Genomic DNA, 56,380 nt, shown 5'->3' with positions numbered 1-56,380 from the left:
GCGGACTGCGGAACACACTCCGAGATGATCGAACGGTCCCCGCTCTACCGTGACCTGACGGGCCATTGGCAGGACGAGGGCGCTCCCGTCCACACCGGGGCCGGCCCGGCAGCCGCCCCCGTGCCCGCGCCCGGCCCTGCCTCCAGGTCCCGCTCACAGCCAGCCGGCGCCGCGCGCGATCCGTATCGCGTCCACCCGGTTGCGGGCCCCGGTCTTACGGATGGACGCCGCCAGGTAGTTGCGCACCGTCCCCCGGGACAGGTGCAGGGTGAGCGCGATCTCCTCGACACCGGCGCCGGCGGCGGCAATGGAGAGCACGCCCAGCTCCCTCGGCGTCAGGGGGATCTCCGTGGCACGCAGCAGACCGACGGCGAGGGTCACGTCGACGTACCGCTCCCCGCGCGCGACCGTACGGATCCCCTCGGCTAACCGCTCGGGACAACCCTCCTTGTCGACATAGCCGAGCGCGCCCGCGTCGAACGCGCGCCGCAGTACGCCGGGGCGGTGGGCCGTGGCCAGTACCAGCAGCCCGGCCCCCTTGGGTATCCGGTGGCCGACGGGCCCGCCCGCCACCGACACGGCCGGGGCCTCAGGCACGGCGGCCAGGACGGACACGGCGGGCGCGCCAGACCCCGACACGGCGGCGGCGCGCGCGGCAGGGGATCCCGACACGGCGGCGCGCGCGGCGGGCGAACCCGACACGGCGGCGGCGGCGCGCGCGGCGGAAGCGGCACGTGCGGCGGACACGGCACGTGTGACCGACACGCCGGGCGCGACCGGGGCAGCGACGGCGGACGCCGGGGCGGGAGTGGACAGCGACACGGCGGGCACGGGTGCGCATGCGGGTAACAGGTCCTCCGCGTCCGTCACCCAGACCTCCGCCCAGCCGGGGTCCCCCGTCAGGGGGTCCGCGACTCCGGAAGAGACGTCGAAGTCAGCCTCCTTGCAGAGCAGGGCCACCAGGGCCGAGCCGAAGAGACCCGCCGAATGGGCGACTTGGACACGAATCACGTTGCACTCCTTCGCCGGGGGCCCAGTGAGGGGCCCGGGGAAACCAGGTGGGGCACGGCAACACCAGTTCCCAGGCCGGCGAGGAAGGAACGCCCTGCGGGCCGACTCAGGTAGCACGGGGGGCTCATCACCCGTAACCGTGCGCCATCATGCGCCCCAGACAGGTGTACGACCCGAGGGCCGGGCCCCTCGTGCCGTATGCCCCCGAAAGGTGCCGCAAGTCCCGTCCACACGGGCCGGAAGGTCCGTCCGGCCGGTGGTCCGCCTCACTAACGTGGACGTCATGGACCAACAGCGCATTCTTGACCTCGACCGCGAGCAGCTCGCCGCACTGCGCGGCAGCGCCCTGACCCGGGCGGTGGCGGCCGCCGAGGGCCGGACGATGATCGCCGAAGTTTTCGCCGAGCGGGCCGCGCTCTCCCCGCACCCCGACGGGCGCGGGGTGCACAACGCGGAGCTGATGACCGCGTTCGGTGCGGACATCGTGCTGCTCAACCTGATCGAGCGGGCCTGGGACGGTGAGCGGCTCACGCTGCCGGGCCTCGGCACCTTCCGTTCGTTCGCCGACCTGGCCGCCACGATCGGCTGCCCGGTCGGCGTCAACCTGGAGCCGGGGGACGTGCCGGAGATCAGGCGGGCGGCGCCCGAGCACGCGAAGCGGCTCGTCGACATGGGGGCCGCGCTGCTGTGCATCACGGCGAACCCCGGGACCGGCGGGTCGTACGACGCGATGGCGCGCGTCACGGCCGAGGTACGGGACGGGGTGGGCGCGGACGCCGCCGTGTGGTCGGGCAAGATGCACCACGCGGGGCACCCGGAGCGGGTCACCACCGCCCGGCTGACCGCACTCGTCGACGCGGGCGCGGACGGTGTCGTCATGCCGCTGCCCGGCACGCTGCCCGGTGTGACCAGGGAACTGGCCGCCGAGGCGGTCGCCGCCGTGCAGGACGCCGGGGCGGTCGTCATGGGCGCCATCGGCACCAGCCAGGAGGGCGCGCACGCCAACGTGGTGCCGCAGCTCGCCCTCAACGCGAAGGAGGCGGGCTTCGACGCGCACCACTTCGGCGACTCGTACATCCCGGGGATGTGCGACCCGGAGGTCATGTACGCGTACTCGGTGGCGATCCGCGGCCGGCGCCACACCTGGAACCGGATGGCCCTCTCCGGGCGCAGGCGCATCCCGACGGCCGGCTGACGGCGCACCGGCCCGCAGAGGCCCGAAGGGCGGGACGGCGAGGGCGGGGCGAGCGGGCGACGAGTGGACCGGGGCGGACCGGGCAGGTTCGAATCGACCTTCCCGTCCGCCACATCCGCCCCGGCCCGTCGACCCCGCCCCTCCGTCACGCCATCCCCTCCCTGCCCGCCTCCACGAACGGCACTCCATGACTTCCTGGACCGCACGCGACATCCCCCGTCTCGACGGCACCACCGCCGTCGTCACCGGGGCGAACAGCGGCATCGGCGCCGCCACCGCGCTGTACCTGGCCCGTGCGGGCGCCCGCACGGTGCTGGCCTGCCGCAGCCTCGAAAAGGGCGCCTACACCCTGGAGCGCATCCGGGCCGTCGCCCCCGGCGCCGACGTACGGCTGGTCCGCCTCGACCTCGCCGACCTCGCCTCCGTACGGGAGTCGGCCGACCACATCGGCGCGGAGGTGGACGGCAGCCTCGGGCTCCTCGTCAACAACGCCGGGGTGATGGCGCTGCCCCTGCGGCACACCGCCGACGGTTTCGAGATGCAGTTCGGCACCAACCACCTCGGCCACTTCGCCCTCACCGGTCACCTGGGCCCCCTCCTTTCCACCGGCCCCGCGCGCGTGGTGACCCTCTCCTCGCTGGGACACCGGCTCGGCCGGATCGAGTTCGGCAACCTCAACGCCGAGCGCGGGTACGACAAGTGGCGTGCGTACGGTGCGTCGAAGCTCGCCAACCTCCTGTTCACCGCGGAGCTCGACCGTCGCGCCCGCCTCGCGTCCCGCCCGTTGACGGCCGTCGCCGCCCACCCGGGGCTCTCCGCGACGGAGTTGGGCCAGGCCGGGCCGACGATGGCGGGCCGCCCCTGGGCGGCGAGGCTGGAGCGTACCTCGCGTCTCTACACCCAGCCGGCCTCCGCGGGGGCGCTCCCGGTCCTGCGCGCGGCCACCGACCCGGCGGCGCGGGGCGGCGAGTACTTCGGCCCCGGCAGGCTGGCAGAGACCCGCGGCGCCCCGGTCCTGGCGAAGCGCTCCGACCGCGCCCGGGACACGGAGACCGCGCGGGCGCTGTGGGAGGCCTCGGTGGAACTCACCGGCGTCGATCCGGACCCGGCGGCCTGGGGGTAGGGCGACCTCGCAACCGAGGCCTCGCACCGGGCCTCGCACTCACGGCCGCGTGCCGAAGGCCCGGCGCCCGAGACCTCGCACCCAAGGCCCCCCGTCCGGCTCGTGCCAGGGTCCCGGCCCTTCTATAGGCTGCACCCGTGGCCAGTACAAACGAACGAGACCCCGCACCGGCGGCAGCAGCCGGCGCCGCGCCGGGCCCCGCGGCGGATCTCCAGGCCTTCGCGGTGCAGCTGCGGCGCATGAACGGCGAGATCAACCGCCTCGTGCACGGCTTCGCGGCCGGCCAGGGTCTGCATCCGACCGACATCCAGGCGCTGGCCGCGATCCTGGACTCCGAGACCCCCCTCACCCCCGGCAAGCTGCGTGAGCACCTCGGGCTGACCTCGGGCGCCGTGACCGCCTGCCTGGACCGGCTGGAGAGCGCCGGCCACATCCGCCGCTCCCGCGAGAGCACGGACCGACGGGTCGTACATCTGCACTACCTGCCCGGAGCCCGGGTCTCCGCGCGCACGCACTTCATGCCGCTGGCCGAGGCCACCGAGCGGGCCAGGGGCCGGTTCGACGACGACGAACTGGCCCTCGTGCTGCGCTTCCTGACCGAGTTGAACGCGGAGCTGGACGCGGTGCGCGTACCCCGCAGGTGACGCCTCGGACCGCGTGCACCGTCCTGCTATATTTCAATCATTGAGATTGTTTTCGCTTGAGACACATTCTCGGGCTTGAGGCACATCCCGGGTACTTGAGACACATCCCAGGTAGGAGCACGAGATGCCCACCGCCGTACGTTCGGCCCGCTGGCTCGTCCCCCTCGTCCTGCTGATCGCCTGGCTGGGCATCGGCGGCGGGCTCGGCCCCTACGCGGGGAAGCTCGGCGAGGTCGCCACCAACGACCAGGCCGCCTTCCTCCCGCAGAACGCGGAGTCGACACGGGTCATCGCGGCCCAGCAGGCGTTCAGACAGGACGAGACGCTGCCCGCGATCGTCGTCTGGACCGCCGCGGAAGAGGGCGGGGGCGCACTCGGCGAGGCGCGGCGGACCGCCGCCACCCGGGCCCTCGCCTCCCTCAAGGGCGCCGACGGCGTCGTGGGCACGCCGTCGCCCGCCCTCCCCGCCAAGGACGGGAAGGCGCTCCAGGGCGTGGTGCAGCTCCGCCCCGACCTGGGCGACGAACTCGCCCCCGCACTCGACCGGATCAGGTCGGCGGCCGGCCAGGTGGACGGCACGAAGGCGCAACTGGCGGGCCCCGCCGCCAGTCAGGCGGACCTGAAGGAGGCGTTCGGCGGAATCGACGGGCTGCTGCTCGGGGTCGCGCTGCTCGCCGTCCTGGTGATCCTGCTGCTGGTGTACCGGAGCGTGCTGCTGCCGCTGCTCATCATCGTCGGTGCGGTCTTCGCGCTCGGTCTCGCCAGTGCGGTGGTGTACGTGCTCGCGGACCACGACGTGGTGCGGGTGGACGGGCAGGTGCAGGGCATCCTGTCGATCCTGGTGATCGGCGCGGCCACCGACTACGCCCTGCTGCTGACCGCCCGCTTCCGCGAGGAACTCGGCGCCGGCCAGGACCGTTTCACCGCGGTACGGGCCGCGTGGCGGCAGTCGGTGGGGCCGGTGACCGCCAGTGCGGCGACCGTGGCACTCGGGCTGCTCGCGCTGCTGCTCAGTGATCTGACCAACAACCGTGCGCTGGGGCCCGTCGGTGCGATCGGCATCGTCTGCGCGGTGCTGAGCGCGCTCACCTTCCTGCCCGCCGCGCTGGCCCTGCTCGGCCGGGCCGCGTACTGGCCCGCCCGCCCGCAGGCCGCCGCGAGCCAGGACACCGTCGGCGGGAGCAAGGGCTCGGCGGGCCTGTGGCAGCGGGTCGCGGCCCTCGTGGACCGCGCGCCCCGCCGGGTCTGGTCCCTCGCGCTCGCCGGACTGCTGGTCTGCACGGCGTTCGCCCCGATGCTGACCTCGCGGGGCGTGCCGCTGGACGAGATCTTCGTCAACGACGCCCCTTCTGTGGCCGCCCAGCAGACCCTCGGTGAGCACTTTCCCGGCGGCTCGGGCAATCCGGCGGTGATCGTCGCCGACGCGGGACAGCTGGACGCGGTCAAGGCGGCGGCCGAGGGGACCGAGGGCGTGGCGGGCGCCGACGCCGTCACCGTGTCCGGCCGCCCCGGCGGCGGCCCGCCGCTCGTGGTGGACGGGCGGGTGCGCGTCGACGCCACCCTGGTGAGCGCGGCCGACAGTGACGCGGCGAAGGACACCGTGGCCCGGCTGCGCGACGCGGTCCGTGCCGTGCCGGGCGCCGACGCGCTCGTGGGCGGGTACACGGCGCAGCAGTACGACACCCAGCAGACCGCCGCGCACGACCGGCTGCTGATCGTGCCGGTGGTCCTGGCGATCATCCTGGTCATTCTAGCGCTGCTGCTCAGGTCGCTGCTGATGCCGGTGCTGCTGGTGGCCACCGTGGCCCTCAACTTCGTTGCCACCCTGGGCATTTCGGCGCTGGTCTTCCGGTACGTCCTCGGTATGAGCGGCACCGACTCCTCCGTGCCGCTCTACGGCTTCGTGTTCCTGGTCGCACTCGGCGTGGACTACAACATCTTCCTGATGTCCCGGGTGCGCGAGGAGTCGCTGCGCCACGGCGTGCGCGAGGGCATTCTGCGCGGCCTCGCCGCGACCGGTGGGGTCATCACGTCGGCGGGGGTCGTGCTGGCGGCGACGTTCGCGGCGCTCGGGGTGATTCCGCTGGCGTTCCTGCTCCAGATCGCGTTCATCGTCGCCTTCGGGGTGCTGCTCGACACCCTGGTCGTACGGTCACTGCTCGTGCCGGCGCTGGTGCGGGACATCGGCGCGGCGGCATGGTGGCCGGGGCGGCTGAGCAGGGAGTCCGCCGGCGGGCCCGGCCGACGGGAGCCGTAACGGTCGTACCCGGTACGGCCCGCCCGGCAGAAGCCGAGCCGAACTCCCCTGTTTGGGGAGCCGTAGGGCGGTCACACGATGACTGACAGCCAAGCCGGACAATCGACGGGAGTGACTGACGTGTCGGGTGACGAGAAGGCCCAGGCCAAGACCGAGCAGGCCAAGGGCAAGGTCAAGGAAGCGGCCGGACGCGCGGTCGGGAACGAACGTCTGACGGCGGAGGGCCGGGCCGAGCAGAAGAAGGGCGACGCCCGTCAGGCCAAGGAGAAGGCCAAGGACGCCCTCAAGGACTGATCCCCTTGCCCACCAGGTACGGCGGGTGCGATGCCCGCCCCCGTGACGCGTGTGCGGCGGGAAACGCGGACAGAGCATGTGGCCGGGCCCCGGAGAACTTCCGGGACCCGGCCACCCTCATGTCCGCCGGGGCCCCGCCGGCAGTGACGTCTGCCGGGGCCGCGTAGGTACGGGTGGGTGGGCGCACCCCGTCCGCGTGTGCACCGGCGGGCGCCCCGACCGTAAGGGGCAGGCTCGTTCAGGCGGCGCCCGAGGCTTCCTTGAGGTCCTCGCTCTCCCCGCCCTCGTCCGCGTCCGTACCCGGCGCTCCCGCTCTCCCGGTCGCCTCGTCGACGCTCGGGTACAGCGCGAAGATCTGGTCGAGGCCGACGACGTTCAGGATGCGAAGGGTGTTGGGCGGCACCGCGGCCAGGGCGATCTCGGCCCCTGCCTGGAGCGCGTGATTGCGGGCGGCGATCAGTACGGTGAGGCCGGTGGAGTCGCAGAACTCCAGCCCCGCCAGGTCGAGCACCAGGCGCCCGCCCTTGCGTACCGACACACGGTCGAGGAGCCGGCGCAGCTGGGGCGAGGTGTCGTAGTCCAGGTCGCCGGCGATCTCCACTACAGGGCCCGTCGCGGCATCTCGGTCGGTGATCTTCAGCGGGCTCATTCCGGGCTCTTCGTCGCAGGGGCGGGACAGGGGTCGGCGGTGGCGGGCGCGCCGGAAGACGTGGCCGGCGAGTCGGCGCCCGGCCGGGCGGGCGCTCCGAGGGCGAGCAGCGCGGTGTCGTCGTCGAGGCCCTCGCCGAAGCTCTCCAGCAGCCCGGAGAGTGAGCCGATGAGCGCGGACGGCGAGGTGTCGGGCACGGTGCGGGTGAACTCCCGCAGCGCCGCGTCCCCGTACAGGGCCCGGTCGGGGCCGGTGCGCGCCTCGGTCAGTCCGTCGGTGTAGAGCAGCAGGGTGTCGCCGGGGGCGAGGGTCGTGGTGGCGGCCGTGAAGCGCGGGTCGGGCACGATGCCCACCAGGAGGCCGCCCGGGGTGCGCACATGCACGGGCTCGCCGTCGGTGCGTACGACCAGGGCCGGCGGATGGCCGCCGGAGGCCAGCTGGACGTGCACCCGGCCGGTGCCGGGGTCGGGTTCGAGGGTGCCGTAGACGGCCGTGCAGTAGCGCGGGTCACCGCCCGCGGCCGTGTAGCGCTCGTACAGCACGGTGTTCAGGGTGGTGAGGGCTGCCACCGGGTCGGGGTCGTGCAGGGCGGCGGCGCGCAGGGTGTAGCGGGTGAGCGAGGTGAGCGCGGCCGCCTCGGGACCCTTGCCGCAGACGTCACCGAGGAAGAATCCCCAGCGCTTGCCGTCGATCGGGAACAGGTCGTAGAAGTCTCCGCCGAGCCGGTCCGGCGAGGCGGTGTGGTAGTACGAGGCCGCTTCGAGGCCCGGGACCTCGGGCAGGGTCGCGGGCAGCAGGCTCTGCTGGAGCACGGCCATCGCGTCCTTGAGCCTGACCCGGTCGGCCTCCGACGCGCGGCGCGCCTCCTCCGCCTCGCGGCGCGCGTTCTCCGCCTCACCGCGCGCCCTCTCCGCGAGCTTGCGGCCGCGCAGCAGCTCCTCCTCGTACGCGCGCCGGTCCCGGGCGTCGAAGAGGGTGGTACGGATCAGCAGGGGCTCGCCCGCGCTGCCGCACTTGACGACCGCCGAGACCAGCACGGGCATCCGGGTGCCGTCCGTGGCCTTGAGTTCCAGGGCGATGCCGCTGATCTCGCCCTTCATCTGGAGCAGCGGTGCGAAGTGGGTCTCGTGGTACATCCGCCCGCCGACGGTCAGCAGGTCGCTGAAGCGCATCCGGCCCACCACGTCCTCGCGGCGCAGGCCGAGCCAGTCGAGCAGGGTGGCGTTCGCCTTGGCGAGGGTGCCGTCCATCAGCGTGGAGACGTATCCGCACGGAGCGTGCTCGTAGAGGTCCTCGACGCTGTCCTCCAGCAGGGCGCTGAACGCGGCGTCCGTACCGTCCGCCCCCACGGGGTCGGGCTCGCTGCTGGCGTGCCCCATCACAGGCGCGCCCCCAGGAAGTCGACGATCGCGGCGGCCGTCGCCTCCGGGGCGCTCAGCTGGGGGCAGTGCCCGGTGGCCTCCAGCGTCACCAGCCGGGAGCCCGGCACGGCCGCGTGCACGTACGCGCCGACCTCGCGGGGGGCGATGACGTCCTGGGTGCATTCCAGTACGAGCGTGGGCACGGTCACGTCCTTGAGGTCCGCGCGGGAGTCCGAGAGGAAGGTGGTGCGGGCGAAGACGCGGGCCATCTCGGGGTCGGTGGCGCAGAAGCTGGTGGTCAGCTCCTGGCCGAGCTCCGGGCGGTCCGGGTTGCCCATGATCACCGGGGCCATGGCGGACGACCAGCCGAGGTAGTTCGACTCCAGCGACCCCAGCAGCTCCTCGATGTCCGCGGCGTCGAAGCCGCCGCGGTAGCCCTCGTCGTCGATGTAGCAGGGCGAGGGGGCGACCATGACGAGCGATCCGATGCGGTCGGGGGCCTGCCGTGCGGCCAGGACCCCGATCATGGCGCTGACCGAGTGCCCGACGAAGGCGACGTCGCGGAGGTCGAGTTCCTCGCAGATCTCCGTGACGTCCTGGGCGTACCCCTCCAGCCGGGAGTACCGGCTCTCGGACCAGGCGGCCGGGTCCGACCTGCCCGAGCCGACGAAGTCGAAGAGCACCACCCGGTAGCGGTCGGTCAGGGCGGGCACGACGAGCCGCCACATGTTCTGGTCACAGCCGAAGCCGTGCGCCAGCACCACCACCGGCCCTTCGGCGCGGCCGGTGATCACGACGTTGTTCCTGCGGCGGACATCCATACGGATCATCCTGTCATCCGGAAGGCGTGCCCGGGACCGCCGGGAAGGAGGAACCTCCACGAACACCGGTCCGGCTGTGACACGGGCGTCGCGGGCGGCCCGGCGACCACGTGCCGGCGGTGAGAGCCCCGCCGCCCCGCTCCGGCGGGCGAGTGAAGGCCCTGCTACCCCCGCCCCGGGCGCTGCGGTGTCATCCCGTCGACACCGGGTTGCGGGCCAGGTGCACCACGTCCGGCACGCCTCTGCGCACCGGTACCTCCTCGGACCGCACCGCCTCGAACCCGGCGTCGCGCAGCGCCTGTTCGAAGCGTGCCGAAGGTTGCGCGGACCACACGGCGAGGACGCCGCCGGGGGTGAGCCTGGCGCGGCAGGCCGCGAGACCGGCCGGGGTGTAGAGGCCGCGGTTCTCGTCCGTGACGGTCCAGTCGGGCCCGTTGTCGATGTCCAGGCACAGCGCGTCGTACGTCTCCTCCTCCCGTACCGGCGCGCACAGATGAGCCACCAGGTCCACGCACAGCACGGAGACCCGCGGATCGGCCAGGGCCGCACCGGACACCGCTCCCAGCGGGCCCGATCTGTGCCACTCGACGACGGCCTCCTCCCGCTCGACGACGGTGATCGTTCCCCAGTCCGGCTGCCCGGCGGCGTGCGCGAGGGAGAAGCCGACACCGAGGCCGCCGATCAGCAGCGTGGGCCGTTGCCGCCCGGGTGCGCCGAGGGCGGCACGCGCGGCGTCGACGAGCAGCCGTTCGGAACGGCCGTCCGAAGTGTCCATCAGGAAGCAGCCGTTCACGATGATCTCGTACGTGGCCTCCCCGCGCCGCCGCAGTACGACCTCGCCGTGCGCGCCCTCGCGGCGGTCGAGCTGGACGGGGCCGGCCGCGAGGGTTTCCGCGGGCGCCGGTCTGGAAGCTGACATGTCTGGGTCCTCTCCGCGACCGTACGGACCGGCCGTCCGTCGGCTCAACGAGGGACCTGGGCGCGGGGTTCCACCCGGGTTCGCCGCCGCAGCGCTCCCCTTGGCGGCCCGTCCCGGCACCGGGTGCATGATCAAAAAAGCCGAGGGTTAGCATATGAGCGCCGCCTAGCTCGAAAGAGAAACCCTGTGACTGTCAACGACGACTCGTTCACCAACTGGAAGAACCGCGAGGAGATCGCGGAGTCGATGATCCCCATCATCGGGAAGCTGCACCGGGAGCGTGATGTCACGGTCCTGATCCACAGCCGCTCCTTGGTGAACAAGTCGGTGGTCAGCATCCTGAAGACCCACCGATTCGCCCGCCAGATAGCCGGCGCGGAGCTCTCGATCACCGAGACGCTGCCCTTCCTCCAGGCGCTCACCACGCTCGACCTCGGTCCTTCCCAGATCGACATCGGCCTGCTGGCGGAGACGTACCGCAGCGACGACCGCGGCCTGTCGGTCGAGGAGTTCACCGCCGAAGCCGTCTCCGGCGCCACCGGCGAGAACAAGATCGAGCGCAACGAGCCGCGCGACGTCGTCCTCTACGGCTTCGGCCGCATCGGCCGGCTCCTCGCCCGCCTCCTCATCGAGAAGGCCGGCTCGGGCAACGGCCTGCGGCTGCGCGCCATCGTGGTGCGCAAGGGCGCGGGCCAGGACATCGTGAAGCGTGCCTCGCTGCTGCGGCGCGACTCCATCCACGGCCAGTTCCAGGGCACGATCACCGTCGACGAGGCGACCGACACGATCAGCGCCAACGGCAACACGATCAAGATGATCTACTCCGACGACCCGACCAAGGTCGACTACACGGAGTACGGCATCAAGGACGCCATCCTGATCGACAACACCGGACGCTGGCGTGACCGCGAGGGCCTCTCCAAGCACCTGCGCCCCGGCATCGCCAAGGTCGTCCTGACCGCCCCGGGCAAGGGCGACGTCCCGAACATCGTGCACGGCGTCAACCACGACACCATCAAGCCGGACGAGCAGATCCTGTCCTGCGCCTCCTGCACCACGAACGCGATCGTGCCGCCGCTGAAGGCGATGGCCGACGAGTACGGCGTGCTGCGCGGCCATGTGGAGACCGTCCACTCGTTCACCAACGATCAGAACCTGCTGGACAACTACCACGGCTCGGACCGCCGCGGCCGCAGCGCCCCGCTCAACATGGTCATCACGGAGACGGGCGCCGCCTCCGCCGTCGCCAAGGCGCTCCCTGACCTCAAGGCCCGGATCACGGGCAGCTCGATCCGCGTCCCGGTCCCGAACGTCTCGATCGCGATCCTCAATCTGCGGCTCGCTCGCGAGACCACCCGCGAGGAGGTCGTCGACCACCTGCGCGACATCTCGCTGAACTCGCCGCTCAAGCGCCAGATCGACTTCACCAGCGCACCCGACGCGGTCTCCAGCGACTTCATCGGCTCGCGCCACTCCTCGATCATCGACGCGGGCGCGCTCAAGGTCGAGGGCGACGACGCGATCCTCTACCTCTGGTACGACAACGAGTTCGGCTACTCCTGCCAGGTGATCCGCGTGGTCCAGCACGTCTCGGGCGTCGAGTACCCGACGTACCCGGCGCCGGTGGCCTGACCCCGCCGCGTCCGCACGCCTCGGCCGCCCCGCCCTCTCCCGGCACGCGCACTCCGGAGAGCGCGGGGCGGCTCCCCGTCGTCCACGAGCTCTCCCTCCGGTCTGCGCCCGGCGGACGGGATCGGGGCCCGGTCCGTTCCCTTCCCGCGCCGTGGTGAATTCCACTGTCCGGCGCCGCCCCACGCGTCCTGCACACCTCTTCGGCTGCGTTACGTTCGAGTGATGCGTCCCTCTCCATCCCCGCAGGTCCGGCGCGGGTTCGTGGCCCTGACCGCGACCGCGGTCACCGCTCTCGCCGGGGTCTGCCCCGCCGTCGCGAGCCCGCACCACCCGACGGCGCGGGCCCTCCCCCCGACCGCCTCCGCACCGGACACCACGGACGGGACGCAGGGCAAGACACCCCCCAGGACTCCCCCGGCCAGGATGTCGGCGGTCGGCGGCGAGCAGCTGAGCAGGCCGGGACCGCAGTCCGGCGCGGGGGCGCCGGCGCTTCCGCCGAAGCTCTCCGCCCTGTCCTGGATCGTGTCGGACGCGGACACCGGGAACGTACTCGCCGCCTCGAACGCCCACTGGGCGCTCCCTCCGGCCAGCACCCTGAAGATGCTCTTCGCGGACACCGTGCTGCCCGCCGTGCCGCAGCGGACCAGTCACAAGGTCACCGCCGCCGACCTGGCCGGGATGGGCGCGGGCAGCAGCGCGGTCGGTGTCGTACCCGGTCAGCAGTACCAGGTGGCGGACCTGTGGCGCGGGGTCTTCCTGCGTTCGGGCAACGACGCCGTGCACGTGCTCGCCGCGATGAACGGGGGCGTGCCGAAGACGGTCGTGGACATGCAGAAGCGGGCCGATCAGCTGGGCGCGAAGGACACGCACGTCCTGAGCCCGGACGGGTACGACGCCCCGGGGCAGGTCTCCTCCGCGTACGACCTGTCGCTGTTCCTGCGCGCGGGGCTGCGGAACAAGGACTTCACGGAGTACTGCTCCACGGCCGACGCGAAGTTCCCCGGCGGTCCGCAGACCAAGGGCAAGCCGTTCGCCATCTCCAACACCAACCGCATGCTGTCCGGCATCGACGGGGTCTCGAAGTACCCCGGCCTGATCGGCGGGAAGAACGGTTACACCACGCACGCGGGCAACACCCTCGCGGAAGCCGCCCGGCGCGACGGCCACACGCTCCTGGTCACGGTGATGAACCCGCAGGCGCAGAAGCACGACGAGGTCTACAACGAGATGCGTCAGCTGCTGGACTGGGGCTTCTCCGCGGTCGGCAAGGCCGAACCGGTCGGCAGCCTGAACCCGAGCGCCACGGCCCACGAGCCGAATCCGCCCCAGGCGGCCGGCCCGGCGGCGGCGCCCGCCGCGGGCACGTCGCTCGGCGCCCTTGGCTGGACGGGCATCGGCGCGGCGCTGGTGGTGGCGGGGAGCGCGGTCATCCTCGTCCTCAGGCGCCGCACGGGCGCAGCTCCCGGGAAGATCACCACGCACTGAGACCGACCGCCTCCTGATCCCGACCCGGCCGCACCCGCATCGGCCCGTTCCCCCGCCGCCGGCCGATCCGGTCCGACCCGCTCCCCGCGCCGCCGTCGGCTGATCCGGCCCGACCCGCTCCCCTCGCCGCCGTCAGCCGATCCGGCCCGGTCCGCTCCCCGCGCCGTCCGGCCGATCCGGTCCGATCCCGTCCTCCATCGGAGGGACGCGCGGGCGCTGCCGCTTGCCATTTTCCGGCGGCGGGAACAGTCACGGTCCAGCCCCGCATCGCACTTCCCCTCCCCCGCCCTCCCGCACGCGGTGCCGGGCTCCGACGCGCACCCAACCGCCGCCTGTCTGGAGACCCGATGCCCCGCATCCCGCTTCTGCGCCCGGTCGCCGTCGTCGCGACGCTCACCGCCACCCTCCTCGGCACGGCCGCCCCGCCCGCCGCCCCGTACGACATCGTCGGCCCCGCCTGGCAGGACCCCGACCTCACCTGGCGCATCGTCGGGTACAGCCGGCGGGATTCACTGCGGGGCAAGCGGCCCACGGTGGAACGTGTCATTGCGAGTGCGATGCGACAGTGGGAGAAGGCCGACCGGAACATCCGGTTCCGGAAGGTCGCCGGCGGCCCGGCCGACGTCGAGATCCGGTTCGTCACCCGCGACGACCACACCGAATCGCCCGTCGACGGACCGGGCGGCGTCGCCGCGTACGCCTACTTCCCGCCCAGGGGCGAACTCCACTTCGACGACGACGAGCCCTGGACCCTCTCCCCGCGCGGGCGCGCCGGCCGACACGTGCGCGGACGCGGACTCGACCTCTACCAGTCCGCCATCCACGAGCTCGGCCACACCCTCGGCCTCGGCCACAGCGACGACCCCGGCTCCGTCATGCAGCCGGACGTCACCAACCGCAGGACCTTGGGCCGGGACGACGTACGGGCCCTTCACGAGCTCTACGGAGGGCGCCGGCACGCACAGCGGCAGCACCGGCGCCACCCGCAGGAAGGCGTCGCGGACTTCACCGTTCCTCCATCTCCCACCGATAAAGATCCTCTTCCTCGGTTTCTCCCGCGAATCGCGGGTACTCGCGGTGAACACCACGCCGCACCCGCCACACCGAGCTGACTGTCCGTCATTCTCCTTTTGCAGCACGGCAGTTGAGTACGTACCGGCGGGCCGGCGTGGCTCTCAACACTCGTGGGGGGAGCTCACAGTGACGATGCATACCGTGAAGGAGACGAGGATGTCGAAGCCGACCAGGATGCCGAAGCCGACGCGCACCACCCGCCGGGGGTTCGTGGTACCGGCCATCGCCTGCGCCGCCCTGGTGGCCGGGCTCTCGGGATGCGCGGACTCCGAGGCGCCGGCCGCGAGCGACGGGAAGAAGAGCCCGGCGGCCGAGAAGAAGGCTTTCGACGGCCAGCAGCCGGACCAGATCGCCGACAAGGCCGTCGCCTCGACGAAGAAGGCCGGTTCGGTACGGATCACCGCGGAGGCGTCCGACGGCACCAGGAAGTCGACCGCCGACTTCGCCGTCGACACCAAGGGCAACTGTCAGGGCACCAACACCACTCAGGACGCGAAGGCCGAGATGCTGCGCGTCGACGGCTCGACGTTCATCAAGGGCAACGAGCAGTACTGGGCGGCGGCGGTCAAGCAGCAGGGCGGCGGCGCGAAGGAGCAGAAGGCGACTGCCGCGTACAAGGACAAGTGGGTGAAGCTGCCCCCGGCCGAGGCGAAGGCGCTCCAGGGCGGCTGCGACAAGGACGCGGTGATCGCACTGCTCGACCGGGACAAGACCGAGCGGCAGGGCATGACCCGCGGCCAGGACACCCAGGTCGACGGCAAGCAGGCGGCCGTGCTGCAGAAGAAGTCCGCCCAGGGCGGGAGCATCACGATGTACGTGGCGGCGGAGGGCGAGCCGTACATCCTGAAGGTGGAGGAGAAGGGCGGCAAGGTGCCGGCCACCACGACCTTCTCCGACTACGACAAGCCGGTGGAGGCGAAGGCCCCGCCGGCCGGTGAGATCGTGGACCCGCAGAAGGAAAAGGGCGCCGCGGCGGCCTCCTCCTGACCAGAGGTCTCGACCGATCCGCGAGCTCCGGGTGTCCCGCACCCGGAGCTCGTTCGCGCGCCCCCCACCCCTATTCGGGCGTCGTGGCGATCTGGATCAGATTGCCGCACGTGTCGTCCAGGACGGCGACGGTCACCGGCCCCGCGTCCATCGGTTCCTGCGTGAACCGCACCCCGAGATCGCGCAGCCTGCGGAACTCCGCGTGCACGTCGGCCACGGCGAACTGGGTCACCGGGATGCCGTCCTTGACCAGTGCGGAGCGGAACGGGTTCACCGCGGGGTGGGCGTCGGGTTCGAGCAGGAGCTCCGGACCTTCGGGGTCCTCGGGCGACACGACGGTCAGCCACAGGTACTCGCCCACCGGAACCTCGTGCTTCTTCACGAAGCCCAGGACCTCCGTGTAGAAGCGCAGGGCCTTGTGCTGGTCGGAGACGAAGACGCTGGTCATGTTGATCTTCATAAGAGGCTCCGGGTTCGACGGGAACGGCCGGCGGGTCGTGGCCCCGGCCTGACTGTCAGGCGCGCGGCCCGTACACCACTCGTATATCACTCTGAACCAGCCACCGGCCCGACCGCAGCACGAATGTGCGCCGTGGTCGCACCTGCCCGGGGCGGGCGGGGGTCCGGCAGGCGGGTCAGGCTCCCAGCGCGTCGAGCAGTTCGCGCTCGCGAACGGCGCTCAGCCCCGCCCTGCGCTCCCGGTCGAGGCCCTGCTCGCGCTCCCAGCGCAGTGTGTCCGCGAGCAGGTCCGCACGCGGCCTGTGCCGCAGGCCCGCCGCCCGGGCCGCGGCCCCGTCGCGGGCCGCCCAGCCCTCCCAGCCAGGCTCGACCACCCACATCGGCAGTGAGCCGGGTCCCGCGAACTCGCCGACCTTCTGGGCGAGCAGCCACGCGGAGTCGGCGGTGACCACCGGGCCGGTGTGCCCGCCGACCGTACGGGACAGCTCGACCCACTCCCCGAACGGGACGACCGGGCCCACCGCGTTGTACGTGCCGACGGTCCCCTGCTCCGCCGCGTCGAGCAGCCAGGACGCGAGGTCCCGCGCGTCGACGGTCTGGGTCGCCAGCTCCGGTTCGTCGGGAACCAGCATCGGCCCCCGGGGGTCCCGTGCGGCCCGCGCCACCCAGTAGCCGGAGCGCCCGCTGTGGTCGCCCGGGCCGCCGATCAGGCCCGCGCGTGCGACGAGGAGGCGATCACCCAGCACGGCCGCCGAAGCCTGCTCGCAGGCCACCTTCGCCTCGCCGTAGAGTTCCATGCCGACCTCGCCGTCCTCGCCGGTTTCGGCCGGCGGCAGCAGGGTGTCGGACTCGTCCGCGCCCACGGTTCCGTGCGCCGCGTACGCGCTGACGGACGAGATGTAGCTCCAGTGCCGGGCCCTGGCCCCGAGGGCGTCGAGCGCCCCGCGCACGAAGCGCGGCTGCCACGACACCTCGACGACCGCGTCCCACTCCCGGTCGCGCAGCGGTTCGTACGCCGCGGGGTCCCTGCGGTCGGCGACGACGAGTTCCGCGCCCTGCGCGACCTCGCCGCTCTCACCGCGCGCGAGACACGTCACCCGGTGTCCGCGCGCCAGCGCCTGCCGGGACACTTCCCTGCCCACCCATGCCGTTCCACCCAGAACCAAGATCTCCATGGCTCCACACAAGCACCCGGAGCACCGGCCGACCAGCCGGTTCGCTCACGGCGGACCGGGCGGGGCCCGCAACCGCGGCGGCCGCGGACCGGCCCGGGACGGCGGGGCGGTACGACGGCCTGGTCCGGCAGAGCCGAACGGTCAGGCGGCGAGCTGGAGTTGCTGGCGTACGACGATCGCGTTCAGGCGGATCCGGTACGGGGCGATGTCGGTCAGCTCCAGCGCACCCGCGCGGGCCCGGTCGAGACCGACGCTCACGTCGACGCAGAACGCGATCGCGTACATGTGGCCGCCGGTCTCCTCGCCCTGGAGCGCGAAGAACAGGTCACGGTAGTAGCTGGTGCGCTCCGGCGTCTGCTCGTAGTACGAGAGTCCCGGCGCGCCTTCCTGGGCGTCGAGGCCGGTGAACGCGCCGACGAGTTCCTGCTCGACGGTCTCCCAGAAGGACGCCTCGGCGAACTCGGCGGGCAGCGCCTGGCGCACCGCCTCCTTGAGCGAGAGCGCCATCACCGCGACGGGCGCGGTTTCCTGGAGGCCCCAGCCCCGGACCAGCTTGACGATCGAACTGTCGGGAATCGCCGCGGCGGCCTCCCGGATGTGGCCGAAGTCGAAGTTGACGGTCGCCGGGGCGATCGCCTGCTGGAACAGCCGGTCGACGGCGTGCGCCTGTTCGAGGTGTTCCGGGCCGACCTCTATGACGGTCTTGAAGGTTGCTGCCATGTGCCGTTGTGCTCCCTCAGGGATACGGGGTGCGGATTCGGTCAGGACCTATGATCGGGCGTTCCCCCGTCCCGGATCGCACCACCCCGGTCCGCCCCCGCTTGGAGCAGCAGTGAAGACAGGCGACAGAGTCGTCCAGGACCTTCCTTGGAGATGGCGTGTCCAGGGCAAGGTGTTCGTCATCGGCGGCCTCGGCTACCTCTTCGACGCGTACGACATCGCCCTCAACGGCTTCCTGATGCCCCTGGTCGGCGAGGAGTTCGCGCTGAGCACCGGTGAGCGCGGGCTCGTCGCGACCGCGAACCTCGTCGGCATGGCGGTCGGCGCCGTCGCGTGGGGCTCGGTCGCCGACCGGATCGGCCGCAAGAAGGCGTTCGGCGTGACGCTGCTGATCTTTGCCGTCTTCTCGGTGCTCGGCGCGCTCTCGCCCGCCTACTGGGTCTTCCTGCTGCTGCGCTTCCTCGCGGGTATCGGCCTCGGCGGGTGCATTCCGGTGGACTACGCGTTGGTCAGCGAGTTCTCGCCGCGCAAGTACCGGGGGCGGATCCTCACCGCGCTCGACCTGTGGTGGCCGGTCGGCGTCACCCTGTGCGGCCTGGTCTCCACGGCGATGCTGCCGCTGGAGGGCAACTGGCGGTGGATGCTGCTGACGATGACGCTGCCTGCGCTGCTGCTGTTCTGGGTGCGCAGGGGCGTCCCCGAGTCGCCGGTCTACCTCTCGGGCAAGGGGCGTGAGGCCGAGGCTCGGGCCGTCATCGACGATCTCGTCTCCCGTACCGGCGCACCGGTCGAGCCGTACGCCGTGCCGCGGCCGCCCGCCGCCCCCCGTACGAAGGGAGTGGCGGCCGCCGTCGAACAGCTGCGTCTCATCTGGTCGTTCAGCCCGCGCGTCACCTCGGCGGTCTGGCTGATGTTCGCCACCGTCATGCTGGTCTACTACGCGGCGCTGAGCTGGATGCCGTCCATCCTCAAGGCCGAGGGGCAGGGCGACACGGCCGCCTTCACGGGGACGACGCTGATGGCCGGGGTCGGGATCCTGGGCGTGCTGGTCTCCACCGCACTGGTGGACGTGGTGGGCCGCAAGTGGCTGATCGGGGTGACGGCGCCGCTGGCGAGCGTGGCGCTGGTGCTGTTCGCGCTGGTACGGGACGGGGGCACGGCCCCGCTGATCGCCATCGCCGCGTTCGGTTTCCTGATCCAGCTGGCGATCCCGGCGATGTACGCCTACGCGTCCGAGCTGTACCCGACGTCGCTGCGGGCCACCGGTTTCGGCTGGGCCTCGTCGGTGAGCAGATCGCTGACGGGTTTCGCGCCGCTGCTCTTCGGCTCCGTGCTGTGGCCGGTCCTGGGGCTGCCGTGGACGTTCACCTTGCTGGGCGCCGCGGTACTGGCCGCGATGGTGTGGATGGCGGTGGCGGCGCCGGAGACGAAGGGCCGGGAGCTGGACGCGCACGGGAGCGGAGGAAAGGTGCCGGCTGCCCGGTTGTGAGGCCGGGCAGCCGGACGGGCAGCGCCTGCCGGTCAGTTACTCCCGACGGCCGGTCAGTTGCTCCCGACGGCCGGGGCCGGGCCGAACAGCAGGTTGCCCACGCAGCCGGGCTCGCTGCTGGTGAAGTAGTCGTGGAAGGCCTCCGCCAGCTCGTCGAGGCTGGTGACCCCGTCGCCGTTGGTGTCCAACCGCCGTACCACCGTCTCCCGTTCCGCCTCGGGCACGCCCAGGCCCGCGAGGAGGCGGCCGGTCTCGGACGGGTTGAGGAAGCCGTCGTTGTCGTGGTCGGCCGCGAGGAGGATCGCCGACACGACGGGCAGCAGGTGTGTGGTGTACGCGGCGGAGCTCGACGTGATCCCCGCCAGGGCCCTGCCGAACGGCTCCCGCTCCAGGGTCTCGTGCTCCCCCGCGGCGGCCGACAGGCTCTCCCAGTACCCGGTGAACTCCCGTTGCAGGGCGTCCGCGTGGGCACTGCCCTCCGCGTGTCCGAAGAGGTCCGCGATCCGCTGCCCCGCCCGCCGGAAGTCCGTACCGGAGACGACACCGTCGCTGTCCGCGTCGTACACGTCGAAGTGGCCGCGGAGTTTGCCCTCCACGAACGGCGTCAGAGGTCTGCGCACGGACGACACCGCGGGGGCGCTGCGGCGCAGGACCGTCGGCTGCCGGCTCTCCTGGGCGTCGAGGTAGCCGGCCGCCGCGCGGTAGCCGCTGTCCACCCGCCTCCTGATGGTGGCGAGTTCTTCGCGCCGGGTGGTCCACGCGCCGTTCTCCGGCGGCTCCATCAGCTCCTCGCCGCTGGGCAGGACGTGCACCGTCACCCCGTCAGGTCTGCTGTTGAGCGCGTGGTGGAGGTGGTGGCGGCGGGAGAGCTCCAGCAGGGTGGTGCCCAGTTGCCAGGGGAACCTCGCGGGCCGCAACTGCTTCTCCTTCTGCCGCATCCGCAGCACGTACACCGTCGTCGCACCGTGGGCGATCGCCCGCGTGATGGGTACGGACTCGGCCACGCCGCCGTCGACGTAGTGCTCGTCGCCGATCCGGATCGGCGGCCACAGCCCCGGGATGGCGGCGGACGCCATGACCGAGGCGACCAGCGGGCCCGAGTCGAAGTAGCGGACGGTGGCCCGCTCGATGGAGGCGGCGGTGCACTGGTAGGGCACGGTCAGGTCCTCAATGCGGGTGGTGGGGCCCAGGTACTTGTCGAGGACCCGGCGGACCACCTCGTTGGAGTTGATCGCGGGGCGCATGGACAGGGCGTTGAGGATGCTGCGCGCGTTCAGCCGCATCGCCTTGCTGGTGACGAAGTCCCGCCAGAAGCTCTCCATCTCCTCGCACACGGAGACAGTGGGATTCTTCGCGATCATCGCGCCCTGCACGGAGCCGATCGAGGTGCCGATGACGAAGTCGGGGGTGATGCCGCGCTCGAACAGCGCCCGCACCATGCCCGCCTGGTAGCCGCCGAGCGGTCCGCCACCGCCCAGGACGAAGGCGACGCGGGGAGCTGCGGTGGCGCCGGTTCGGCCGGTCGTGGCCGGGGTGTCAGTCATGGCCGGGTTCTCCCACGGGAATCGGGTGTCGGGTGTACGGGCCGCCGGCGGTGGACCCCGGGGGCGGGGACGCGTCCGGGGACGGCGGCGGGGGCGGGGGCGGGGAGTCCGTCGGACGCCTGGACGCGTCCGGGGGTGGCGGGGCATCGGGGCGCGGGTCCGGGTCCGGTGTGCCGCGTTTGCCGGCGATCCAACGGTCCATGGCTTCCCACTGCCCGTCGAGCCACGCGGCGGCCGCGGCCGGTTCGCGGGGTACGTCCTCGGCGCGCGTGTGCCACCAGGTGAGGTGGATCCGGCGGGAGTCCACCGGTGGGTAGCCGATGTCGACGAGAGCGCCGACGAGGTCCTCCAGGCCGGTGTGCCCCACGACGAGGACATCGGCATCCCGCGCCAGGGACAGGACGCGTGCGGCGCCCGCGGAGACCGGTGGCAGCACGTACCGCAACCCGTCTGCCCAACGGGCCCTCCCGGGGTCCTTCGCCGCCAGTTCGGCGAGCGCCCTGCGGCGCCCGGCAGCGGTCATGTTCGCGCCCTCGGGGAAGTACGCGAGTGCGTCGCACGGTGCCAGGTCACGGGCGTGCCTCATCAGCAGCCGCATGGCGCGGGCCGGTCCGCCCGCGCGCCACCGGATCAGATCCACCCGCAGCCTTCGGGCGAGGAGCCCGACGGCCGGGTCGAGGCCGGGCAGGGCGCGCCCCACACCGAGCATCCCGCGGTCCAGCACGTGGCAGGCGAGCAGCGCCCCCAGCTGGAAGTTGAGCGGCCCCGAGTGCCGGAGCAGAAGGAGTACGGGCCGGTCGGACGCGGGCAGCGGCAGGCCGTCCGCGGTGTCCAGGGCGAGGCCGGCCCCGCGCAGTCCCTCGGTGAAGAACCGGTGGCTGAGCCGCGCCACCAGCCGCTCGCACTCGTGCGTGTCCGAGGCCCTGCCACGGAGGGCGGCCCGCAGCACCGGGGCCTCGAACCGGGCGACGTACACACCCAGCAGCCGAAGCGCCCGCCCGGCGGTGCGCAGCCGTGCCGGGCGCCGGGCCGGGGGTCTGCGAGGGTCCCGCGGCCGCGTGCCCGTGCCGTCCGCGGGCGGTCGGCTCACGGGGCGGTCACCACCAGCGCCGCGTTCTGGCCGCCGAATCCGACGGACGTGGTGACGACCGCGTCCACCTTGCGGCGTACGACGGTACGGGCGATGTCCAGGTCGCAACCGGGGTCCGCCGCCGCGAGGTTGGCCGTGGGCGGCACCGCCCCGCGCGCCACGGACAGCACCGAGCAGACCGCCTCGATCGCCCCGGCGGCCCCCAGGGTGTGGCCGATCACGCCCTTGACCGAGGTGACGAGCGGGCCGTGCGGCAGCAGTCTGGCGAGGACCGCGGCCTCCACCGCGTCGCCCCGGGGCGTGCCGGTGGCGTGGGCGTTGACGTGGTCCACGTCCCCCGCGGCCACTCCCGCGTCGGCCAGCGCGGCCCGTACCGCCGACGCCAGCCCGTCTCCTTGCGGGTGCGGGGCCACCGGGTGGTGGGCGTCGGCGCTGGCTCCGTAACCGGCGAGTCGCGCGTGCACCCGGGCGCCGCGCGCACGCGCGTGGGACTCGCGCTCCAGGATCAGCACCCCCGCGCCCTCGGCGGCGACGAAACCGTCGCGCGCCGTGTCGAAGGGCCGGGAGGCGGTGGCCGGGTCGCCGTCACCGGGCGAGGAGAGCGCCCCGAGGCGCGCGAACCCGGACAGCAGGGCGGGGGTCAGCGCGGCCTCGCTGCCGCCGGTGATCACGACGTCGCAGCGGCCCGCGAGCAGCATGTCGCGGGCGACGCCGACGGCACTGGCCCCGGACGCGCAGGCGGTGCTGACGACGAGACAGGGGCCGGTGGCCCGGTGGGCGATCGCGGTCTGCCCGGCCACCATGTTCGGCAGGTAGAGCGGCAGCAGCAGGGGTGAGACGGCGTGCGCGCCCTTGTCGTCGAGGGTCTGCTGGGCGACGGTGTACGCGTTCAGACCGCCGGCGGCGTTGCCCAGCACGACGCCGACCCGCGCGCCGTCCCAGGTCCCGGTGTCGAGGCCCGCGTCGGCGAGTGCCTCCGCCGCGGCGACCAGCGCGAACTGGCTGAACCGCTCCAGCCGGTGCGCCTCCCGGGCTCCCAGCAGAAAGTCCGCGTCGAAGCCGGGCACCCGGCAGGACAGCCGGCCGGGACCCGGGTCGTGGGACGCCGTGCCGCGTCCCGCGCAGATCGCCTCCCAGCTGGCCGGTACGCCGATGCCCGCCGGGGTGACCAGGCCGAGGCCGGTGACCACAGCCTCCTCGGTCACCGGGCGATGCCCTTCTCGACGAGCCCGACCAGCTCGTCGACGGTCGTGGCCCGTGCGAGCCGGTCGCCGTCCACCCGGCTGCCGTAGGTGCTCTCCAGGGCGACGCAGAGCTCGGCCATCGCGAGCGAATCCATCTGCAGGTCGGCCAGCGAGCCGTCCGGGCGGATGTCGGCTGCCGGGATCCGCAGCGTTTGCGCCATCAGCACCTTGACTTCAGCGAACACCGCTGTCACGGCTGTCTCCTTGCATTCCTCACGAACCGTCCATGAATCGCCCATGACCGGAATGCCGGATATTAACGTCTTTATTGCGTGGGACGCCGCGTATTGCCGTTCGTGTCCCGGCCTTTGTTCCGCCCTCGCCCCGCCCTCGCGTGTTCCACCCTCGCCCCGCCCGCGCGGCGGTCGCTCCCGTCCCTCAGGTCCGGTCCGCCCCGCCCGGTATCGGCCCCGGAGCCGTGAGGTGGTCCAGCGTGCCGGTGATCTGGAGCAGCCGGTCCAGGGCCGGGGTGCGGTCCTCCAGGTGGAGGTGTGCGCCGGCCGCCGTGGTCACGCGCTGGACCATGAGCAGGACCGAGAGCCCCATCGAGTCCACAGTGACCACCTCGGCGCAGTGGAGGTGCAGGTCCCGCGGGTGCCGGTCGAGCTGCTCGCGCACGGCGTCCAGCAGCCGCTCGGCGTTGTCGTAGTCGAGGTCCCCGTACACGTGCAGGCGGACGCGGTGCGCGCCGTCGGGGGCTGCGGTGCACCGCAGCGGGGTCGGGCGAACGGGCGGTGAAGGCATCGTGCTGGGGCCGTCGGCAGTGTGCGTGCTCATGTGCTGCGTCTGCCCACGGACCGCCCGTTTCACCACTCCGTACCTCTCAGGGCGGTAACTCCGTACGAAGCGGGCCCGTACTGATCAGAATTCGAGAAGCGCGGCACGCCCCCGCCGCACTAGCGTGAGCCGCATGGACGCCGGCGGGACCGTCGAGGCGGACCGCACGACAGATGGAGCCACCGTGAACAGTCACGATCTGATCCGTGTGCACGGCGCACGCGTCAACAATCTCAAAGACGTCAGCATCGACATCCCCAAGCGGCAACTGACGGTGTTCACCGGCGTATCCGGCTCGGGCAAGAGTTCGCTGGTGTTCGACACGGTCGCCGCGGAGTCGCAGCGGCTGATCAACGAGACGTACAGCGCCTTCGTACAGGGCTTCATGCCGACGCAGGCGCGACCCGAGGTCGACGTGCTCGAAGGGCTGACGACCGCCATCGTCGTCGACCAGCAGCGGCTGGGCTCCGACCCGCGCTCCACCGTCGGCACCGCGACGGACGCCAACGCGATGCTGCGCACCCTCTTCAGCCGGATCGGAAAGCCGTACATCGGCTCGCCCGGTGCCTTCGCCTTCAACGTGGCCTCGGTCCGGGCCAGCGGCGCGATCACGGTCGAGCGCGGCAACAAGAAGACGGTGAAGGCGACCTTCAACCGCACCGGCGGCATGTGCACGCGCTGCGAGGGCCGGGGAGCGGTCTCCGACATCGACCTCACCCAGCTCTACGACGACTCCAAGTCGCTCTCCGAGGGCGCGTTCACCATCCCGGGCTGGAAGTCCGACAGCTTCTGGACCGTGCGGGTCTACGCGGAGTCGGGTCTCCTCGACCCGGACAAGCCGATCGCGAAGTTCACCAAGAAGGAGCTGCAGAACTTCCTGTACCACGAGCCGGTCAAGGTGAAGGTGGACGGGGTGAACCTCACCTACGAGGGGCTCATCCCCAAGATCCAGAAGTCGTTCCTGTCCAAGGACCGGGAGTCGATGCAGCCGCACATCCGGGAGTTCGTGGACCGCGCGGTCACCTTCACCACCTGCCCCGAGTGCGACGGCACCAGGCTCAGCGAACTGGCCCGCTCCTCGAAGATCAAGAAGCTCTCGATCGCCGACGTCTGCGCGATGGAGATCAGGGACCTGGCCGAATGGGTGCGCGGCCTGGACGCGCCCGCGGTCGCCCCGCTGCTCACCGCGCTGCGGGACTCCCTCGACTCGTTCGTGGAGATCGGGCTCGGCTACCTCTCGCTCAACCGGGCGTCCGGCACGCTCTCGGGCGGCGAGGCGCAGCGCGTGAAGATGGTCCGCCACCTCGGTTCCGCGCTCACCGACGTCACGTACGTCTTCGACGAACCCACCATCGGCCTGCACCCGCACGACATCAGCCGGATGAACGACCTCCTGCTGCGGCTGCGGGACAAGGGCAACACGGTGCTCGTCGTGGAGCACAAGCCGGAGACGATCCAGATCGCCGACCACGTCGTCGACCTCGGTCCCGGCGCGGGCACGGCCGGCGGCAGCATCTGCTTCGAGGGCACCGTCAAGGGCCTGCGGTCCTCCGGCACCGTCACCGGCCGGCACTTCGACGACCGGGCCGCCCTCAAGGAGACGGTGCGCGAGCGCACCGGCGCGCTGGAGATCCGCGGTGCGCGGACCCACAACCTCCAGGACGTCGACGTCGACATCCCGCTCGGCGTGCTCTGCGTGATCACCGGCGTCGCGGGCTCCGGCAAGAGCTCCCTCGTGCACGGCTCGCTGCCCTCCGGCGAGGACGTGGTGAGCATCGACCAGAGCGCGATCAGGGGTTCGCGGCGCAGCAACCCGGCGACGTACACCGGGCTGCTCGACCCGATCCGCAAGGCGTTCGCGAAGGCCAACGGGGTGAAGCCGGCCCTGTTCAGCGCCAACTCCGAGGGCGCCTGCCCGCACTGCAACGGCGCCGGAGTCATCTACACCGACCTGGGGATGATGGCGGGCGTCAGCACTCCCTGCGAGGAGTGCGAGGGCAAGCGCTTCCAGCCGGCGGTGCTCGAATACCGCTTCGGCGGGCGGGACATCAGCGAGGTGCTCGCGATGCCGGTGGCCGAGGCGCAGGAGTTCTTCGCCGCCGGCGAGGCGCACACCCCGGCCGCGCACCGCATCCTCACCCGGCTCGTCGACGTCGGGCTCGGCTACCTCACCCTCGGCCAGCCGCTCACCACGCTGTCCGGCGGCGAGCGGCAGCGGCTCAAGCTGGCCACCCACATGTCGGAGAAAGCCGGCGTCTACCTCCTGGACGAACCGACCACCGGCCTCCATCTCGCCGACGTCGAGCAGCTCCTGGGCCTCCTCGACCGGCTCGTCGACTCGGGCAGGTCGGTCATCGTCGTCGAGCACCACCAGGCGGTCATGGCGCACGCCGACTGGATCATCGACCTCGGTCCGGGCGCGGGCCACGACGGCGGCAAGGTCGTCTTCGAGGGCACCCCGTCCGAGCTGGTCGCCGACGGCTCGACCCTGACCGGCGAGTACTTGGCGAAGTACGTGGGCGGCTGACGGGTACGGAGCGGGGGGACGGGGGGTGGAGGGGGTGCGGCGGGGGTGCGGCGGCGTGCCTGGTTTCCTCCGGGCGCGGGTGGGCAGGCGCCCGGCGACCCCGTAACCCGTAACCCGTAACCCGTAATCCGCACACCGCTGTCGTGCCGCACCCGCCCGTCCGTCGTCCCGTACACCGAACACCGGTCGTCCCCCACCCGCGTACCGGTATAGCGTCGGTACGCCGTCCGCGGCCCGCAGCTGGACCGCCCGGCCGCGGCACGCACCATGTCCACCCGCGAGAGGAACCACCGCCACCATGACCACCGAGCTGAGCCCCGACACGATCGCCGGACTCCTGGACCGGGCCCGGCAGGAGTACCAGGAGCTCGCGGGGCGTGGCCTCGCCCTCGACCTCACCCGGGGCAAGCCCGCGCCCGAGCAGCTGGACCTCTGTGAGGAGCTGCTGAGCCTGCCCGGCGGGCGGCACACCTCCGCCGACGGCGCGGACGTGCGGAACTACGGCGGGCTGCAGGGCCTCGCCGAACTCAGGGAGATCTTCGCGGACATCCTCCAGGTACCGGCCGGGCAGTTGCTCGCCGCAGGCAACTCCAGCCTGGAGCTGATGCACGACAGCCTCGTGCACGCGCTGCTCAGCGTGCTGCCGGGCGCCGAGTCCCGGTGGGCGGACCAGGAGCGGATCGCGTTCCTGTGTCCGGTGCCCGGCTACGACCGCCACTTCGCGCTCTGCGAGCGGTTCGGCATCGACATGATCCCGGTGCCGATGACCGGGGAGGGCCCCGACATGGAGCTCGTCGAGCGGCTCGTCGCCGAGGACCCCGCGGTCAAGGGCATCTGGTGCGTGCCGAAGTACAGCAACCCGGACGGCGTCTGCTACAGCGACGAGACGGTGGCACGGCTCGCGGCCATGCAGACCGCCGCACCTGATTTCCGTATCTTCTGGGACAACGCGTACGCGGTCCACCACCTCACCGACGAGCCGGCCGAGATCGCCGACCTGCTCGGCGCGTGCGAGCGGGCGGGGAACGCGGACCGGGCGTTCGTCTTCGGGTCCACGTCCAAGATCACCGTTGCGGGCGCGGGCGTCGCCTTCTTCGGGTCGTCGCCGGCCAACCTGAAGTGGCTGCTGGCCAACAACCAGAAGCGCTCGATCGGCCCGGACAAGGTCAACCAGCTCCGGCACGTGCTCTTCCTCCGGGACGCCGACGGGGTACGCGCCCACATGGAGCGCCAACGCACCGTGCTGCAGCCGAAGTTCGAGACCGTCGCCCGGCTGCTCGAAGCCGGCCTCGGCGGTACCGGCCTCGCGTCCTGGACCTCGCCCGCGGGCGGGTACTTCGTCACCCTCCAGGTGCCGGACGGCTGCGCGAAGGAGGTCGTACGGAAGGCCGCCGCGGCCGGCATCGTCCTCACCCCGGCGGGCGCCACCCACCCGTACGGCGACGACCCGCGCGACGCGGTCATCCGCGTCGCACCGAGCTACCCGAGCCTGGCGGAGCTGGAGCAGGCCATCGAGGGACTGACGGTGTGCGTGCGGCTGGCCGGCTACGAGAAGCAGGCGGCAGCGGCGGCGTGAGGGTGGCCGGGGGCGGGGGTGTGCCCCGTTCGGGGTTTGTCCCGTACCACCCCCCGGCCTCTTGCGGGTAGCCTTCGCGGGCACGCCCGAACAGAGTGGAGTGGCATGTTCCGTCCCGGTCTTCCGGGCACGCGCTGACGTCGTAGGTCGTCCTCGACCCGTCATCGCGTGCCGCCTCCGAGTCGCGGCACAGCGAGCCTTGCCCCGCGCCCCCGCCCCGCCCGCGCACCTGACGGTGCCGGCGGGCCGCGGCGGGTGGCGTCGCTCTGCGCAGCTCCGAGGAGTTCCGTGCCGCCCGTGTCCCGTTCTTCGTCCGCCTCACCGTCCTCCTCCCCGCCCGCCCCGTGGCGGAAGCCCGATTTCCGCAGGCTCTGGTTCGGGCAGACCTTCTCGCAGCTCGGCGCGCACGCGAGCCAGGTGACGCTGCCGCTCCTGGCGGTGGTCACGCTCGGCGCGGACGCCGGTCAACTGGGCCTCCTGCGTGCGGTGGAGCAAGCACCGATTCTGCTGTTCTCGCTGATCGCCGGGGCATGGGTGGACCGGGGGCGCACCCGCGAGGTGATGGTCCTGGCGGACTTCGGCCGGGCCCTCGCGCTGGCGGCGATTCCCCTCGCACACGTGATCGGCGGGCTCGGGCTGCCGCTGCTGTTCGTGGTCGCGTTCCTCGTCGGGGCGCTGTCGGTCTTCTTCGACGTGGCCTGCCAGGCCTCGCTCCCGCGTCTGGTGGCACGCGAGGAACTGGTGCGCGGGAACAGCGCGTTGGAGGGCAGCAGGTCGGCCGCGCAGACCGGCGGGCCGGCTCTCGGCGGTGCGCTGGTGTCGCTGCTCACCGCGCCGGCGGCCAACGCGGTGGCGGCTCTCCTCTTCGCCGTGTCGTTCGTGTCGATCCGGCGCGTCCGCCGGGACACGGAGAGCGGAGCGGGCCGTGCGGGAGATGGAACGGACCGTGCGGGAGACGGAACGGGCCGCGCGGGAGATGAAACGAGCCGCGCGGGAGACGGATCAGACCGTCCGGGAGGCGGGCCGCCCGGGGGGCGCGGCGCCGCCGGGAAGGGAGCCTGCGCCGTGGCGGGCGGCCGCCGGGAGCCGGCCGCGCCGGGGCTCTGGCCCCGGGTACGAGAGGGGCTTCAACTGGTCCACGGCGACCCGCTGTTGCGGTCCGTCGCAGTGGCCACGGCGCTCTTCCAGTTCTCCTTCGCCGCCCTGATGACCGTCCTGCTGCTCTTTCTGCCACGCGGGCTGCACCTGTCCGGCACGGCCGTGGGGCTGGTGCTCGCCGCCGTCGGCCCCGGCGCCCTGGCCGGCTCGCTGCTGGCCGCGAGGCTGCCCGGGAGATGGGGCTACGGCCGCGTGCTGGTGGGGGCCGCGGCAGTGGGCGACGGGGTGATGCTGTGCGTACCCGCGCTGCGCGGTTCCGCCGGGGGGACGGTCGCCGTCCTGGTGTCGGCCAACTTCCTGTTCGGCATGTGCGGCCAGTTGGTCAACGTCTCCATGATGGCCGTCCGGCAGGCCCGCACCCCGGTCCGGTTGCAGGGCAGGGTGGTGGCGACGATCAACGTCGTCGGGATGGGGCTCACCCCACTGGGTTCGCTGCTCGGCGGTCAGCTGGCGCAGTGCTGGGGGCTGCGCACCGGCCTGCTGGTGGCGGCGGCCGCGCTCACCCTCTCCCCGGTCTTCATGGCCCTGTCCCCCTTGCGGCGCGTGGGAAGGAGCCTCCCGACGGCACGGCTCTGACGCCCGGGGCGGGGGCACCGGGGGACCTGCGGGGGGCGCGGCCCCCGGCCCGGCACACCGAGGCCGGCACCACCGCCCCGGGGCCGAACCTGAGGCGGGCGCGGTCGGCCGCCGCTTCCACCGCACGGGCCTTGGCGTCGGCCGGGTCGAAGGTCAGCTGGTGGGTGGCCGTGTGGGCGGGGGCCAGGGCTTCCGCGCGGAGGGTGAGGGTGCGGACCCGGGCGCGTTGCAGGCCGAGGAAGGCGTAGAGGTCGTAGGCGGTGCCGGTCAGGGTGGCGGTGTGGTGCGTGGGTTCGGGGAGAGCGCGGGTGCGGGTGGTGGTGGAGCGGTCCGCGTAGCGGACGGTGAGAGTGAGGGTGGGGGTGATCTGGTGGGTGGTGCGCAGGCGCAGGCCGAGTTCGCCGGTGAGGGCGAGCAGGGCCCTGCGGTGTGCGGTGGGGTCGAGTTCGTCGCGTGCGAACTCGTGGGTGGCACTGGTGGAGCGCGGCGGGGCGTGCGGGGTCACGGGGCGGGGGTCGTGGCCGTGGGCGCGTTCGTGGAGCTGGCGGCCGACGGCGGTGCCCAGGAGGCGCTGGAGGGTGAGGAGGGGGGTGGTGGCCAGGGCGCCGACGGTGTGGAGGCCGTGGCGGGTGAGGGTACGGGCGGTGGCCGGCCCCACGCCCGGCAGGGTGGCGACCGGCCGGGGGTTGAGGAAGGCGCGTTCGGTGCCGGGGTCGACGGTGGTGAGTTCACCGGGCGGGGTGAGGTCGGCGGCCATGGTGGCGATCATGCGGTTGGCGGCGGCGCCGACGCTGGTGGCGACGCCGTGCAGGGCGAACACCTGCACCTGGAGCCGCAGGGCGAGCTCGGTGGGGTCGCAGTCGAAGAAGCGCAGCGCACCGGTGAGGTCGAGGGCTGCGGCCATGGGCGGGAGTTCCTGGACGGCGGGGGTGAAGTCGCGGAGCAGCACCAGAAGCTCCTCGTACAACTCGGGGTCGGGGTACGGGAGATGGAAGTGGACGTGCAGGATGTGCCGTTCGCGGGCGGGGTCACGGAGGGCGCTGGGGGTTCCGGGGGTGCTGGGACCGGGCGTGCCGGGAGCGGGCGCGCGGGTGGCAGCGGTGGTGGCGGTGGCGGTGGCGGTGGCGGTGGCCGGCGTGATGGTCATCCTGCGCTCCCAGGGCTGCGGTGGCCGTACGTGGTGAGGTCTGCGGAACGGGTTCCCGCGGGCTGAAGGTCCGCCCAGGGATGGAGCCGGGCCCCCGCGGTGCCGTCGGCGAGGGTGCGGTGGGGTCGGGCGGCGGGGGCGGGACGGGAGCCGTCGGGGGCCTGGTCAGGGTAGGAGGCAGGACCCTGGCCCGGGTGGGAAGCGGTGGCCTCGTGCGGGTGGAAGGTGGCGTTCGGGTCAGGGGTGGTGGCGTTCTGGTGAGGAGCGTCGGCGGGGTGGTTCGGGTGGGGCGGGGTGGGGCTCGTGTCGTGGCGGCCGAGCAGGTGGAGCACGGCCTGCGGGCCGTGGTCGCGGCGGGCCGCGGCCAGCGTGTCCAGGTCCCAGACCATCGTCCCGACGACCGAGCGCCGCGGGCCGCGGACCTGGACCTGACCGCGCACCAGCAGCAGACCCGAGTGGAAGATCGTGTGCGCGCAGGCCGGGTGGGAGTCCTCGAAGAAGGCGAGGTCGACCAGGCCTGAGCCGTCCTCCAGGGTGACGAAGATGATGCGTTTGCCCGAGGCGATGGGCGGGGTCTGGGTGGAGGCGCGCACGCCCGCCACCAGCACCTGCTGGCCCTCCCGCAACCCGGAGAGGTGGGCGGCGTCGGTGGCACCGACCTCGCGGAGCAACCGGTGGTGATGCTCCATCAGATGCTGTGTGACGTCGACGGAGAGCGCTTCGAGTTCGGCGCCGAGAGCCTCGCGGGCAGTCATCTCGGGCAGTCCGGAGGGAAGTTGGGGGGTGGGGCCGGTGGCAGCGCTGTCGAGGGACAGCTGCCCCACCGACTGGCGGGTCCGGTTGCGGGTGTCCCGGTGCAGCTCGTTCACCTGCAGGAGGAGGTCGCGGCGGGAGAGCGTGCCGCCCAGCGCGCCCAACGCACCGATCTCCACCAGGCGTTCGACGGTCGGGCGGGCCGGGCGGGCCCGCTCCCAGAGGTCCTGGAGGTCCGCGTACGGCTGCCCGGCGACCAGCCGCCGCACCTCGTCCTCGGTGATGCCCTTGACCGCGGAGAACGACATGCGTACGCCCCAGCTCCCGTCCGGCATCCGTTCGGTGCGGTGGGCGGCGGCCGAGTGGTTGACGTCGACGCCCAGCACGGGCACGTTGTGGCGGCGCGCGTCGGAAACGATCACGCGGCGCGGCCACATCCCCGGATCGTGTTCGAGCAGGCCCGCGTACAGGGCCGCCGGGTGGTGCGCCTTCAGCCAGGCCGACTGGAGGGCGGGCACCGCGAAGGCGACCGCGTGGGCGCGGCAGAATCCGTACGCGCCGAAGCCCTCGATGATCGGCCAGATCCGGTCCAGGACCTCGGTCGCGTAGCCGCGCGCACCCGCCTCGCGCCGGAACCACGCCTCCACGGCGGGCAGCCGTGCGGCGTTGGAGAGCGCACGGCGGGCGACCTCGGCCATGGCGAGGTCGCAACCGGTGAGGACCGCGAACATTCCTATGATCTGCTCGTGCCAGATGGTCACGCCGTACGTGTCGGCCAGCACGGACTCCAGGTCGGGATGCGGGTAGGCGGGGGCGGCGCCGTGCCTGGCGGCGATGTACTGGGCGGGCATCCCGCCGGAGACGGGGCCCGGCCGGAAGAGGCTGATGTCGGCGACGACGTCGTGCGGGTTGCGGGGCTGCAGCCGGGACAACAGGTCCTGCTGGCCGGGCGATTCGAGCTGGAACATGCCGATGGTGTCGCTGTTCTGGATGAGCTTGAACGCGAAGAAGTCGTCCAGCGGAACCTGCGACGGGTCGTCGAGGTCGATGCGGCTGCCGGTGGTACGGGCGATCTCGTCGACCGCGTGCGCCATCGAGGACTGCATCCGCACCCCGAGGACGTCCAGCTTGATCAGTCCCAGGTCCTCGACGTCGTCCTTGTCGGCCTGCACCATCGGGTACCGGCCGCCGGGGGTGGGCTGCACCGGGAGCCGGTCCAGGAGGGACGCCCCGGTGATGATGACACCGCAGGGGTGCATGGCCATGCCGCGCGGCAGCTTGTCCAGCCCCTCGGCGAGTTCCCAGAGCAGCCCGAAGTCCGACTGTCTGGCGGAGAGTTGGCGCAGCTCCGGCAGTTCGGCGAGGGCGCTGCGGATGTCGCAGGCCCGGATGTGCGGGAAGGACTTGGCGATCCGGTCGACGTCCTGCGGGGCGATCCCGAGGGCGAGCCCGGTGTCCCGCAGGGCGTGCCGGGCCCGGTAGGTCTCGGGCATGCCGGTCACCGCGACCCGTTCGGGGCCGAAACGTTCGAAGATCCGGTCGTACACCTCAAGCCGGCGGGCGCTCTCCACGTCGATGTCAATGTCGGGAAGCGACATCCGCCGCTCGGACAGGAACCTCTCGAAGAGCAGGGAGTAGTCGAGGGGGTTGGCGGTCGCGATACCCAGGGCATGGTTGACCAGGGAGCCGGCCCCGGAGCCGCGTGCGGCGACCCGTACCCCCATTTCCCGTACGTCCTGCACTACCTGAGCTACCGTCAGGAAGTACGTCTCGAAACCCTTCACACCGATGACCCGCAGCTCTTCGCGGAGCCGGGCGACGGCTGCCGGGTCCCGGTCGAGACCGCGCCTGGCGAGACCCGCCTCACTGCGTTCGCGCAGCAGCGCCCATGCCGCGCCGGGGCCGGGGCCCGCGCCGACGGTGCCCGGCTCCGGGAAGTGATTCACCCCGAGCCCCAGGTCCGCGACCGGGTCGACGGCGCAGCTCTGTGCGGTCGCGGCGGTCTCCGCGAGCAGCCGGGCGGCCCGTCGCGGGCCGCCCCCCGCCGCGCGTACGACGTGCTCGGCGACCTCCGCCATCTGCTCGGGCCCCTTCAGCCACCGCTCCCCCGGGTCCAGCCGACGCCGGTCGATCGGGCGCAGCAGGCGTGCGGCGTCCAGGACGTCGGCGAGGCGGTGCCTGGCCGGGTCGGCGTACCGCACGGCGTTCGTCAGTACGACGGGTACGCCGAGCCGGTCGGCGAACTGGAGGGTCCGCGCGGCCAGCCGCACCGATCCGGGCCCGGCGTCCGGCCCACCCGGGCTCCGGCCCCCCACGTCTTCTCCGCCCTGACCGCCCGCGCCGCCCCGGTGGGTCCCGTACGCCAGCACCTCCAGCCGCAGCCCGTTCCCGAACAGCGCCCGCCACGGTGCGAGCAGTGCCTCGGCGCGGTCCGGCCGTCCGGCGGAGAGCGCCCGGACCGGCTCGGACACCGGCCCGAACAGCGCGACGAGCCCGCCGACGCCGTACTCCGCGAACGCCTGGTGCGGGATGACGGGCGGCCCGGCGGGGACCTCGCCCACCGGGCGCCGGTGAGCGGCCGACACCAGCCGGCACAGCCGGGCCCACCCGGCCGCGTCCCGCGCGAGCAGGGTGATCCGCAGCGGGGCCTCGACGACATGCGCACCCCCGCGCACGGGTGTACGCCGCCGCACCCCCGCACCGGAGGAGGCCCCGGCAGCGCCGACAGCCCGCGCCATGCCCGCGGCCTGTGACATGCCCGTGGCCTGCGCCATTCCCGCAGCCTGTGACATGCCCGCGGCCTGTGGCATCACCGCCACGTCGACCCCGAAGATCGGCCGGACCCCGGCACGGGCGGCTGCCTTGGCGAAGCGCACCGCCCCGGTGACGGTGTCCCGGTCGGTCAGCGCGAGGGCGCCCACTCCCCGGTCGGCGGCAGCCCGTACGAGGTCTTCCGGGTGCGAGGCCCCGTACCGGGCCGAGAAGCCGGAAGCGACGTGCAGATGCGCGGTAAAACCGCCCATGACCTGCCACCTCTCATCTCCGGCCCCCTGTTCTCGCCCCTTGGCGCTCGTCCTTACGTTTTTTCGAACGTGTGTACGACTTTACGGGTTGAGGGCACCCGGCGCGAAAGGGAAACGGCACCCTGGGCACCCTCCGGGCGGGCGGAACCGTTGGCGCACAAGGGATGCGGGGAACCCGAAAAATCCGGTGACGGGGTGTTCGAGTCACACCCGGCAGTCGTACGGGTACGGAGCGACCTGCTGACACCCACCCCTACTCACGAGTAAGGTCGCCCGGGTCGAGGAACGGCACGAACGGAGTTCTCATGGCCCGCACATTCACCGTCGCCCGCAGCATCCTGATCGAGGCCACACCGCTTTCGGTGTACGAGCAGGTCAGCCGGCCTGCCCTGATGGGAAGGTGGAGCCCGGAGAACCTCGGCGCGACGGTGCTCGGTGACGAGCAGGGGCCCGGCGGCCCGGACGAGCCCGCCCGGGTCGGCCTCGTCTTCGAGGGGCACAACAAGCGCGGCGCGTTCCGCTGGACCACCCGCTGCACGGTGACCGAGGCCGAGCCCGGCCGCTGCTTCGCCTTCCGCGTGCACGCGATCGGGCTCAAGAACCCCCGGCTGAGCGCGCCCATCGCCACCTGGAAGTACCGGTTCGAGGAGACGAAAGGTGCGGCCGGCGCCGGGCCAGGGACGAAGGTGACCGAGAGCTGGACGGACGACCGCCGCTCGTGGCCCACCTTCGTCGCCGACACCTTCGACCGGATCGCCACCGGCGGTCAGACCTTCGCGGTCTTCCAGGTCCGCAACATCGACCGGACCCTGCGCAACCTCAAGCGGGAGATCGAGGCGGGCGCCCGCCCGACCACCGGCTCCGTCACGGAAGGCTGAGCGCCGAGCCCGTGTGCAGCGTGATGTCCACGGGCTTGAACTCCGTCGCGTCCAGGGGGAGTTGCCCGGTGCCGGAGCCGCGTGCGTAACGCGGGTGGGCGCCGCCGCTGAGCTGGAGGCGGACCCGGTGGCCGGGGGCGAAGCGGTATGCGGTGGAGCTCATCGCGACGGTGGCGGCCGTCGGGTCGTCCCCGGCGGTACGGAGCGAGGTGATGCCGTCACAGACGTTGAAGGACCGACCCGCGGGGTCCACGTCACAGAGACGCACGAAGACATCGGCAAACCTGGGGCTCGCGTCGGGGCGAGTGCTCGGGCCGTCGCTCAGGGCATCGCTCGGGTCTGTGCTCGGGCTGTCGCTCAGACCAGCGCTCGGGTCTGCGCGTGGGCCGTCGCTCAGGGCATCGCTCGGGTCCGTGCTCGGGCCGTCGCTCAGACCAGCGCTCGGGTCTGAGCGTGGGCCGTCGCTCGGGCCGGTGGAGATCCGCAGGTGCGCGAAGACCGGGCCGAGGACTTCCAGGGCTTCGGCCAGCGGTGGGCCGGTGAAGGTGCGCACGTCGTCACGCGCCTCCAGGGCCGTGTTGTCCCGGGCGCCGGCGGCCGGGGAGAACAGGGCTCCCCCGACGGACGGAGTGGGATCGTCCGGGTCGTAACGGAACGAGGCGACAGGGCCGTCACCCACCGGGCCCTGCCGGACCAGGCGACCGCCGGCAGCCGGGAACCACAAACCGCCGGACACACCGGCCACGCCCGTCACAGCAGCCACACCCGTCACATCGGCCACACCGGCGTCCGCGCCTGGGACCACCCCCGCCCCCGCCCCCGCCCCCGCCCCCGTCCCGTGCGGCCACCCGTCCAGATCACGCCACTCCCCTTCGCCCGTACCCCTCCCCGCACCACCACCCACATGCACCCGTACCGCTGTGGGCCGCAGCCCGGACGGGTCGTCGCACAGGTGGGCGCGCAGCCAGGCCAGCGTCTCCGCGAACACCTCGGGCCAGCCCTGCTGGAAAGCGGTGGTGTGGGTCCAGGGGCCGACGAGGAGCGCCGTCTCGCAGCCCGCCGCGCGCAGGCTCTCGTACTGCTGGAAGGTCTGGTCGGCCAGGCCGTCGTGCCACCCGGTAACCAGGCTGACGGGTATGTCCGCGCGGTGGCGGTGGGCGGCGCCGGCGAGTGAAGCACCCTGCCAGTAGCTGTCGCCCGGGTCGGGGTGGGCCATCGCCCCCTCCAGCCACGGCAGTTCGCCGAGGGCCCGTTCGTACGCGCCGCGCAGTGGTCTGGCCGTGACGATGCGGGCCAGCCCGCGCCTGAGGCGGACCATCGCCCGGACGAGGGGGCGGATGCCTCGGTGCTGGTACGCGACGCCCGCGCCGACGGCGAGCGAGTTCTCCAGCCGGAGCGCACCGGTGGCCCCTTCTGCCGCGGGCGCGTGAAAGAGGGCATGCGGGTCGTGCAGGCCGAGTTGGACCGCCATGGCCTTCAGCTCGGGCGGTGGGTCGAGGGCGAGGGCCCACTGCGCATAACCCAGATAGCTGGGACCCACCGTGCCCAACACGCCGTTGAACCAGGGTTGTTGACGTAGCCAGGTGACAGCGGCCTGCCCGTCGGAGGCCTCGTTGCGCCAGTAGTGGAAGCTCCCGCCGGAACCGCCGGTGCCACGGCAGCTCTGCAGGACGACGTGGAAGCCCTGTTCGGCGAAGAGGATCCCGTACTGGGGCGACCAGGGGACACCTCTCCCGTAGGGCGAGCGGACGAGGAGCGTGGGGAAGTCGCCCTCGGCGCGCGGGAAGTAGTGATCGGTGACCAGCCGGCTGCCGTCGGCCCCCGGCACCTCAAGACCCGGCTCCCACCCGACGTCGTACCGCTTGGCCGGGAGCTTGCGCCAGGAGGCCCGCATCAGCCGGGAGGAGAGGGGCGGCGGCTTGGCGGAGGTGGGGCTCCACCCGCTCCCGCGCGTGTCACCGATTGCCTTCTGCATCGCGAACCTGCCCTTCGTTATTTTCGTACGGTGTACGAGAATAACGGATGCTTGGATGGACCATCACCATCAGGAAGCGAGCGACCATGCCCCGCGGCGACAGTTCGACCCCCACAGCCGTCGACCCGCAAGAGCTCTGGCTCGGCACCCGCACCACCCGGCCGGGCAGAGGCCGCAAGCCCGCCTTCTCCCGTACGGCGATCACGGCTGCCGCGGTGGCCCTGGCGGACACCGAGGGGCTGGACGCGGTCACGATGCGGCGGGTGGCAGCCGAGGTCGGGGCGGGCGTCATGTCCCTCTACAGCTACGCCCCCGACAAGGACACCCTGCTGGAGCTGATGGTCGACCACATCAGCGCCGAACTCGCGCCGGCCACGGCCGCGTCCCCCCTCACCGGTGACTGGCGTACCGACCTCAAGGCCGTCGCGCGTCTCCAGCGCGCCCAGATGCTCCGCCACCGCTGGCTGCCGGCCGCACTGTCCACCCGCCGCTCCCTCGGCCCCAACGCCCTGGCCTTCCTGGAGCACGCACTCGCGGCACTGCGCCCCACCGGCCTGGACGGCGCCGCGAAACTGGAGGTCTTCAGCCAGCTGACCGGCTTCGTCGCCGGTTACGCGGGCCACGAGATCGCGAGGTCCGCGGCGGCGGACCACCCGGACCGCACCGCGGCCGAGGTCCGTTACCTGTCCGCCGTCGCCGCCGACGGCCGGCACCCGGAACTCGCCGAGGCTCTCGCCGCCCCGCCGCGCCCCCTCTCCCCCGACGCCCTGTTCTCCCGCTTCCTGGACCGTCTCGTCGACGGCCTGGACACGGACGGAACACGCCCGGCCGACCTCTAGTCGCACAGGCGAACTCGGGTCCCACGCCGACCTGGTCACGGCCGGTGGCGCGTACGCGGTGCTCCGGCGCTCGTGGCACGGCGACCCCAACTCGGGGAGTCAGTCCCTCTGAGTCCCTCCCGGCCTCTTCCCGCTCTCTTGAACCTCTCTTGACCTGCACTTTTGACAGAGGGACCAGAGAGGGACCGAAAGAGGGACCGAAGAGAAACCAAAAGGAACGGAAGCGGAGTCCGAACGTTCGGGCCCGGTCGCCGTCAACTCTCCGCCCTCTGGAGCAACTTCAGAGCAACCTCAGAGCAACCTCAGAGCAACCTCAGGGGGCAGCCTTCTCCCAGACCGAGACGTGCTTTCCGCTCTCGTTGGTGAAGGGCTCCCGTCCCCACCCCTCCCAGCGGTCCCGCAGCCGCATTCCGGCGAGCCTGGCCATCAGGTCCAGTTCGGCGGGCCAGACGTACCGGAAGGGGATCGAGCGGTACGAGCCGCGGCCCTCGACGACCTCGACGTAGTTCGAACTCATCGCCTGGGTGGCGACGTCGTAGTTGTCGAACGCCCAGCGGGTGGGGGTGACTTGGAAGGGCACGGCGTGCTGGCCCGGCGGCAGCAGCCGCAGGTCCGGGACAGCGACCTCGACGACGAAGAGGCCACCGGGGGCGAGGTGTTCGGCGGCGTTGCGGAAGCAGGCGACCTGCTCGTCCTGGGTGGTGAGGTTCATGACGGTGTTGAAGACGAGGTAGGCCAGGGTGAACTCCCCCCGCCCCGCCGCGTGCGCCGTCGCGAAGTCGCCGATCGTCACACCGACCGTGTCGCCGCCCGGCTTCTCCCGGAGCTTGCGCACCATCGCGCGGGACAGATCGATGCCGTGGACGGGTACGCCGCGACGGGCGAGCGGGAGCGCGATGCGCCCGGTACCGACGCCGAACTCAAGGGCCGGGCCACCGCCGGCGAGTCCGGCGAGAAGGTCGGCGGCCGGTTCGACCGCTTCGGGCCCGAACATGTCCGACGAGGGATCGTCGTAATCCGCCGCCACCGACGCACCGAAGTAACCGTCCTCCGGGGCGTCCTGGGAGGGGCCCTGAGCCACCTGCTTCCTGAGGCCGTGGGCTGCTGGGTCCAGATTCTCCGGTGAGTCCATCCGCGGGACCGTAGTGGGCGACGCGGACTCCGCGCACCCGGTTTTCCTACCGACCGCCGCCCGGCACACGCTCAGTACCGGACTCGGCGCACCCCGGCGGACCCGCCACCCGGCCCTTCGGCGGCCCCTCGACACCCAGCAGCGCCGGGAGGGCGTTCATGTCGTCGAAGACGACCGCGCCCACCGCCTCCAGCCGGGCGGCCGTACTGAGCCCTCCGCAGTATCCGAAGGCACGCATTCCGGCCGCGCGGGCGGCCTCGACCCCGTACCGGCTGTCCTCGACGACCACGCAATGCTCCGGCGCCACGCCCAACGAACGGGCCGCGTGCAGGAAGAGGTCGGGGGCCGGTTTACCAAAGGGGACGTCGGTGGCGCTGAAGCAGTCGCTCACTGTCGACCAGGACACCGTCGCAGTCGAAGATCACGAGCTCGACAGGTCCCGTGCCAGCAGCCGGTTCAGTCATGCCGGCCAGGTTAAGGGGCCTGTCGTCCGGGGCGGGAGGAGGGTCCCGGGTCAGCGAACGGGCTGGTTGAGGGAGCCGAGGGACTTGACGTGACCCACGGCCTTGAAGCCCCAGTCGAGCAGGGCGCGGGCCTCGCGGTAGACGGTGAGGCCGTCGCCCCGCTGCGGGTTGAGGACGGTGACGATCAGGGTTCGGCCGTTCCTGCGCGCGGCGGCGATGAGAGTGTTGCCCGCTTTGCTGGTGTAACCGTTCTTGATCCCGACCAGACCCGGGTAGCGGCCGATGCCGTCCGCGCCGGTGAGCAGCCGGTTGGTGTTCTGGATGGGGTACGAGGAGGTGTGGCTGCCGTCCGACCGGGTGCCGCTGGGGAAGCGGGAGTTGGCGGTGGCGGCGTACCGGGAGAACTGGGAGTTGTTCAGCCCGGCCCGCGCGAAGAGGGCCAGGTCGTACGCGCTGGAGACCTGACCCGGCGCGTCGTAACCGTCCGCGGAGGCCACCTTGGTGTCGCGGGCGCCGAGTGCGCGGGCCTTGGCCTGCATCTGCGAGATGCTGGACCTCCAGCCGCCGTTCATGGCGGCCAGGACGTGCACGGCGTCGTTGCCCGAGCGCAGGAACGTGCCGCGCCACAGATCGGCTGCCCGGTAGGTCCGGCCCACCTTCACACCGACGACGCTGCTGCCGCTGCCCACCCCCGCCAGGTCGCTCCTGCTGACCGTGCGCAGGGCGCCACCGGGCACCCGGGGCAGCGCGGTGAGTGCGAACAGCGTCTTGAGGGCGCTGGCGGGGGGCAGCTTCCAGTGCGGGTTGTGGGCGGCGATCACGGACCCGGACTTCGCGTCCGCGACGAGCCAGGCGCGGGCGGACACCACCTTGTTCGCGGCGGCACTTCCCCGAGCTTGCAGGCCGGCGCTCTGAGCTTGCGGGCCGGCGCTGCCCTGAGCGGTACGGCCGGCACTGCTCTGAGCGTTCAGGACGACACTGCTCTGAGCTCCGGCGGCTCCGGTGTCGGGAACGGGGCGGACGGCACTGCTCTGAGCTCCGGCCGCTCCGGTGTCGGGGACAGGGGCGGTCTCCGCTGCCGCCGGGGAGGCAAGCAGTGCGGGAAGGAGGAGCAGCGTGACCGCTGTCCCCGTGACGACTCGACAGGACGCTGCGCGATAACCCGATGTGACGATCATTCAGTCAACATACGGACAGCTCGCGCGCCGAGCCGCCCTGAACTGCGCCAACCGGGTTGCGGCTCGGCCGTGCGGGCGCCCGGCCCGCCGAACCGACGGCCTCGACCGGTCCGGCCGGCCCTGCCGGTCCGGTCGGTCCGGTCGATCGGCCCGGCTCGGCTCGCAGGTTCAGCCCGTCAGCCCGCGCCGTGGGGGGCGTACCGCCGCTCCCGCACGTACAGCGATCACCGCGAGCGTGGTGTGCCGCACGGTCGCCCGTCGGCATCCCGTTGCTGACCGAGGCGACGGCGGTTCTCGCCGCCTACCTGGCCGCCGAGCAGGCCGACGGCCGGATCACCGCCGCCGCCGACCCGGCCACCCTGGCCCCCACCCTCATCGGCATCGGCCACCTGCTCCTCGCCGACCGGACGGGTCCGCCCCCGGCCGAGCGAACGGTGCACAACGCGGTGTCCGGAGTGCTGGGCGGAGGCGTCAACACCGCGCCGGATCAACCGGGTTCGGGAACCGCGTGTCCTCGGCGGCATTCGCGCGTTCTTCCCTGTGTGCTGCGGCTGGCCGGCCGCAGGAATATTCAGGAGGACCTTATGAACAAGCTCAACAAGGCTGTTGCCGTCACGATGGTCGCCGGTGGAATGGTCGCTGCCGGCGCGGGCGCCGCCTCGGCCAGCGGTGCCGAGGCCGAGGGCGCGGCCCTCAACTCCCCCGGCGTCATTTCCGGCAACCTGGTCCAGGTCCCGGTGCACGTCCCGGTGAACCTCACCGGCAACACGGTCAATGTGATCGGTCTGCTGAACCCGAGCTTCGGCAACGGGTCGGCGAACATCTGACCTGTCCGGCATAGTTGATACACCCATACACCTGTCGCGCCAGGTACGCCCGGTACGCCCGGTACATCTCGTGCATTCGCCGCGTTCGACGCGTCCGGCGCAACTCACCGCAGAGGGCCTCCCTGACGCCATCGGGAGGCCCTCTGCGCGTGCGCGAGTCCCGGTCTCCTCACTCGTCCTCGACGAGCTCCGTGTCGTAGAAGCAGAAGTGGTCCTTGATCGCGGCGACTTGGGAAATCGGTTCGGGGTAGGCCCACACCAGGTCGGCCTTGCCCGGCACCGACCAGTAGGAGGCGTCACCCTTGAAGGGGCAGTGGGTGGTGGTGTCCGAGGCGGTCAGGAGCTCGGTGCGGACGTCCTCGGGCGGCAGGTAGTAGCGGACCGGCAACCCGGTCTCGTGCAGCAGGAGTGGCTGCCGGCTCTCCGCGAGCAGCCGGCCGTCCCGTACGACACGCACGTGCGCCGTGCCCTGCTCGACGGTGATCCGATGCCCCTTGTGCCCGTGGCCCCCCTGGCTGCCGTGCTCGTCCTGGGAAGTGCTGCCCGTCTCGCCCGTATCGCTCGCGCTGTCCGTGCTGTGAGGTGTCATACGCACTTCAGCGAACTGACCGCCCGCTTTCTTCCCGTTCTTCCCGGCCGACGTAGGCAATGGCGTCCATGCCCTCCCGGTCGGCCTCGTCCATCGGCAGGTAGGACATGGGTACGGGCTCGGGCAGGGAGCCCGGATCCAGGTGGGCGGCGACGAAGGCGTACCGGGGGCCGACGGCGGACGCCGAGACGAGTGCGCCCGCGCCCCACCAGCGCAGTTCCGTACCCGGGAACGCCATGACGGCTTCGTTACGCTGGAGGTGGCGGTTGTGCGCGAAGACCAGGCACGGCCCGCGCCGGGCCTCGGTGGCCGCCAGGGCCAGGAGGTTCTCGGCCATCATGGCGCCCCTGACCGCGATGATGCCCGACATGCGGTCCGGCGCGGTGGAGGCGAGTGCCGCGTGGTAGCGCAGCAGTCCCTTGGCGGTACGCGCGTGTGCGTACGCGTGGTCGAACGCCGCGCTCTCCCCGGTGCCGCCCCGGCGCAGTCCCGGCAGCTCGGACTCGTACACCGCCAGTACGTCATGGGCGGCGAGCCGCAGCGTACGCGCCTGCTCGGAGTCCCCTACGGCGCGGGCAGGATCCATGAAGGCGGCAGGGTCGGTCCAGTCTCCGTCGTCACCGAGAAGCTCGCGAAGCCGCCGGGCCTCGTACGGGACGCTGTGCGCGGGCAGCCGCTCGGCCAGGTACGCGTGGGCCGCCAGCAGGGCTGCGCGGGGGCTCGGGTGGTCACCCTGTTCGAGCGGGGCGTCGAACCCGTGGAACCGGACCTGGTCGGCCGGGTCACGACCCGTGTTGTACTCGCGCAGCCGTACGACGAGCTCGCGGTTGGCAGGTGACCCGCCCCAGCCGTGGCTGAAACCGGTGGCCAGGGCCTGGTCCAGGTCTCCCGCACCGGCGGTGATGTGGTCGTTGACGGCGGTCGCCGCCAGCCAGTCGCTCTCGACGGCGAGGGAACGGTAACCGTGGTGGCGCACCAGGTGGAACAGCATGTCGTTGCGCAGCCGCGGAAACTCCTCGACGCCGTGGGTGGGTTCACCCAGGCCGAGGAGGAGGGGCGGCAGCGGGAGGGCGGCCAGCAGCCGGTCGACCGCGGAGGCGAGTTCGGCCGGGCCGTCGCCGGGACGGAGCCCGAGGTCGTGGACGGTGGGTGGACGGATCACGGTGAATCCCCTTCGGGAAGGACGCAAGGAGGAAGGCGTGACTTCTACCGTATCCTTGAACATTCCATTGAGACTTTCTGCCAGAATTCACGCTGCTAAGTGCCGCCAACCCTCAAACGTAGGCTCACTGCCCATGTCGCCTCGCACGGACTCTCCCGCTCCCGGAGCCCCTGCCTCCCGGTCCCTCCGCCCCGTCGACCTGGCCCGCGAGCACGCTCTGTCGACGCAGGCCGTACGCAACTACGAGGACGAGGGCATCCTGCCGCCGGCCGAACGCAGCCCGTCCGGGTACCGGCGTTACACGGCCCTCCACGCGCAAGCACTGCGTGCCTTTCTCGCGCTGCGGCCCGGCTTCGGGCACCGTACGGCCGCGGACATCCTCCGCGCCGCCCACCGCGGGGACGCCGGAACGCTCTTTCGCCTCGTGGACCAGGCCCACGCGGCTCTGCTGCGCGAACGCGAGACGCTCGACGAGGTCACCGCCGCGCTCGGCACGCTGACCACCGGCCCCACGCCCGTACCGTACGAGGAGGGTTCGGGCCCGCAACTCACGGTCGGCGCCCTGGCCCACCAGCTCGGTATGCACCCTGCCTCGCTGCGCAAGTGGGAGGCGGCCGGCATCCTGCACCCCCGGCGCGACCCCGGCACGGGCCACCGCCGCTATCCGCCCGGAGCGGTGCGCGAGGCGTACGTGGCCCGCCAACTCCGGCGCGGGGGTTATCCGTTGACCCGTATCAAGGACTTCACCGACCGGTTGCACGATGCGGGCACCACCACCGCGCTGGCCGACGTGCTGGCCGAGTGGCACACCCGCCTCACCCGTCGCAGCAGAGCGATGCTCGCGGCCGGACAGCCCCTGCACGACTACCTGGAACTCGTGTCGGCGACGCCGGGCGCCGGTGGCTCCCGGCCCCGTAGCCCCGACTGCTCCGATTGCGGGTGATCAGAGTGTGGCTGAGTGTGATCGGTGAGACAGCCCTCGCGCTTGTACCACCGGAAGGAAACGCCCCATGGGCCACACGACCGCCCTCTCCGCCTCCGTCACCGTTGCGCTCTGCGGCGTACTGACTCTGGGCCCCGCAGCAGTCGCATCACCGGACGCGCGGACGACCCCGTCCGCGCCGGCCGGCGCCGCCACCTCGTCGGCGGCGGCCCGTACCGGAAATGCCGTGGCCGCAGCCAAGGACAAGGACCGGGAGAAGCTCGCGTCGACCTACCGGACCGTCACCAAGTTCGGTACGGCGTCACAGCAGACGGGCAAACTCGCCGGTCTCGCGGTCAACGGCGAGAAGGACAAGGGGAAGCTGGAGGAGGCCCGCAAGGACTCCGACAAGGAGCTCGACAACCTGATGGCCATCATCCCGGGCGGCTCCCCGGCCACCACGGACGGCCGCGCAGCCGCTCCCGCTCCCGCTTCCGCTTCCGCTTCCGCTTCCGTACGGGTCGACCTCAAGGCGTCGGTCACGCAGATCAAGGCCGACACCAAGGCGCTGGTGGACGCCGCGCTCAAGGCGGACAACGCCGCCCTGACGACGGCTGCGGGAACGCTGCTGGTCCACTTGGGCCAACTGGCCACCACCGTCTTCACGGACATCGGGCTGAACACGGTGAAGGACGTGGCCCCGAACCTGCCGGCCCTCGGCCAACTGCCGACCCCCGCTCTCCCGGGCACGGCGGCGGGCACCCCTGCCATCCCCGGCACGGCGGCGGGCGTCCCCAGCCTCTAGAGCTCCCAGGCGGACCGGGAACCGAGCACACCCGGGGTGCGGAAACACAGCCGCCGCACGCCCGGGGTGCGAGGCCGGTCCCTCTGCGAGCGGCCCTCGTTCCGCGCTGGCGGCCAGCAGTTGCACCGCGTAGTTGCGCTCGACGTGTTGGGACAGCACCAGCACTCCGACCTCCGGCCATCGCTCGCGGATCTCCAGCGCCGCGCGCAGCCCGATGGTGGTGGGTCCCCCTGCGGGGCTGTCGACGTGCAGGACACCGTCGAGGGCAGCCGTCCTGCTGCGCAGACCGCTCAGCCCGCTGCCGGCGGGGTTCGCGCCGCCCCTCCACGAGGGCGTGTCGGACAGGCAGGGGCCTGTTGTTCAGGTCGCTCTCGGCTCCATGCCCTTGATGTGTTCGAGGGCTGTGTCCAGGAGTTTGCCCACGTCGTGGAGGCTGCGGGCGGTGGCGGTTGCCAGGTAGGCGGGGTGCTGGGCGAGCGGGGTGAGAACGGCATGGCCTGCCTCGGGATCGTCACCGATGAGGATCGGTGGGTGATCACAGGGCAGGTGGGGGTCCACGACCAGGAGTTGACCGACAGCGCGGTATCCGCCGAGCACGGCGGGACCGTCCCATGCCGGTGCCGTCCCGCCGTAGGCGGTGTGCTGGTCGAGGACGGGACGACCGCCTCGATGCACGGTCAGGCGCATGGTGAGGTGACCGGGGGGCTCGGGAGTGCGGCCGAGGAGCTGCTCTTCGCGCAGGATGACGGCGGCGGTCGGTGCGAGGCCGACGGTGCAGGTCTGGTGGAGGGTGCTGTTCTGGACGCTGATCAAGGGTTTGGGCAGCCAGGCCAGGATGGCGTGGTCGCCGACGGTGAGGCGGACGTCGTAGGTGGCGGGGGCGGCGGTGGCGCCGGGCAGCGCGATCGTGGCGGCTGCCGTGGACACCTCCAGCTGGGCGTGTTCCTCGGCGGTGACGTCGAGGGCGAGACGGTCTCCGCCGAGCGGTGCGCACATGGCGCTGATGACGCTGACTCGGGCCCACCCGTTGCGGGATGGTGTCCGGTGCAGGTGGAAGGGGCCACTGCTGCGCAGGCGCGGGACGGTGGTGACGGAGCCGTTGTGCGAGGCCCTGATGACGGCGGTGGCACGGACTCCCGAGAGCTCGGGGTCCGTTGCGGGCCTGCGCACGACGGCGGGTGTCTCGTTCGTTCGCCCGCTGTCTGTCTCCTCCTTTTCGGCCACCGGCGTCGGCGTGGGGTGTTGCGTCGTGGGCGTCGGGCGCGCATGTGGTGCGGTGGCTGTCATACGGCGGCCTCGGCACGCCAGGCGGACAGGCAGCTGTCGACCCACTGGGCGACCGGCTGGACGCCGTCGTCCGAGGCCAGGCTGGTGAAGACGACGGGAAGGTCGCCGCGCTGCTTGCTCGCGTCGGTGGCCATGGTCTCCAGGTCCGCGCCGACATAGGGGGCGAGATCGGTCTTGTTGACGACGAGGAGGTCGGCGGTGGTGATGCCGGGGCCGCCCTTGCGGGGGATGTCGTCACCGCTGGAGACGTCGATGACGAACACCTGGTGGTCGACGAGGCCCTTGGAGAAGGTGGCGGTGAGGTTGTCGCCGCCGGACTCGATAAGGATCAGGTCCAGTGCGGGCAGTGTCTCCTCCAGCTGTTCGACGGCTTCGAGGTTGGCGGAGATGTCGTCGCGGATCGCGGTGTGCGGGCAGGCGCCGGTCTCGACGGCGGTGATGCGCTCCGGCGGCAGTACGGCTTCGCGGAGCAGGAACTCGGCGTCCTCGCGGGTGTAGATGTCGTTGGTGACCACGGCGATGGAAAGCCGGTCGCGCAGGGCGCGGCACAGTGCGGCGACGGTGGCGGTCTTGCCGGATCCGACGGGCCCGCCGAGGCCGATGCGCAGGGCGCGGCGGCTGCCGTCGCGGCGCAGTGCGTCGGCGCTGGGGGTGTGGTGGTGCGGCAGGGTGGTGGCGTGGTCGATGTGCATGGCGTTCTCCGAACGGTGTGTGGGTCAGGATGCGAAGAGGCGCTGGGGCCAGGCGGCGTGCTGTTCGCCGGTGATGTCAAGGAGCGGCGACGACGCGGCGGGCAGGACTTTGACACCGTCGATGGCAAGCCGTGCTGCCGCCTCGTCGGCGGCGTGCGCGACGTCGTCCACTTCGCCGGCGAGCCGGGCGAGCAGGGCGGTCGCGTCGAACGGGTTGAGGCTCAGCAGCCGCACCGCCGCCGTCGCCGGGCCGCCGATGCTCTCGTACGCGGCGCACTGGGCGGCATCCAGTGGGGTCAGGCCGGCGGCGCGGGCGGCGACACCCAGGACCACGGGCTGGTGGGCGCCTTGGGGCATGCGGTGGGCGATCTGGTCGAGCTCGGGGCAGGGCCAGGCGGCACGGGCGGCACGCAGCATCTGCCTGCCGAGCTTGCGGGCGACGTGGCGCAGTGCCGGTACGGGGGTGCGGGCGTCCGCGGCCTCGTCCAACGCCATCACGTCGTATCCGGTGGCTGCCGCGGCGGCGAGGCCGGCCGCGGTCAGCCCGGCGGTGTGCAGGCGGCCCCGGCAGAACGCCTCCAGGCTCGCGGCGTCGTGGACCCCGTGCGAGGCGACCGCGGCCTCCACACCGCCGGAGTGGGCGTGCCCACCGGCAGGGAAACGGCCGTCGGCCAGGACGAGCAGGGTGGCATGGCTCATGGGAGCGGTGGCCTGCCTTTCACAGGTACGGGGTGGAGAGAGGAGGGCAAGGGGAGAACCTTTGCCCGGGAGAGCGGGCCCGGCGGCCGACCGCCGGGCCCGCTGCCGTGCTCAGAACAGGAAGTACAGCTGCGTCATGGGCAGTTCCGACTCGTAGAGGCCCCTACCGGCCGGGTTCGGGTCCGGGGGCGGGCTCGGGGTTCGGGGCCGGCCGGAGAACATCATTTGGTTCTCCACCGTGGTCCTGGCATCCGTGGTCGTGCCCCGGTACGCACCCGGTTCCTCGGACCCGCTTCTGGCCGGGCTCGGCGGCGGATTCTTCTGGGGGAAGGGTGCGGCCGGGCGCGTGCCCGTGTTCTCGCCGACGCCCTCGCCGATGGTGATGTCGAAATAGTCGGGGCCGATCTCGATGTCCGGCTGTTCCGTGTTGAGCTTCATGTCGGCCTTGGTCTTGCCGCGGGGGGAGGTGATCTCCAGCAGCCCCTTGGTCAGGCCGTACGTGGTGGGCTTCTGGCCCGGGGCCGAGGCACCCTCCACGACGAAGTTGAAGGAGTTGCCCCCCGGTGCCGTGCCACATGCTCCCCACACCGGGCGGGGGAGGTAGGGCTGCGGTGTCGGGATCGACGCGTTGGCGTCACCGATCTGCGCGTAGGCGATCTGCCCGCCCTTGATGATCATGTGCGGCTTGACGCCGAAGAATTTCGGCTCCCACAGCACCAGATCCGCGATCTTGTCGGGGCCGGCCTCGACGGAGCCGACGTACTTGTCGATGCCGTGCGCGATGGCCGGGTTGATCGTGTACTTGGCGATGTAGCGCCTGACGCGGAAGTTGTCGTGCCCCGGGGAGCCGGTCGTTCCCGGGACGCCGGGGTCCGGGAGGTGGCCGCGACGGCCCTTGTTGACGTGCGCGGTCTGCCAGGTCCGCATGATCATCTCGCCGATACGCCCCATGGCTCCCGAGTCGGAAGACATCATCGAGATGGCACCGGTGTCGTGCAGCAGGTCCTCAGCGGCCATCGTGGAGGGCCGGATACGCGAGTCGGCATACGACGCGTCAGCGGGGACGTCGAGGTTGAGGTGATGGCAGATGACCATCATGTACATGTGCTCAGCGACGGTGTTCTTCGTCAGGGGCCGGGTCGGGTTGGTCGACGCGGGCAGCACACTCTTCTTGCCCACCAGCTTCATGATGTCCGGTGCATGGCCGCCGCCGGCGCCTTCGACATGGAAGACGTGAATGCCCCGGTACTTGCTGGTGGTGCGATCCTTGGTCGCCTCGAACGTGTCCTCGACGAACCCGGACTCGTTCATCGAGTCCGCATGCAGGGCGACTTGGGCCTTCTTGGCCTCACAGACCTCCAGCGCCACGTCGATGGCCGCGGGGGTGGCCCCCCAGTCCTCGTGGATCTTGAGGCCGATGGCCCCGGCGTCGATCTGGGCTTCCAGCGCCTTCTTGTTGACCGTGCCGCCCTTGCCGAACAGGCCGATGTTGACCGGATAGGCGTCCAGCGCCCTGAACGTCTGCTTCATGTGCCACTCGCCGGGCGTCATGGTGGTGGCCCTGCTGCCGTCCGCAGGGCCGGTACCACCGCCGATGAGCGTGGTCACGCCCGACGCGAGTGCCTCGTGGATCTGCCCGGGGCCCAGGAAGTGCACGTGGGTGTCGATGCCACCCGCGGTCAGGATCTTCCCGTTTCCGGAGATCACCTCGGTCTCCGGTCCCACCACGAAGTTCGAGGCGCCTTTGGACTGGTCCGCGGGCTTGGGTGTCATCGTCTCCGGGTTGTATGCCTGGCCGATCGCGTAGATCTTCCCGTCCCGCAGGCCGACGTCGGCCTTCACCACGCCCCAGTGGTCAATGATCAACGCACCGGTGATCACCGTGTCCACCGGCAGGAGGGGGCTGGTGGCGCCCGGCGGCAGTGTGGAGCCGTCCCGGGCGATGTGCGACATGCCCATCGACTCGCGCATTACCTTGCCGCCGCCGAAAAGCATCTCATCACCGCTGCGCTCCGGCCCGCCGCACCAGTCCTCCTCGATCTCGACGACGAGATTGGTGTCGGCGAGCCTGATCCAGTCGCCCTTCGTCGGGCCGTACAGCGTGGCGTAGTCCTCCCGCGTCAGCTCCACCGGAGGGCGCACGGTGAAGCTGGGGGAGTTCGCAGCCGCCTGGGCAACAGACTTCGTCATCGCTGGGTCACCTTCGCGTCCGCTGTGGTCGTCCTTGCCTCATGAAGGCCCCATACCTCCAGAGCTCCCCGGATGGGCACCACCCACACCCTGCGCGCGGCCGTTTCGCCGGGCTCGAAGCGCTCCGACGTACCGGCCGCGATGTGCAGCCGGTACCCGTTCACGTCGGCCGGCCGGGAGGACATCTGGTCATTGCCGTCGTCCTCGTAGAAATCGAGCCCCTTGCCGCCCACGTTCCCGCCGTGCCTGTTGACGTCGTCCAAGTGATAGTGCGAGCCGACCTGGATCGGACGGTCCGCGGTGTTCTTCACCCACAACTTCTTCCCGGTCGGGAACGTGCTGCCCCCGGCCAGGTTGTACGGCACAGGGGTCTTGTCCGGGTGCTCCCACTTACCCGGGTGGACCGTCGTCGAGGGCTTCACGTCGCAGAGCGGATCCGGGATGACCACCAGCTTGGTGCCGTCCTTGAACGTCGCCTCGACCTGCACGTTGGCGATCATCTCCCGGACCCCCGGCAGGACCTTGATGGTCGGATCACCGCTCGCCGAGGTCGGCAAGGTAGTGCCGAACTTGGTGAGGCGGGCCTGGAGTTCAGCCGCCACATCGCCCAGATTGGTGTCCATGAGTTCGGCGACCGTCTTCGTGTCGTGACGGGCCTCCTCCAGCACATAGGCCGCGAACAGCGCCATGACTTCCGGATAGTTCAGCCCAAGAGTGGGCTCGCGCATGAGGCGTCGCTCGACCAGATCCGCCGCGGCACGGATCAGGAGCCGCTCCTGCTCATGTGGCGTCAGATGCATCCAGTTCCCCTTCCTGTTCCTCGTCTGGCACCTGCGGCGAACGTCGCCCTCGGCGGCGTGAACTGTGCTGACGCGCCGGACGCCGCAGGTCGGTCAAAGAAGACGTGTCCAGCAAGAAGGGAAAGAACCCTCATAAGGCACAATCAAGTGAAACAGGAGCCATATGGGTGAACAGGACACAGGACGCACACGTCGGACAGCACGTGATTCCAAGCCGCCGCGGGCCATCCCTGAAGCTCCTCGGACACGTGCGGCCTCTCCCGATCCGGCGAGGGGCCACCCAACGACGCCCTGCAGCACGTCGAAACGGTGTGTGTCCGCGTCGTTCGTAGTGGCTGGTTCGCGCCTGAAACTGGCGTCGGCGACGCATTGGGACCAGCGCAGGACGTGCTCGGGGGGTGCTGGTTGACGGTGGGTGAGGCGGGTGATCAGGGCCCTCGCGGGCGATGTATGCCTTGTCCGCCGCGCCTGTGACACGCCCACCGACAGGCTCCCCCTCAGGAGCGCAATGGGGCGTGTCCCCCCGCCGACCGGCCCGATTAACGGTGCTGCAGCGCCTTGACGTTGTCGCCGAAGGTCCAGTTCTTGGAGCCGTCCCAGTTGAGGGACCAGGTCATCAGGCCCTTGAGTTGGTTGTTGTAGTTGTTCCAGGCCTGCGAGACGAGTGATGGGCTCATGTAGCCGCCGCCTGCCCCGGGTTGGGCGGGCAGGCCCGGGACCTGCTTGTCGTAGGGGACCTTGATGGTGGTGCCCTGGATGACCAGACCCTTGTTGAGGCAGTCGGTCTGTTTGGTGAAGCCCTCGACGGTGCCGGCGGAATAGGAGTCGCCGGAGCAGCCGTACATGTTGCCGTTGTAGTACTGCTGGTTGAGCCACCAGAGGCGGCCGTTGTCCGCGTACTTCTTGATGATCGGGAGGTACGCGCCCCAGATCGAGCCGTACGTCACGCTGCCGCCGGTGACGTAGGCCGTCTCCGGCGCCATCGTGAGGCCGAAGTTCGACGGCATCTGGGCGAGTACGCCGTCGATGATGCGGATCAGGTTGGCCTGGGACGTGGAGAGTTTGGTGATGGTGCCGCTGCCGGTGAGGCCGGTCTCGATGTCGATGTCGATGCCGTCGAAGTTGTACTTCTTCAGGATCGGGACGAGCGTGGCGATGAACTTGTCCGCCACGGCTGTCGAGTTGAGGTCGATGCCCGCCGTCGCGCCGCCTATCGACATCAGGGTGGTGAGGCCGTTCGCCTTGGCCTGGCACATCTCGGCGGGCGTGGCGACCTTGACGGTCGCGTCCATGCCGTTCTCCCACAGGGCGGTGCCGTCGCTGCGGATCACCGGGAACGCGGCGTTGATGACGTTGTAGCCGTGCTGGGGGATGCGGGGGTCGGTGATCGGCGTCCAACCGAACGGCGGATGCACGCCGTTGGCCGCGCCGTCCCAGTTCTCCCAGTAGCCCTGGAGCACCTTCCCTGTCGGCTTGGACTTCACCGGACAGGTGTCGGCGGCAGGCGCCGCGGGCCCGGTCGCGGACGTGGCGGGGGCCGCGGCCATCGTGAGCGGGACGGCACAGGCGGCGGCCAGGGCGGCAGCCAGCAGGCGGGGGCGAGGGGCGGTACGGACCGCACGGGGGGTGTGAGCGGTGTGGGCGCGTTCGGACATGCTGAGCCTCCTGGGTGGGGGAACCGGGAGAAGCAAGTGGGGTGAAGCTTGAGCAGGTGCGATGCGCCCACACGCTAAGTAGGTCCAGACCAATCGTCAAGAGGTCCCGTCAGCATGGCCCCGGGCAGTCGCCGTAGGCCCGGACGGTCTGCGCGCGGGGAGGGATGAACCGCCCGCGGTGAGCGACGAACCTCCCGCGTTGAGCGAAGAACCGTCCCCCGGTGAGCCCGGTGAGCCCGGTGCGCGTGGTGCGGCACGGGGTCACCCGCCGCGAGCACGTTCAGTACAGGTTGTCCCGGTACTGGATCTCGGCGATCGCGCTCAGCTGTCCGAGCTGGTCGCCGAGGTTGTCGGCCATCTTTGCCGCGTGCTCGGCCACGTGCATCGTGTAGAAGTCGCCGCCCATCAGGACCACTTCGGCCAACCGGCGCGGGTCGCCCTCCCACAGCCGGGCGCGGATCACGGCCTTTCCGCACTGCGAGAAAACCTCCCGTACACGCACGACGGTCGCCAGCACGGCGGGTTTCCCGTCGGCCTGCAGCATGTTCAGCAGCTCCGGGTCGTCGCTGATGAACGCGTCGCCGTTCACGCGCACCGCCTCGCGGAGGCCGGGTACGAGGAACACCAGGCCCACCGCCGGGTTGCGGGTGAGGTTCTCGAAGGTGTCCGCGAGCTTGTTGCCCGGCCGGTCGGGGAGCGCCAGGGTCCAGGGGTCGAGCACCCGCACCGCTCCGGGCGGATCGCCCTTGGGGCTGATGTCGAGGTGTCCGGCGTCGTCCGCCGTGGCCAGGCAGAAGAAGGTGCTGTGCGCGATGAACCGGGTGGTGAACTCGCCGAGGCGGGTCTCCTTCTTGGCCGCCATGAAGGGCGGCGGGTGGCCGATGATCTCCCGTACCCGTTCCATGCCGATGGGACGGTAGTCGTCGGCGGCGGTACGGGCGGGCGTGCTGGGAGGGGCGTCCTCGTGGTGCTGGTGCTGCATGCGGGACCTCCGGAAGGAGTGCGGGGTGGGGTGGGGTGGGGTGGGGTGGGGCGGAGCGCCGCGGGCGCGGGTGTCCAGACGTCGAGCGCGAGCCTCTGGACGACGAGCGCGGGGCTCTGCACGTCGAGCGCGGGGCTCTGCACGTCGAGCGCGGGCCTCCGCACGTCGAGCCCGGGCCTCCGCACGTCGAGCCCGGGCCTCCGCACGTCGAGCCCGGGTCTCTACACGTCAAGGACGAGGCGTTCGCCGCGCGCCCGGGAGACGCAGAGGTACATGCGGTCACCGGACGCGCGTTCCTCGGCGGTGAGGATGTCGTCGCGGTGGTCGGGTTCGCCGTCGATCACCCGGGTCTCGCAGGTGCCGCAGACGCCCTCGCGGCAGGAGCCGGTCACGGGGAGGCCCTCGTCCTCCAGCGCGCCGAGGATGCTCGTACCGGCGGGGACGGTGACCGTACGGTTCGACCGCGCGCACACGACCTCTACGTCGGCGTCCGGCAGGGCCGCCGGCCTGGCTCGCGGCCGGAACCGCTCCAGCCGTACCGAGCCGGGGGCCCAGTGCGCGGCCCGCTCCTCGACCTCGGCCAGCAGGGCTTCCGGACCGCACGCGTAGACGGCGGTCCCGGGACGCGGCCGTTCCAGCAGCGTTCGGAGCGGCATCCGGCCCGTCCGGTCCTTCGGGTAGAGCCGTACGTTGTCGCCGTGGGCACGCAGTTCGTCGCGGAAGGCCATCGAGTCGCCGGAACGACCCCCGTACAGGAGCTGCCACGGCAGGCCCCAGGCTGCGGCCTGCCGCGCCATCGCCAGGACGGGGGTGATGCCGATGCCGCCCGCGATGAACAAGTACGACTTCTCCCGGCGGAATCCGAAGTTGTCCAGCGGTCCGCGCAGCTGCACGGGCTGTCCCGGCCTGAGGAAGGCGTGGACGTACTCCGAGCCGCCCCGGCTCGCCCGCTCGCGCAGCACCCCGATGCGGTACGAGGACCGGTCCTGCGGGGAGCCGCACAGCGAGTACTGCCGCACGATCCCTGTCGGCAGGGCGAGTTCGACGTGGGCGCCGGGCCGCCAGGGTGGCAGCGGCCGTCCGTCCGGGGACGAGAGCTCGACGGAGACCACACCGGCGGCCTCCCAGCGCACTTGACACACCATCACCCGCAATTCCTGGACCTCCGACCTTGCCGCTTCAGCCAGCAACACTGTGCACCTCTTTCTCTTGTCCACTGGACAATAGCGATCTCTTGTCCAGTGGACAAGGCGTGACCGCCGTATATTGTCCGCCGGACAAGAGCAGGCGTGGACAGTGCCGGGCTTGGGCAGTAGCGAGCGCGGAGAGAGCGAGCGTGAGGGAGCACATGGGCATCAGCAGGGCAGCCGTCGTCGGCGCGGCATTGGAAGTGCTCGACGAGCAGGGCCTGGACCTGGTGACCATGCGTGCCGTCGCGGAGCGGCTGGGGGTGCAGCACAACACGGTGCGCTGGCACGTGGACAACAAGCAGCGACTGCTCGTCCTGATGTCGGACGCCGTGCTCTCGGACCTGGATGTCGCCGCACTGCCCGAGCCGTGGGAGGACCGGTTCCGGGCTCTGGCACGGTGGTGCCGGGAGGCGATCCTCGCGCGCCGTGACGCGGCCCGGCTGCTCGCGGGGCTCGCCACCACCGAGCCGAATACCTACCGGTTCGCCGACACGGTGATCCAGACCCTGCTCGACGCCGGCTTTCCGGCCCGTACGGCGGCCTGGGCGAACTGGACGGTCTTCTACCTGATCCTGGGCATCACGCAGGAACAGCAGGGACAGCAGGGACACTCCGCCGACTCACCGCATTGCGTGACGGAGTTCGACGATCCCGCCTACCCGGCCCTGAGCACGGCCGCTTCACACGTATCCGCGGGCACCTACGAAGAGCGCTTCGAGTTCGCGCTGAACATGCAGGTGGTCGCACTGCGTGCGGAGTTGGCGGGTGCGGGTGCGGGTGCGGACGACGCGACGGCCTGACGGACGGCGCGCCGGCCTACCAGGACCAGGACCAGGTACCAGGTACTCAGCGCCTCGTCTCGTACCTGGTCAGGATCACGCCGCCGGGAAGCGTCCGTGTCTCCACCAGGGTCAGGTTCACCCAGCTGTCCAGCGCGGTGAAGAACGGCGTGCCGCCGCCCACCAGGACCGGGGCGGTGGCCAGCACGTACTCGTCGACCAGCCCGGCCCGTACGGCCGCGCCGGCGAGTGTCGCGCCGCCGATGTCCATCGGGCCGCCGTCCTCCGCCTTGAGCCGGGTGATCTCGGCGACCGCGTCGCCGGTGACCAGACGGGTGTTCCAGTCGACGCTGTCGACGGTCGAGGAGAACACCACCTTCGACATGTCCCGCCAGCGGCGCGCGAACTCGGCCTCGGCCGGGGTGACGTCGGGCTGGTGTTCAGCGGTCGGCCAGTAGGAGCTCATCGTCTGCCACAGCTTGCGCCCGTACAGCGACAGTTCGGTCGCCTGCAACTGGTCGGACCAGATCTGGAACAGCTCGTCGCTCGGCGTGCTCCAGCCGATGTCGTCGCCGGGCGCGGCGATGTAGCCGTCCAGGGTCAGGTTCATGCCGTAGATCAGTTT

At 71.8% G+C, this 56,380-nt stretch carries 48 protein-coding genes and 2 pseudogenes (1 of these 50 running past the window's edge); 19 read left to right on the top strand and 31 right to left on the bottom strand.

What is annotated here, in order from left to right; all coding sequences use genetic code 11:
* Positions 1-153 precede the first annotated feature (153 nt).
* Positions 154-702, bottom strand: a complete 549-nt coding sequence (locus ACIQM4_RS19840; RefSeq protein WP_401593203.1) for a LuxR C-terminal-related transcriptional regulator — start codon at positions 700-702, stop codon at positions 154-156.
* Between the two features lie 592 nt (positions 703-1,294).
* Between ACIQM4_RS19840 and ACIQM4_RS19835 the strand changes: the two genes are divergently transcribed.
* The 5 genes from ACIQM4_RS19835 (at position 1,295) to ACIQM4_RS19815 (ending at position 6,524) form a co-directional block, all read left to right on the top strand.
* Complete coding sequence (locus tag ACIQM4_RS19835; RefSeq protein WP_401593021.1) at positions 1,295-2,206, top strand: hypothetical protein; 912 nt, start codon at positions 1,295-1,297, stop codon at positions 2,204-2,206.
* A gap of 187 nt (positions 2,207-2,393) precedes the next feature.
* Entirely contained in the window at positions 2,394-3,329 is a 936-nt protein-coding gene (locus ACIQM4_RS19830; RefSeq protein ID WP_401593019.1) for an oxidoreductase, read from the top strand.
* Between the two features lie 137 nt (positions 3,330-3,466).
* The gene (locus tag ACIQM4_RS19825; protein WP_401593017.1) at positions 3,467-3,973 is read left to right on the top strand and encodes a MarR family winged helix-turn-helix transcriptional regulator; all 507 of its coding nucleotides are present in this window, start codon (positions 3,467-3,469) and stop codon (positions 3,971-3,973) included.
* Between the two features lie 124 nt (positions 3,974-4,097).
* Positions 4,098-6,230 carry an MMPL family transporter gene (locus ACIQM4_RS19820; RefSeq protein WP_401593015.1) on the top strand — a complete coding sequence of 711 codons (2,133 nt, stop codon included), beginning with the start codon at positions 4,098-4,100 and terminating at the stop codon, positions 6,228-6,230.
* Positions 6,231-6,350: 120 nt separating this feature from the next.
* The gene (locus tag ACIQM4_RS19815; protein ID WP_401593201.1) at positions 6,351-6,524 is read left to right on the top strand and encodes a CsbD family protein; all 174 of its coding nucleotides are present in this window, start codon (positions 6,351-6,353) and stop codon (positions 6,522-6,524) included.
* A 238-nt stretch (positions 6,525-6,762) separates the two neighbouring features.
* On the opposite strand, the gene ACIQM4_RS19810 is transcribed toward ACIQM4_RS19815, so the two are convergent.
* The 4 genes from ACIQM4_RS19810 to ACIQM4_RS19795 form a co-directional block, all read right to left on the bottom strand.
* Positions 6,763-7,173 (bottom strand): STAS domain-containing protein, encoded by a 411-nt coding sequence (locus ACIQM4_RS19810; protein ID WP_401593013.1) that lies wholly within the window; start codon positions 7,171-7,173, stop codon positions 6,763-6,765.
* A complete protein-coding gene (locus ACIQM4_RS19805; protein ID WP_401593011.1) occupies positions 7,170-8,552 on the bottom strand; it encodes a PP2C family protein-serine/threonine phosphatase in 1,383 nt (460 codons plus the stop codon). The genes ACIQM4_RS19810 and ACIQM4_RS19805 overlap by 4 nt, the downstream gene beginning before the upstream one ends.
* Complete coding sequence (locus tag ACIQM4_RS19800; RefSeq protein ID WP_401593199.1) at positions 8,552-9,355, bottom strand: alpha/beta fold hydrolase; 804 nt, start codon at positions 9,353-9,355, stop codon at positions 8,552-8,554. Before ACIQM4_RS19800 ends, ACIQM4_RS19805 begins: the two co-directional genes overlap by 1 nt.
* 190 nt (positions 9,356-9,545) lie before the next feature.
* Positions 9,546-10,274: a spermidine synthase gene (locus tag ACIQM4_RS19795; RefSeq protein ID WP_401593009.1), complete on the bottom strand. Its 729-nt coding sequence runs from the start codon at positions 10,272-10,274 to the stop codon at positions 9,546-9,548.
* Between the two features lie 186 nt (positions 10,275-10,460).
* Between ACIQM4_RS19795 and ACIQM4_RS19790 the strand changes: the two genes are divergently transcribed.
* From ACIQM4_RS19790 to ACIQM4_RS19775, 4 genes are all read left to right on the top strand, one after another.
* Positions 10,461-11,906 (top strand): glyceraldehyde-3-phosphate dehydrogenase, encoded by a 1,446-nt coding sequence (locus ACIQM4_RS19790; protein ID WP_401593007.1) that lies wholly within the window; start codon positions 10,461-10,463, stop codon positions 11,904-11,906.
* Between the two features lie 222 nt (positions 11,907-12,128).
* Positions 12,129-13,391, top strand: coding sequence for a D-alanyl-D-alanine carboxypeptidase (locus ACIQM4_RS19785; protein ID WP_401593005.1), 1,263 nt, complete (start codon positions 12,129-12,131; stop codon positions 13,389-13,391).
* Positions 13,392-13,738: 347 nt separating this feature from the next.
* Positions 13,739-14,503: a matrixin family metalloprotease gene (locus ACIQM4_RS19780; RefSeq protein ID WP_401593003.1), complete on the top strand. Its 765-nt coding sequence runs from the start codon at positions 13,739-13,741 to the stop codon at positions 14,501-14,503.
* A gap of 118 nt (positions 14,504-14,621) precedes the next feature.
* A complete protein-coding gene (locus ACIQM4_RS19775) occupies positions 14,622-15,452 on the top strand; it encodes a hypothetical protein (protein ID WP_401593001.1) in 831 nt (276 codons plus the stop codon).
* A gap of 70 nt (positions 15,453-15,522) precedes the next feature.
* On the opposite strand, the gene ACIQM4_RS19770 is transcribed toward ACIQM4_RS19775, so the two are convergent.
* The 3 genes from ACIQM4_RS19770 to ACIQM4_RS19760 form a co-directional block, all read right to left on the bottom strand.
* Entirely contained in the window at positions 15,523-15,912 is a 390-nt protein-coding gene (locus tag ACIQM4_RS19770; protein WP_401592999.1) for a VOC family protein, read from the bottom strand.
* A gap of 175 nt (positions 15,913-16,087) precedes the next feature.
* Complete coding sequence (locus ACIQM4_RS19765; RefSeq protein WP_401592997.1) at positions 16,088-17,086, bottom strand: NAD-dependent epimerase/dehydratase family protein; 999 nt, start codon at positions 17,084-17,086, stop codon at positions 16,088-16,090.
* Between the two features lie 141 nt (positions 17,087-17,227).
* The gene (locus tag ACIQM4_RS19760; RefSeq protein ID WP_401592995.1) at positions 17,228-17,806 is read right to left on the bottom strand and encodes a Type-2Aa cytolytic delta-endotoxin; all 579 of its coding nucleotides are present in this window, start codon (positions 17,804-17,806) and stop codon (positions 17,228-17,230) included.
* A 112-nt stretch (positions 17,807-17,918) separates the two neighbouring features.
* Between ACIQM4_RS19760 and ACIQM4_RS19755 the strand changes: the two genes are divergently transcribed.
* Positions 17,919-19,295: an MFS transporter gene (locus ACIQM4_RS19755; protein ID WP_401592993.1), complete on the top strand. Its 1,377-nt coding sequence runs from the start codon at positions 17,919-17,921 to the stop codon at positions 19,293-19,295.
* 53 nt (positions 19,296-19,348) lie between these two features.
* On the opposite strand, the gene ACIQM4_RS19750 is transcribed toward ACIQM4_RS19755, so the two are convergent.
* The 5 genes from ACIQM4_RS19750 to ACIQM4_RS19730 form a co-directional block, all read right to left on the bottom strand.
* Complete coding sequence (locus ACIQM4_RS19750) at positions 19,349-20,839, bottom strand: patatin-like phospholipase family protein (RefSeq protein ID WP_401592991.1); 1,491 nt, start codon at positions 20,837-20,839, stop codon at positions 19,349-19,351.
* The gene (locus ACIQM4_RS19745; RefSeq protein ID WP_401592989.1) at positions 20,832-21,929 is read right to left on the bottom strand and encodes a hypothetical protein; all 1,098 of its coding nucleotides are present in this window, start codon (positions 21,927-21,929) and stop codon (positions 20,832-20,834) included. The genes ACIQM4_RS19750 and ACIQM4_RS19745 overlap by 8 nt, the downstream gene beginning before the upstream one ends.
* The gene (locus tag ACIQM4_RS19740) at positions 21,926-23,134 is read right to left on the bottom strand and encodes a beta-ketoacyl-[acyl-carrier-protein] synthase family protein (protein WP_401592987.1); all 1,209 of its coding nucleotides are present in this window, start codon (positions 23,132-23,134) and stop codon (positions 21,926-21,928) included. Before ACIQM4_RS19740 ends, ACIQM4_RS19745 begins: the two co-directional genes overlap by 4 nt.
* The gene (locus tag ACIQM4_RS19735) at positions 23,131-23,367 is read right to left on the bottom strand and encodes an acyl carrier protein (protein ID WP_401592985.1); all 237 of its coding nucleotides are present in this window, start codon (positions 23,365-23,367) and stop codon (positions 23,131-23,133) included. The genes ACIQM4_RS19740 and ACIQM4_RS19735 overlap by 4 nt, the downstream gene beginning before the upstream one ends.
* Positions 23,368-23,551: 184 nt before the next feature.
* Positions 23,552-23,950 (bottom strand): STAS domain-containing protein, encoded by a 399-nt coding sequence (locus ACIQM4_RS19730; protein WP_401592983.1) that lies wholly within the window; start codon positions 23,948-23,950, stop codon positions 23,552-23,554.
* A 184-nt stretch (positions 23,951-24,134) separates the two neighbouring features.
* Between ACIQM4_RS19730 and ACIQM4_RS19725 the strand changes: the two genes are divergently transcribed.
* From ACIQM4_RS19725 to ACIQM4_RS19715, 3 genes are all read left to right on the top strand, one after another.
* Entirely contained in the window at positions 24,135-26,477 is a 2,343-nt protein-coding gene (locus ACIQM4_RS19725; protein ID WP_401592981.1) for an ATP-binding cassette domain-containing protein, read from the top strand.
* Between the two features lie 298 nt (positions 26,478-26,775).
* Positions 26,776-28,053, top strand: coding sequence for an aminotransferase class I/II-fold pyridoxal phosphate-dependent enzyme (locus ACIQM4_RS19720; protein ID WP_401592979.1), 1,278 nt, complete (start codon positions 26,776-26,778; stop codon positions 28,051-28,053).
* Positions 28,054-28,350: 297 nt separating this feature from the next.
* On the top strand, positions 28,351-29,787 hold the full coding sequence (locus tag ACIQM4_RS19715; RefSeq protein WP_401592977.1) for an MFS transporter: 1,437 nt from the start codon (positions 28,351-28,353) through the stop codon (positions 29,785-29,787).
* Here the strand turns inward: ACIQM4_RS19715 and ACIQM4_RS19710 are convergent.
* Together ACIQM4_RS19710 and ACIQM4_RS19705 are read right to left on the bottom strand one after the other, a co-directional pair.
* Positions 29,729-30,934, bottom strand: coding sequence for a DNA polymerase thumb domain-containing protein (locus tag ACIQM4_RS19710; RefSeq protein ID WP_401592975.1), 1,206 nt, complete (start codon positions 30,932-30,934; stop codon positions 29,729-29,731). The two genes, ACIQM4_RS19715 and ACIQM4_RS19710, sit on opposite strands and share 59 nt — an antisense overlap.
* Complete coding sequence (locus ACIQM4_RS19705; protein WP_401592973.1) at positions 30,931-34,710, bottom strand: DNA polymerase III subunit alpha; 3,780 nt, start codon at positions 34,708-34,710, stop codon at positions 30,931-30,933. The genes ACIQM4_RS19710 and ACIQM4_RS19705 overlap by 4 nt, the downstream gene beginning before the upstream one ends.
* Positions 34,711-35,015: 305 nt before the next feature.
* Between ACIQM4_RS19705 and ACIQM4_RS19700 the strand changes: the two genes are divergently transcribed.
* On the top strand, positions 35,016-35,588 hold the full coding sequence (locus ACIQM4_RS19700; RefSeq protein WP_401592971.1) for an SRPBCC family protein: 573 nt from the start codon (positions 35,016-35,018) through the stop codon (positions 35,586-35,588).
* Here ACIQM4_RS19700 and ACIQM4_RS19695 read toward each other — a convergent pair.
* Entirely contained in the window at positions 35,575-37,482 is a 1,908-nt protein-coding gene (locus ACIQM4_RS19695) for a CocE/NonD family hydrolase (RefSeq protein WP_401593197.1), read from the bottom strand. The two genes, ACIQM4_RS19700 and ACIQM4_RS19695, sit on opposite strands and share 14 nt — an antisense overlap.
* 167 nt (positions 37,483-37,649) lie before the next feature.
* Between ACIQM4_RS19695 and ACIQM4_RS19690 the strand changes: the two genes are divergently transcribed.
* A complete protein-coding gene (locus tag ACIQM4_RS19690) occupies positions 37,650-38,402 on the top strand; it encodes a TetR/AcrR family transcriptional regulator C-terminal domain-containing protein (RefSeq protein WP_401592969.1) in 753 nt (250 codons plus the stop codon).
* 313 nt (positions 38,403-38,715) lie between these two features.
* Here ACIQM4_RS19690 and ACIQM4_RS19685 read toward each other — a convergent pair whose 3' ends face one another.
* From ACIQM4_RS19685 to ACIQM4_RS19675, 3 genes and pseudogenes are all read right to left on the bottom strand, one after another.
* On the bottom strand, positions 38,716-39,534 hold the full coding sequence (locus tag ACIQM4_RS19685) for a class I SAM-dependent DNA methyltransferase (protein WP_401592968.1): 819 nt from the start codon (positions 39,532-39,534) through the stop codon (positions 38,716-38,718).
* A gap of 46 nt (positions 39,535-39,580) precedes the next feature.
* Positions 39,581-39,913 (bottom strand): annotated as a pseudogene (locus ACIQM4_RS19680) (HAD family hydrolase); the annotation flags it as partial.
* Between the two features lie 135 nt (positions 39,914-40,048).
* On the bottom strand, positions 40,049-40,864 hold the full coding sequence (locus tag ACIQM4_RS19675; RefSeq protein ID WP_401592966.1) for a D-alanyl-D-alanine carboxypeptidase family protein: 816 nt from the start codon (positions 40,862-40,864) through the stop codon (positions 40,049-40,051).
* An 896-nt stretch (positions 40,865-41,760) separates the two neighbouring features.
* On the opposite strand from ACIQM4_RS19675, the gene ACIQM4_RS19670 reads away from it, so the two are divergent.
* On the top strand, positions 41,761-42,003 hold the full coding sequence (locus ACIQM4_RS19670; RefSeq protein WP_401593195.1) for a chaplin: 243 nt from the start codon (positions 41,761-41,763) through the stop codon (positions 42,001-42,003).
* Between the two features lie 169 nt (positions 42,004-42,172).
* Here ACIQM4_RS19670 and ACIQM4_RS19665 read toward each other — a convergent pair whose 3' ends face one another.
* Both ACIQM4_RS19665 and ACIQM4_RS19660 read right to left on the bottom strand, forming a co-directional pair.
* Positions 42,173-42,592, bottom strand: a complete 420-nt coding sequence (locus ACIQM4_RS19665) for a DUF427 domain-containing protein (protein WP_401592964.1) — start codon at positions 42,590-42,592, stop codon at positions 42,173-42,175.
* Between the two features lie 7 nt (positions 42,593-42,599).
* Entirely contained in the window at positions 42,600-43,754 is a 1,155-nt protein-coding gene (locus ACIQM4_RS19660; protein ID WP_401592962.1) for an erythromycin esterase family protein, read from the bottom strand.
* 133 nt (positions 43,755-43,887) lie between these two features.
* Between ACIQM4_RS19660 and ACIQM4_RS19655 the strand changes: the two genes are divergently transcribed.
* Positions 43,888-44,697, top strand: a complete 810-nt coding sequence (locus tag ACIQM4_RS19655) for a MerR family DNA-binding transcriptional regulator (RefSeq protein WP_401592960.1) — start codon at positions 43,888-43,890, stop codon at positions 44,695-44,697.
* A 67-nt stretch (positions 44,698-44,764) separates the two neighbouring features.
* Positions 44,765-45,481, top strand: coding sequence for a hypothetical protein (locus ACIQM4_RS19650; RefSeq protein ID WP_401592958.1), 717 nt, complete (start codon positions 44,765-44,767; stop codon positions 45,479-45,481).
* Between the two features lie 99 nt (positions 45,482-45,580).
* On the opposite strand, the pseudogene ACIQM4_RS19645 reads toward ACIQM4_RS19650, so the two are convergent.
* From ACIQM4_RS19645 to ACIQM4_RS19605, 9 genes and pseudogenes are all read right to left on the bottom strand, one after another.
* Positions 45,581-45,703 (bottom strand): annotated as a pseudogene (locus ACIQM4_RS19645) (DNA-binding response regulator); the annotation flags it as partial.
* A gap of 138 nt (positions 45,704-45,841) precedes the next feature.
* The gene (locus ACIQM4_RS19640; RefSeq protein WP_401592956.1) at positions 45,842-46,651 is read right to left on the bottom strand and encodes an urease accessory protein UreD; all 810 of its coding nucleotides are present in this window, start codon (positions 46,649-46,651) and stop codon (positions 45,842-45,844) included.
* 113 nt (positions 46,652-46,764) lie between these two features.
* Complete coding sequence (gene ureG, locus ACIQM4_RS19635; protein ID WP_401592954.1) at positions 46,765-47,460, bottom strand: urease accessory protein UreG; 696 nt, start codon at positions 47,458-47,460, stop codon at positions 46,765-46,767.
* A 24-nt stretch (positions 47,461-47,484) separates the two neighbouring features.
* Positions 47,485-48,159, bottom strand: a complete 675-nt coding sequence (locus tag ACIQM4_RS19630) for an urease accessory protein UreF (RefSeq protein WP_401592952.1) — start codon at positions 48,157-48,159, stop codon at positions 47,485-47,487.
* A 111-nt stretch (positions 48,160-48,270) separates the two neighbouring features.
* Complete coding sequence (gene ureC / locus ACIQM4_RS19625; RefSeq protein WP_401592950.1) at positions 48,271-50,349, bottom strand: urease subunit alpha; 2,079 nt, start codon at positions 50,347-50,349, stop codon at positions 48,271-48,273.
* The gene (locus ACIQM4_RS19620) at positions 50,346-51,149 is read right to left on the bottom strand and encodes an urease subunit gamma (RefSeq protein ID WP_401592948.1); all 804 of its coding nucleotides are present in this window, start codon (positions 51,147-51,149) and stop codon (positions 50,346-50,348) included. Before ACIQM4_RS19620 ends, ureC begins: the two co-directional genes overlap by 4 nt.
* Positions 51,150-51,688: 539 nt before the next feature.
* A complete protein-coding gene (locus tag ACIQM4_RS19615; RefSeq protein WP_401592946.1) occupies positions 51,689-52,804 on the bottom strand; it encodes a chitinase in 1,116 nt (371 codons plus the stop codon).
* Between the two features lie 280 nt (positions 52,805-53,084).
* Entirely contained in the window at positions 53,085-53,786 is a 702-nt protein-coding gene (locus ACIQM4_RS19610) for an MSMEG_1061 family FMN-dependent PPOX-type flavoprotein (protein WP_401592944.1), read from the bottom strand.
* A 221-nt stretch (positions 53,787-54,007) separates the two neighbouring features.
* Positions 54,008-54,931: a PDR/VanB family oxidoreductase gene (locus ACIQM4_RS19605; RefSeq protein ID WP_401592942.1), complete on the bottom strand. Its 924-nt coding sequence runs from the start codon at positions 54,929-54,931 to the stop codon at positions 54,008-54,010.
* Between the two features lie 191 nt (positions 54,932-55,122).
* Here ACIQM4_RS19605 and ACIQM4_RS19600 point away from each other — a divergent pair, with 191 nt between their 5' ends.
* Positions 55,123-55,776, top strand: coding sequence for a TetR/AcrR family transcriptional regulator C-terminal domain-containing protein (locus ACIQM4_RS19600; RefSeq protein WP_401592940.1), 654 nt, complete (start codon positions 55,123-55,125; stop codon positions 55,774-55,776).
* A 46-nt stretch (positions 55,777-55,822) separates the two neighbouring features.
* On the opposite strand, the gene ACIQM4_RS19595 is transcribed toward ACIQM4_RS19600, so the two are convergent.
* Positions 55,823-56,380, bottom strand: the 3' portion of a protein-coding gene (locus tag ACIQM4_RS19595; RefSeq protein WP_401592938.1) for a dihydrofolate reductase family protein. 6 nt of this gene lie beyond the right edge of the window; only the last 558 of its 564 coding nucleotides appear in the window; its start codon lies off the right edge, out of view; the stop codon is at positions 55,823-55,825.

The sequence above is a fragment of the Streptomyces sp. NPDC091272 genome, assembly GCF_044757485.1.
Classification (GTDB): Bacteria; Actinomycetota; Actinomycetes; order Streptomycetales; family Streptomycetaceae; genus Streptomyces.
This window is presented reverse-complemented; position numbering and strand designations above follow the sequence as displayed.

Excerpts from the sequence above, each read along its gene's own strand:
- ACIQM4_RS19835 (WP_401593021.1), top strand. The coding sequence starts at position 1,295 with ATGGACCAACAGCGCATTCTTGACCTCGACCGCGAGCAGCTCGCCGCA.
- ACIQM4_RS19830 (WP_401593019.1), top strand. The coding sequence starts at position 2,394 with ATGACTTCCTGGACCGCACGCGACATCCCCCGTCTCGACGGCACCACC.
- ACIQM4_RS19820 (WP_401593015.1), top strand. The coding sequence starts at position 4,098 with ATGCCCACCGCCGTACGTTCGGCCCGCTGGCTCGTCCCCCTCGTCCTG.
- ACIQM4_RS19810 (WP_401593013.1), bottom strand. The coding sequence starts at position 7,173 with ATGAGCCCGCTGAAGATCACCGACCGAGATGCCGCGACGGGCCCTGTA.
- ACIQM4_RS19805 (WP_401593011.1), bottom strand. The coding sequence starts at position 8,552 with ATGGGGCACGCCAGCAGCGAGCCCGACCCCGTGGGGGCGGACGGTACG.
- ACIQM4_RS19800 (WP_401593199.1), bottom strand. The coding sequence starts at position 9,355 with ATGGATGTCCGCCGCAGGAACAACGTCGTGATCACCGGCCGCGCCGAA.
- ACIQM4_RS19795 (WP_401593009.1), bottom strand. The coding sequence starts at position 10,274 with ATGTCAGCTTCCAGACCGGCGCCCGCGGAAACCCTCGCGGCCGGCCCC.
- ACIQM4_RS19785 (WP_401593005.1), top strand. The coding sequence starts at position 12,129 with ATGCGTCCCTCTCCATCCCCGCAGGTCCGGCGCGGGTTCGTGGCCCTG.
- ACIQM4_RS19780 (WP_401593003.1), top strand. The coding sequence starts at position 13,739 with ATGCCCCGCATCCCGCTTCTGCGCCCGGTCGCCGTCGTCGCGACGCTC.
- ACIQM4_RS19775 (WP_401593001.1), top strand. The coding sequence starts at position 14,622 with ATGTCGAAGCCGACCAGGATGCCGAAGCCGACGCGCACCACCCGCCGG.
- ACIQM4_RS19770 (WP_401592999.1), bottom strand. The coding sequence starts at position 15,912 with ATGAAGATCAACATGACCAGCGTCTTCGTCTCCGACCAGCACAAGGCC.
- ACIQM4_RS19765 (WP_401592997.1), bottom strand. The coding sequence starts at position 17,086 with ATGGAGATCTTGGTTCTGGGTGGAACGGCATGGGTGGGCAGGGAAGTG.
- ACIQM4_RS19760 (WP_401592995.1), bottom strand. The coding sequence starts at position 17,806 with ATGGCAGCAACCTTCAAGACCGTCATAGAGGTCGGCCCGGAACACCTC.
- ACIQM4_RS19750 (WP_401592991.1), bottom strand. The coding sequence starts at position 20,839 with ATGACTGACACCCCGGCCACGACCGGCCGAACCGGCGCCACCGCAGCT.
- ACIQM4_RS19730 (WP_401592983.1), bottom strand. The coding sequence starts at position 23,950 with ATGAGCACGCACACTGCCGACGGCCCCAGCACGATGCCTTCACCGCCC.
- ACIQM4_RS19720 (WP_401592979.1), top strand. The coding sequence starts at position 26,776 with ATGACCACCGAGCTGAGCCCCGACACGATCGCCGGACTCCTGGACCGG.
- ACIQM4_RS19710 (WP_401592975.1), bottom strand. The coding sequence starts at position 30,934 with ATGACCATCACGCCGGCCACCGCCACCGCCACCGCCACCGCCACCACC.
- ACIQM4_RS19705 (WP_401592973.1), bottom strand. The coding sequence starts at position 34,710 with ATGGGCGGTTTTACCGCGCATCTGCACGTCGCTTCCGGCTTCTCGGCC.
- ACIQM4_RS19700 (WP_401592971.1), top strand. The coding sequence starts at position 35,016 with ATGGCCCGCACATTCACCGTCGCCCGCAGCATCCTGATCGAGGCCACA.
- ACIQM4_RS19695 (WP_401593197.1), bottom strand. The coding sequence starts at position 37,482 with ATGCGGGCCTCCTGGCGCAAGCTCCCGGCCAAGCGGTACGACGTCGGG.
- ACIQM4_RS19690 (WP_401592969.1), top strand. The coding sequence starts at position 37,650 with ATGCCCCGCGGCGACAGTTCGACCCCCACAGCCGTCGACCCGCAAGAG.
- ACIQM4_RS19685 (WP_401592968.1), bottom strand. The coding sequence starts at position 39,534 with ATGGACTCACCGGAGAATCTGGACCCAGCAGCCCACGGCCTCAGGAAG.
- ACIQM4_RS19670 (WP_401593195.1), top strand. The coding sequence starts at position 41,761 with ATGAACAAGCTCAACAAGGCTGTTGCCGTCACGATGGTCGCCGGTGGA.
- ACIQM4_RS19665 (WP_401592964.1), bottom strand. The coding sequence starts at position 42,592 with ATGACACCTCACAGCACGGACAGCGCGAGCGATACGGGCGAGACGGGC.
- ACIQM4_RS19655 (WP_401592960.1), top strand. The coding sequence starts at position 43,888 with ATGTCGCCTCGCACGGACTCTCCCGCTCCCGGAGCCCCTGCCTCCCGG.
- ACIQM4_RS19650 (WP_401592958.1), top strand. The coding sequence starts at position 44,765 with ATGGGCCACACGACCGCCCTCTCCGCCTCCGTCACCGTTGCGCTCTGC.
- ureG (WP_401592954.1), bottom strand. The coding sequence starts at position 47,460 with ATGCACATCGACCACGCCACCACCCTGCCGCACCACCACACCCCCAGC.
- ACIQM4_RS19630 (WP_401592952.1), bottom strand. The coding sequence starts at position 48,159 with ATGAGCCATGCCACCCTGCTCGTCCTGGCCGACGGCCGTTTCCCTGCC.
- ureC (WP_401592950.1), bottom strand. The coding sequence starts at position 50,349 with ATGACGAAGTCTGTTGCCCAGGCGGCTGCGAACTCCCCCAGCTTCACC.
- ACIQM4_RS19620 (WP_401592948.1), bottom strand. The coding sequence starts at position 51,149 with ATGCATCTGACGCCACATGAGCAGGAGCGGCTCCTGATCCGTGCCGCG.
- ACIQM4_RS19615 (WP_401592946.1), bottom strand. The coding sequence starts at position 52,804 with ATGTCCGAACGCGCCCACACCGCTCACACCCCCCGTGCGGTCCGTACC.
- ACIQM4_RS19610 (WP_401592944.1), bottom strand. The coding sequence starts at position 53,786 with ATGCAGCACCAGCACCACGAGGACGCCCCTCCCAGCACGCCCGCCCGT.
- ACIQM4_RS19605 (WP_401592942.1), bottom strand. The coding sequence starts at position 54,931 with ATGGTGTGTCAAGTGCGCTGGGAGGCCGCCGGTGTGGTCTCCGTCGAG.